Source organism: Clavibacter sp. VKM Ac-2873 (assembly GCF_015351075.1).
In the GTDB taxonomy this organism is placed as follows: Bacteria; Actinomycetota; Actinomycetes; order Actinomycetales; family Microbacteriaceae; genus Clavibacter.
This window is the reverse complement of record NZ_JADKRS010000005.1, coordinates 173,608-228,153: the sequence shown is the minus strand read 5'-3', so window position 1 is coordinate 228,153 and position 54,546 is coordinate 173,608. Positions and strand designations below refer to the sequence as shown.

Annotated in this window: 59 protein-coding genes (2 of these 59 cut by a window edge); 34 read left to right on the top strand and 25 right to left on the bottom strand. The window is 74.4% G+C overall.

Features of this window, described 5'->3' with window-relative positions:
- The 5 genes in view from pgk to ITJ44_RS14440 are tightly spaced (each overlapping or abutting the next) and all read left to right on the top strand, a layout consistent with a single transcriptional unit that may run on beyond the window.
- Positions 1–781, top strand: the 3' portion of a protein-coding gene (pgk, locus tag ITJ44_RS14460; protein ID WP_194636241.1) for a phosphoglycerate kinase. Its footprint begins 389 nt before the window's first position; 781 of the gene's 1,170 nt are visible here — the last part of the coding sequence; its start codon lies off the left edge, out of view; the stop codon is at positions 779–781.
- A complete protein-coding gene (locus ITJ44_RS14455; RefSeq protein ID WP_194636240.1) occupies positions 771–1,868 on the top strand; it encodes an iron-containing alcohol dehydrogenase family protein in 1,098 nt (365 codons plus the stop codon). The genes pgk and ITJ44_RS14455 overlap by 11 nt, the downstream gene beginning before the upstream one ends.
- Positions 1,865–3,109, top strand: a complete 1,245-nt coding sequence (locus ITJ44_RS14450; RefSeq protein WP_194636239.1) for a nucleotidyltransferase family protein — start codon at positions 1,865–1,867, stop codon at positions 3,107–3,109. Before ITJ44_RS14455 ends, ITJ44_RS14450 begins: the two co-directional genes overlap by 4 nt.
- Positions 3,106–3,741 carry a thymidylate kinase gene (locus ITJ44_RS14445; RefSeq protein ID WP_194636238.1) on the top strand — a complete coding sequence of 212 codons (636 nt, stop codon included), beginning with the start codon at positions 3,106–3,108 and terminating at the stop codon, positions 3,739–3,741. Before ITJ44_RS14450 ends, ITJ44_RS14445 begins: the two co-directional genes overlap by 4 nt.
- Positions 3,738–4,550: a hypothetical protein gene (locus ITJ44_RS14440; protein ID WP_194636237.1), complete on the top strand. Its 813-nt coding sequence runs from the start codon at positions 3,738–3,740 to the stop codon at positions 4,548–4,550. The genes ITJ44_RS14445 and ITJ44_RS14440 overlap by 4 nt, the downstream gene beginning before the upstream one ends.
- A 51-nt stretch (positions 4,551–4,601) precedes the next feature.
- Here ITJ44_RS14440 and ITJ44_RS14435 read toward each other — a convergent pair whose 3' ends face one another.
- On the bottom strand, positions 4,602–5,180 hold the full coding sequence (locus ITJ44_RS14435) for a TetR/AcrR family transcriptional regulator (RefSeq protein ID WP_194636236.1): 579 nt from the start codon (positions 5,178–5,180) through the stop codon (positions 4,602–4,604).
- Positions 5,181–5,321: 141 nt separating this feature from the next.
- Between ITJ44_RS14435 and ITJ44_RS14430 the strand changes: the two genes are divergently transcribed.
- A complete protein-coding gene (locus ITJ44_RS14430; RefSeq protein WP_194636235.1) occupies positions 5,322–6,773 on the top strand; it encodes an NAD(P)/FAD-dependent oxidoreductase in 1,452 nt (483 codons plus the stop codon).
- 34 nt (positions 6,774–6,807) lie between these two features.
- Complete coding sequence (locus ITJ44_RS14425) at positions 6,808–7,392, top strand: NAD(P)H-dependent oxidoreductase (RefSeq protein ID WP_194636234.1); 585 nt, start codon at positions 6,808–6,810, stop codon at positions 7,390–7,392.
- A 24-nt stretch (positions 7,393–7,416) separates the two neighbouring features.
- Here ITJ44_RS14425 and ITJ44_RS14420 read toward each other — a convergent pair whose 3' ends face one another.
- On the bottom strand, positions 7,417–8,451 hold the full coding sequence (locus ITJ44_RS14420) for an NAD(P)-dependent alcohol dehydrogenase (protein ID WP_194636233.1): 1,035 nt from the start codon (positions 8,449–8,451) through the stop codon (positions 7,417–7,419).
- A 44-nt stretch (positions 8,452–8,495) separates the two neighbouring features.
- Here ITJ44_RS14420 and ITJ44_RS14415 point away from each other — a divergent pair, with 44 nt between their 5' ends.
- From ITJ44_RS14415 to ITJ44_RS14390, 6 genes are all read left to right on the top strand, one after another.
- A complete protein-coding gene (locus ITJ44_RS14415) occupies positions 8,496–9,071 on the top strand; it encodes a TetR family transcriptional regulator (protein ID WP_194636232.1) in 576 nt (191 codons plus the stop codon).
- 227 nt (positions 9,072–9,298) lie between these two features.
- Complete coding sequence (locus tag ITJ44_RS14410) at positions 9,299–10,696, top strand: 3' terminal RNA ribose 2'-O-methyltransferase Hen1 (RefSeq protein ID WP_194636231.1); 1,398 nt, start codon at positions 9,299–9,301, stop codon at positions 10,694–10,696.
- The gene (locus ITJ44_RS14405; RefSeq protein WP_194636230.1) at positions 10,693–13,284 is read left to right on the top strand and encodes a polynucleotide kinase-phosphatase; all 2,592 of its coding nucleotides are present in this window, start codon (positions 10,693–10,695) and stop codon (positions 13,282–13,284) included. Before ITJ44_RS14410 ends, ITJ44_RS14405 begins: the two co-directional genes overlap by 4 nt.
- A 59-nt stretch (positions 13,285–13,343) precedes the next feature.
- Entirely contained in the window at positions 13,344–13,499 is a 156-nt protein-coding gene (locus tag ITJ44_RS14400; protein ID WP_194636229.1) for a hypothetical protein, read from the top strand.
- A gap of 105 nt (positions 13,500–13,604) precedes the next feature.
- Positions 13,605–14,264, top strand: a complete 660-nt coding sequence (locus ITJ44_RS14395; protein ID WP_194636228.1) for a TetR/AcrR family transcriptional regulator — start codon at positions 13,605–13,607, stop codon at positions 14,262–14,264.
- Between the two features lie 5 nt (positions 14,265–14,269).
- The gene (locus tag ITJ44_RS14390) at positions 14,270–15,427 is read left to right on the top strand and encodes an FAD-dependent monooxygenase (RefSeq protein ID WP_194636227.1); all 1,158 of its coding nucleotides are present in this window, start codon (positions 14,270–14,272) and stop codon (positions 15,425–15,427) included.
- Between the two features lie 22 nt (positions 15,428–15,449).
- Here the strand turns inward: ITJ44_RS14390 and prpB are convergent, their stop codons facing one another.
- Positions 15,450–16,364, bottom strand: coding sequence for a methylisocitrate lyase (prpB, locus tag ITJ44_RS14385; protein ID WP_194636226.1), 915 nt, complete (start codon positions 16,362–16,364; stop codon positions 15,450–15,452).
- Positions 16,364–17,914, bottom strand: coding sequence for an MmgE/PrpD family protein (locus tag ITJ44_RS14380; RefSeq protein ID WP_194636225.1), 1,551 nt, complete (start codon positions 17,912–17,914; stop codon positions 16,364–16,366). Before ITJ44_RS14380 ends, prpB begins: the two co-directional genes overlap by 1 nt.
- A 168-nt stretch (positions 17,915–18,082) precedes the next feature.
- On the opposite strand from ITJ44_RS14380, the gene ITJ44_RS14375 reads away from it, so the two are divergent.
- Both ITJ44_RS14375 and ITJ44_RS14370 read left to right on the top strand, forming a co-directional pair.
- Positions 18,083–18,733 (top strand): hypothetical protein, encoded by a 651-nt coding sequence (locus tag ITJ44_RS14375; RefSeq protein ID WP_194636224.1) that lies wholly within the window; start codon positions 18,083–18,085, stop codon positions 18,731–18,733.
- A 131-nt stretch (positions 18,734–18,864) separates the two neighbouring features.
- Positions 18,865–19,773 carry a GNAT family N-acetyltransferase gene (locus ITJ44_RS14370; protein WP_194636223.1) on the top strand — a complete coding sequence of 303 codons (909 nt, stop codon included), beginning with the start codon at positions 18,865–18,867 and terminating at the stop codon, positions 19,771–19,773.
- Between the two features lie 222 nt (positions 19,774–19,995).
- On the opposite strand, the gene ITJ44_RS14365 is transcribed toward ITJ44_RS14370, so the two are convergent.
- On the bottom strand, positions 19,996–20,205 hold the full coding sequence (locus ITJ44_RS14365; protein ID WP_194636222.1) for a three-helix bundle dimerization domain-containing protein: 210 nt from the start codon (positions 20,203–20,205) through the stop codon (positions 19,996–19,998).
- Positions 20,206–20,393: 188 nt separating this feature from the next.
- Here ITJ44_RS14365 and ITJ44_RS14360 point away from each other — a divergent pair, with 188 nt between their 5' ends.
- Complete coding sequence (locus ITJ44_RS14360) at positions 20,394–21,362, top strand: aldo/keto reductase (protein ID WP_194636221.1); 969 nt, start codon at positions 20,394–20,396, stop codon at positions 21,360–21,362.
- Between the two features lie 58 nt (positions 21,363–21,420).
- Here the strand turns inward: ITJ44_RS14360 and ITJ44_RS14355 are convergent, their stop codons facing one another.
- Entirely contained in the window at positions 21,421–22,008 is a 588-nt protein-coding gene (locus ITJ44_RS14355; protein ID WP_194636220.1) for a DUF1349 domain-containing protein, read from the bottom strand.
- Positions 22,009–22,032: 24 nt separating this feature from the next.
- Between ITJ44_RS14355 and ITJ44_RS14350 the strand changes: the two genes are divergently transcribed.
- Both ITJ44_RS14350 and ITJ44_RS14345 read left to right on the top strand, forming a co-directional pair.
- Positions 22,033–22,626 carry a sugar O-acetyltransferase gene (locus tag ITJ44_RS14350; protein WP_194636219.1) on the top strand — a complete coding sequence of 198 codons (594 nt, stop codon included), beginning with the start codon at positions 22,033–22,035 and terminating at the stop codon, positions 22,624–22,626.
- Complete coding sequence (locus ITJ44_RS14345; protein ID WP_194636218.1) at positions 22,623–23,216, top strand: TetR/AcrR family transcriptional regulator; 594 nt, start codon at positions 22,623–22,625, stop codon at positions 23,214–23,216. Before ITJ44_RS14350 ends, ITJ44_RS14345 begins: the two co-directional genes overlap by 4 nt.
- A 71-nt stretch (positions 23,217–23,287) precedes the next feature.
- Here the strand turns inward: ITJ44_RS14345 and ITJ44_RS14340 are convergent, their stop codons facing one another.
- From ITJ44_RS14340 to ITJ44_RS14310, 7 genes are all read right to left on the bottom strand, one after another.
- Positions 23,288–23,854 (bottom strand): manganese efflux pump MntP family protein, encoded by a 567-nt coding sequence (locus tag ITJ44_RS14340; RefSeq protein ID WP_194636217.1) that lies wholly within the window; start codon positions 23,852–23,854, stop codon positions 23,288–23,290.
- A gap of 230 nt (positions 23,855–24,084) precedes the next feature.
- Positions 24,085–25,131, bottom strand: a complete 1,047-nt coding sequence (locus tag ITJ44_RS14335) for a sulfate/molybdate ABC transporter ATP-binding protein (RefSeq protein WP_194636216.1) — start codon at positions 25,129–25,131, stop codon at positions 24,085–24,087.
- The gene (locus ITJ44_RS14330; protein WP_194636215.1) at positions 25,128–25,937 is read right to left on the bottom strand and encodes an ABC transporter permease; all 810 of its coding nucleotides are present in this window, start codon (positions 25,935–25,937) and stop codon (positions 25,128–25,130) included. Before ITJ44_RS14330 ends, ITJ44_RS14335 begins: the two co-directional genes overlap by 4 nt.
- A 25-nt stretch (positions 25,938–25,962) precedes the next feature.
- Positions 25,963–26,367, bottom strand: a complete 405-nt coding sequence (locus tag ITJ44_RS14325; RefSeq protein WP_194636214.1) for a molybdopterin-binding protein — start codon at positions 26,365–26,367, stop codon at positions 25,963–25,965.
- Between the two features lie 43 nt (positions 26,368–26,410).
- Positions 26,411–27,211, bottom strand: a complete 801-nt coding sequence (gene modA / locus ITJ44_RS14320; RefSeq protein WP_194636213.1) for a molybdate ABC transporter substrate-binding protein — start codon at positions 27,209–27,211, stop codon at positions 26,411–26,413.
- Positions 27,212–27,461: 250 nt separating this feature from the next.
- Complete coding sequence (locus ITJ44_RS14315) at positions 27,462–27,866, bottom strand: tautomerase family protein (protein WP_194636212.1); 405 nt, start codon at positions 27,864–27,866, stop codon at positions 27,462–27,464.
- A gap of 63 nt (positions 27,867–27,929) precedes the next feature.
- A complete protein-coding gene (locus ITJ44_RS14310; protein WP_194636211.1) occupies positions 27,930–28,466 on the bottom strand; it encodes a DUF2231 domain-containing protein in 537 nt (178 codons plus the stop codon).
- A gap of 296 nt (positions 28,467–28,762) precedes the next feature.
- On the opposite strand from ITJ44_RS14310, the gene ITJ44_RS14305 reads away from it, so the two are divergent.
- From ITJ44_RS14305 to ITJ44_RS14295, 3 genes are all read left to right on the top strand, one after another.
- A complete protein-coding gene (locus ITJ44_RS14305; protein ID WP_194636210.1) occupies positions 28,763–30,289 on the top strand; it encodes a tyrosine-protein phosphatase in 1,527 nt (508 codons plus the stop codon).
- Positions 30,286–30,948 (top strand): class F sortase, encoded by a 663-nt coding sequence (locus ITJ44_RS14300; RefSeq protein ID WP_194636209.1) that lies wholly within the window; start codon positions 30,286–30,288, stop codon positions 30,946–30,948. The genes ITJ44_RS14305 and ITJ44_RS14300 overlap by 4 nt, the downstream gene beginning before the upstream one ends.
- 62 nt (positions 30,949–31,010) lie before the next feature.
- Entirely contained in the window at positions 31,011–32,114 is a 1,104-nt protein-coding gene (locus ITJ44_RS14295; protein WP_194636208.1) for an aromatic acid exporter family protein, read from the top strand.
- A gap of 4 nt (positions 32,115–32,118) precedes the next feature.
- Here the strand turns inward: ITJ44_RS14295 and ITJ44_RS14290 are convergent, their stop codons facing one another.
- Positions 32,119–33,075 (bottom strand): DMT family transporter, encoded by a 957-nt coding sequence (locus ITJ44_RS14290; protein ID WP_194636207.1) that lies wholly within the window; start codon positions 33,073–33,075, stop codon positions 32,119–32,121.
- A gap of 73 nt (positions 33,076–33,148) precedes the next feature.
- Here ITJ44_RS14290 and ITJ44_RS14285 point away from each other — a divergent pair, with 73 nt between their 5' ends.
- On the top strand, positions 33,149–33,709 hold the full coding sequence (locus ITJ44_RS14285) for a CGNR zinc finger domain-containing protein (protein WP_194636206.1): 561 nt from the start codon (positions 33,149–33,151) through the stop codon (positions 33,707–33,709).
- A gap of 13 nt (positions 33,710–33,722) precedes the next feature.
- On the opposite strand, the gene rsmI is transcribed toward ITJ44_RS14285, so the two are convergent.
- The 3 genes from rsmI to ITJ44_RS14270 are packed head-to-tail and all read right to left on the bottom strand — an operon-like array spanning position 33,723 to position 35,029.
- Positions 33,723–34,538, bottom strand: a complete 816-nt coding sequence (gene rsmI / locus ITJ44_RS14280; RefSeq protein WP_194636205.1) for a 16S rRNA (cytidine(1402)-2'-O)-methyltransferase — start codon at positions 34,536–34,538, stop codon at positions 33,723–33,725.
- Complete coding sequence (locus tag ITJ44_RS14275; RefSeq protein ID WP_194636204.1) at positions 34,535–34,870, bottom strand: hypothetical protein; 336 nt, start codon at positions 34,868–34,870, stop codon at positions 34,535–34,537. Before ITJ44_RS14275 ends, rsmI begins: the two co-directional genes overlap by 4 nt.
- 3 nt (positions 34,871–34,873) lie before the next feature.
- Entirely contained in the window at positions 34,874–35,029 is a 156-nt protein-coding gene (locus ITJ44_RS14270) for a hypothetical protein (protein WP_228495132.1), read from the bottom strand.
- Between the two features lie 339 nt (positions 35,030–35,368).
- On the opposite strand from ITJ44_RS14270, the gene ITJ44_RS14265 reads away from it, so the two are divergent.
- The gene (locus ITJ44_RS14265) at positions 35,369–35,812 is read left to right on the top strand and encodes a DoxX family protein (RefSeq protein WP_194636203.1); all 444 of its coding nucleotides are present in this window, start codon (positions 35,369–35,371) and stop codon (positions 35,810–35,812) included.
- A gap of 39 nt (positions 35,813–35,851) precedes the next feature.
- Here the strand turns inward: ITJ44_RS14265 and ITJ44_RS14260 are convergent, their stop codons facing one another.
- Together ITJ44_RS14260 and ITJ44_RS14255 are read right to left on the bottom strand one after the other, a co-directional pair.
- Positions 35,852–36,772, bottom strand: a complete 921-nt coding sequence (locus tag ITJ44_RS14260; RefSeq protein ID WP_194636202.1) for a hydroxymethylglutaryl-CoA lyase — start codon at positions 36,770–36,772, stop codon at positions 35,852–35,854.
- Positions 36,769–38,040, bottom strand: a complete 1,272-nt coding sequence (locus ITJ44_RS14255) for a CaiB/BaiF CoA-transferase family protein (RefSeq protein WP_194636201.1) — start codon at positions 38,038–38,040, stop codon at positions 36,769–36,771. The genes ITJ44_RS14260 and ITJ44_RS14255 overlap by 4 nt, the downstream gene beginning before the upstream one ends.
- A gap of 274 nt (positions 38,041–38,314) precedes the next feature.
- Here ITJ44_RS14255 and treS point away from each other — a divergent pair, with 274 nt between their 5' ends.
- Complete coding sequence (treS, locus tag ITJ44_RS14250; protein WP_194636200.1) at positions 38,315–40,561, top strand: maltose alpha-D-glucosyltransferase; 2,247 nt, start codon at positions 38,315–38,317, stop codon at positions 40,559–40,561.
- Between the two features lie 46 nt (positions 40,562–40,607).
- Here treS and ITJ44_RS14245 read toward each other — a convergent pair whose 3' ends face one another.
- Together ITJ44_RS14245 and ITJ44_RS14240 are read right to left on the bottom strand one after the other, a co-directional pair.
- On the bottom strand, positions 40,608–41,144 hold the full coding sequence (locus ITJ44_RS14245; RefSeq protein WP_194636199.1) for a hypothetical protein: 537 nt from the start codon (positions 41,142–41,144) through the stop codon (positions 40,608–40,610).
- A 1-nt stretch (position 41,145) separates the two neighbouring features.
- Positions 41,146–41,697, bottom strand: coding sequence for a hypothetical protein (locus ITJ44_RS14240; protein ID WP_194636198.1), 552 nt, complete (start codon positions 41,695–41,697; stop codon positions 41,146–41,148).
- Positions 41,698–41,921: 224 nt separating this feature from the next.
- Between ITJ44_RS14240 and ITJ44_RS14235 the strand changes: the two genes are divergently transcribed.
- From ITJ44_RS14235 to ITJ44_RS14215, 5 genes are all read left to right on the top strand, one after another.
- Complete coding sequence (locus tag ITJ44_RS14235) at positions 41,922–43,667, top strand: phospholipid carrier-dependent glycosyltransferase (RefSeq protein ID WP_194636197.1); 1,746 nt, start codon at positions 41,922–41,924, stop codon at positions 43,665–43,667.
- Entirely contained in the window at positions 43,667–44,671 is a 1,005-nt protein-coding gene (locus tag ITJ44_RS14230) for a YeiH family protein (protein WP_194636293.1), read from the top strand. The genes ITJ44_RS14235 and ITJ44_RS14230 overlap by 1 nt, the downstream gene beginning before the upstream one ends.
- A gap of 187 nt (positions 44,672–44,858) precedes the next feature.
- Positions 44,859–45,122, top strand: coding sequence for a hypothetical protein (locus tag ITJ44_RS14225; protein ID WP_194636196.1), 264 nt, complete (start codon positions 44,859–44,861; stop codon positions 45,120–45,122).
- Between the two features lie 151 nt (positions 45,123–45,273).
- Positions 45,274–46,569 carry an O-acetylhomoserine aminocarboxypropyltransferase/cysteine synthase family protein gene (locus ITJ44_RS14220; RefSeq protein ID WP_194636195.1) on the top strand — a complete coding sequence of 432 codons (1,296 nt, stop codon included), beginning with the start codon at positions 45,274–45,276 and terminating at the stop codon, positions 46,567–46,569.
- Between the two features lie 239 nt (positions 46,570–46,808).
- Complete coding sequence (locus tag ITJ44_RS14215) at positions 46,809–47,339, top strand: CoA-binding protein (RefSeq protein ID WP_194636292.1); 531 nt, start codon at positions 46,809–46,811, stop codon at positions 47,337–47,339.
- 13 nt (positions 47,340–47,352) lie between these two features.
- Here the strand turns inward: ITJ44_RS14215 and ITJ44_RS14210 are convergent, their stop codons facing one another.
- Positions 47,353–47,862: a DUF427 domain-containing protein gene (locus ITJ44_RS14210; RefSeq protein WP_194636194.1), complete on the bottom strand. Its 510-nt coding sequence runs from the start codon at positions 47,860–47,862 to the stop codon at positions 47,353–47,355.
- A 150-nt stretch (positions 47,863–48,012) separates the two neighbouring features.
- Here ITJ44_RS14210 and ITJ44_RS14205 point away from each other — a divergent pair, with 150 nt between their 5' ends.
- From ITJ44_RS14205 to ITJ44_RS14185, 5 genes are all read left to right on the top strand, one after another.
- Positions 48,013–49,524, top strand: coding sequence for a M23 family metallopeptidase (locus ITJ44_RS14205; RefSeq protein WP_194636193.1), 1,512 nt, complete (start codon positions 48,013–48,015; stop codon positions 49,522–49,524).
- Between the two features lie 187 nt (positions 49,525–49,711).
- Positions 49,712–49,972: a GlsB/YeaQ/YmgE family stress response membrane protein gene (locus tag ITJ44_RS14200; protein WP_194636192.1), complete on the top strand. Its 261-nt coding sequence runs from the start codon at positions 49,712–49,714 to the stop codon at positions 49,970–49,972.
- A gap of 132 nt (positions 49,973–50,104) precedes the next feature.
- A complete protein-coding gene (locus ITJ44_RS14195; protein WP_194636191.1) occupies positions 50,105–50,755 on the top strand; it encodes a hypothetical protein in 651 nt (216 codons plus the stop codon).
- A gap of 9 nt (positions 50,756–50,764) precedes the next feature.
- Positions 50,765–52,132 carry an L-serine ammonia-lyase gene (locus ITJ44_RS14190; protein ID WP_194636190.1) on the top strand — a complete coding sequence of 456 codons (1,368 nt, stop codon included), beginning with the start codon at positions 50,765–50,767 and terminating at the stop codon, positions 52,130–52,132.
- A gap of 37 nt (positions 52,133–52,169) precedes the next feature.
- Positions 52,170–52,568, top strand: a complete 399-nt coding sequence (locus tag ITJ44_RS14185; protein ID WP_194636189.1) for an SdpI family protein — start codon at positions 52,170–52,172, stop codon at positions 52,566–52,568.
- A 4-nt stretch (positions 52,569–52,572) separates the two neighbouring features.
- Here ITJ44_RS14185 and ITJ44_RS14180 read toward each other — a convergent pair whose 3' ends face one another.
- The 3 genes in view from ITJ44_RS14180 to ITJ44_RS14170 are tightly spaced (each overlapping or abutting the next) and all read right to left on the bottom strand, a layout consistent with a single transcriptional unit that may run on beyond the window.
- Positions 52,573–53,679, bottom strand: a complete 1,107-nt coding sequence (locus tag ITJ44_RS14180; protein WP_194636188.1) for a hypothetical protein — start codon at positions 53,677–53,679, stop codon at positions 52,573–52,575.
- A complete protein-coding gene (locus ITJ44_RS14175) occupies positions 53,676–54,470 on the bottom strand; it encodes an IclR family transcriptional regulator (protein ID WP_194636187.1) in 795 nt (264 codons plus the stop codon). Before ITJ44_RS14175 ends, ITJ44_RS14180 begins: the two co-directional genes overlap by 4 nt.
- Positions 54,464–54,546, bottom strand: the 3' portion of a protein-coding gene (locus ITJ44_RS14170) for an NAD(P)-dependent oxidoreductase (RefSeq protein ID WP_194636186.1). It continues 712 nt past the right edge of the window; only the last 83 of its 795 coding nucleotides appear in the window; its start codon lies beyond the right edge, outside the window — the gene reads right to left on this strand; it ends in the stop codon at positions 54,464–54,466. The genes ITJ44_RS14175 and ITJ44_RS14170 overlap by 7 nt, the downstream gene beginning before the upstream one ends.

The following is a 54,546-nucleotide window of genomic DNA, read 5'->3' as shown; positions in this document are numbered from 1 at the left end:
GCTCGGGGACGCGCTCGTCCTCGGCGGGTTCTCGAAGCTGCACCGGGCGCACGCGTCGAACGACGCGATCCTCCGCCACCTGCCCGCGTACCTGGCCTCGTCCGTCGAGCGGGCGGTCGGCGAGCTCGACGGCTGGACCCGACCGGAGGGGCGCTCGCTCGCCGTGCTCGGCGGCAGGAAGACGGAGAAGGCCGAGATCGGCCTCCCCCGCCTCGTGCGCCACTACGAGCGCGTGGTCCCGGCCGGCACCGTGCTCAACGCCGTCCTCCGTGCGGCGGGGATGGACATCGGCGACTCCTCGATGGGGGAACGGCCCGCCCGCGCGCTGGCCGCCGCCCGCTCCGTGCTCGCGGGCCCGTCCGCCCACCGGCTCGTGCTGCCCGCGCGGCTGATCGTCGCCGGCCGGGACGGGGCGGTGCGGCGGATCGCCGTCGGCGCGCCCGTGCACCCGGGAGAGCGCATCGTGGACTTCGAGTTCCCGACCGCCGCGCTCGGACCGCTCGACGCGCCGACGCGCATGCTGGTCGCGGGCACCCCGAGCGCCGCGCACGAGGGGCATCGCGTGGCGGCCCGCGCGGTCGAGCGGTGCTGCGCGGATCCCCGCGCCACCGCCCTGCTGCTCGGCGGCGACACCGTGCACGACCTCCCCGCTGCCGTCGCCCGCCGGTCGTCCGGTGGCGGGTCGGCCCTCACGCTCATCGCCACCGGATCCGCCGCCGCGCTGGACGCGCTGCGGACCCGCCGCCCGCTCCCCCCGCCGAGGAGGACCCATGCTCTGTGACATCCGGCTCGACACGAGGATCGTGCTCGGCGACGGCGGCCTCGACGACCTCGGCGCGCTGGCCGCGGGGTTCGGCACGCGCGCCGTGCTGGTCACCGGCCGGCACGCGATGCGGCGCTCGGGGGTGACGGCACGCGCCGTCGCGAGCCTCCGGCGCGCCGGGGTCGACGTGACCGTCGCGGACATCGTGCCGCCGGAGCCGCGCGTGCGCGACGCGGAGAGCGTGCTGCGCGTCGTCGAGGACGCCCGCGCCGACGTGATCATCGGGATCGGCGGCGGCAGCGTGCTCGACGTCGCGAAGGCGTGCGGCGTCGCCGCGGGCGGTGGCGGCGTGGCGCGGCTGGTCGGCGCGGCCGTCGAGCGGCGGATCCCCGTGATCGCGGTGCCGACCACGGCCGGGAGCGGCGCCGAGGTCACCACCGGCGCGCTCCTCGGCGACGACCACGGCGGCGGCAAGGTCGCGATCCGCGGGGATGCGGTGCGGCCGCGCATCGCGCTCGTCGACCCGGAGCTGCTCGCGGGCGTCGACGACCGCACGGCGGCCGCCACGGGCTTCGACGCGGTGGCCCACGGGATCGAGGGCCTCGTCGCCCGCCGCCGCAGCCCCGTGTCGGACGTCTTCGCCACCACGGCCCTGCAGCGGATGGCCGCCGAGCTCGAGCTGAGCCCGGATCGGCGGGACCGCCACCGGCTGGCGGAGGCCGCCCTGTTCGGCGGGCTCAGCGTCGCCACGGCGAGCACCGGGTTCCCGCACCGACTCCAGCAGGCGATGGGCGCCGTGGGGATCGAGCTGCCGCACGGCGCCGGGCTCGCGCTGCTGTACCCGGCGTGGATCCAGCACCTCGGCGCCCTCGCCCCCGATGCGCTGCGCCGGACCGACGACGCCCTCGGCGGCGCGGGTGCGACCGCGGAGACCGTCGACCGGCTGCGCGACGGCCTCGATCTGCGGCTGCGGCTCCGCGACACCGGGGTGTCGGCCGACGACCTGCCGCGCCTGGTCGCCGCCGTCACGGGCAGCGTCGAGAACGACCCGGGCGCGCACGGCGGCCCCGACGCGATGCTCGCGATCCTGCGGCGGTCCTGGTGACGGACCGACCCGCGCCCCTCATCCACCCCGCCCGCTCGACGGACCACGGGGACCCGCGTCCCGACACCACCACGGAGAGGTCGACCACCATGCACCTGCACGACGAGCGTGCCGCACCGAGCGGCCTGGATCCGGAACGACGCCTGCTCCTCGGGCTGTCGCGGGTCCGCCTGGACGAGACGGACGTCGACGCGGCCCTGCGCCTCATCCGCGGCGGCTCCGTGCGGTGGGGGGTGTTCCTGGAACGCGCCGCGCAGCACAAGGTCCTGCCCCTCGTGGGGCGCCACCTCCTCGAGCACCACCTGGCGCGCGGCGACACCGCCGACGGCATGCAGGCCGTGCCCTCCGCCTGGATCTACCCCGCGGTCCTCGCGGGCAACCGCGAACGGAACCGCGCCCTGGCGGGCGAGGCGGAGGCCGTGACGCGCGCGCTCGAGCGGCGCGGCGTCGCGCACGCCCTGCAGAAGGGGCTCGCCGTCGCCGAGTCGCTCTACGGCGACATCGGCGCCCGCCGCGTCACCGACGTCGACCTCCTCGTCGCGCGCGGCGACGCGGACGCGACCGACGCCGCCCTGCGCGAGCTGGGCTACGTCAGGGGGACGATCGCCTGGGAGGGGGATCGCCTCGTGCCCTCCCCGGATCCCGCGGGGGCCGCCGGCACGCTCCCCTACCTCCGGCCGGGTCCCCGGCCCGACCTGCCGGTGCTCCGCATCGACCTCGCCCACTCCGTGTTCGCGGACGAGCCCGACGAGGAGGCCCGCACGCGCGAGGTGCTGGGCAGGTCCCGCCCGAGCGTGGTCGACGGCCGCCCGCTGTCCCGGCTGGATCCCGCCGATGAGCTGCTCGACCTGTGCGTGCACCTGCACGCGGAGGCGACCCGACCGCCGTTCGCGGCGCCCGGCGTCGCGATGCACATCGGCAAGTTCGTCGACGTCACCGCCAGCGCCGGCGCGCTCGACGGCGCCGGGTGGGACGACGTGCTCGAGCGCACGGCGGAGACGCGACGGCGCCGGATCGTCCACCACGCGCTCCACTTCGCGGACGCGTTCCATCCGGGGAGCGTGCCCCCGCACGTGCTCGACGCGACGCGGCCCGCCGACACGTCCTCCCTGGACGTGTACCGCACCGCCGACCGCGCGGACGCGACGTGGTCCATCCCGTTCCCCGAGCGCCTGTTCGCCGCGGCGCCCGTCGCCCAGGCGACCGCGGGGCGCCCCGCGAGCGTCGGGGTCGGCGCATGATCGTCGCCGTCGTCGGCGCCGACGGCGCCGGGAAGTCGACCGCGACGCGTCTCGCCACGGAGCTCCTGCGCGACCGCGGGGACGCGGCCACCACGGTGGGCCGGTGGGACATCGTGGGCGACGACCGCTACCCGGCCGCCCGGTTCATGCAGGCCTCCGTGGAGGAGACCCGGCAGTGCGTGGCGGAGATGCCCCGCGCCTCGCGGTTCCTGTTCCTCATGTGGTCCATGGGGTACGCGCTGGAGGCGCGCCCTCCCGAGCCGGGCGCGATCACCGTCCTCGACGGCTACTGGATGAAGCACGCCGCGAGCGAGATCGCCTACGGGGTGGACCGGGAGTGGATCGAGTCGGTCGTGGCCGGGCTGCCTCGCGCGGACACGGTGGTGTACCTGCGCGTGACGCCCGACGTGGCCTGGGAGCGCAAGAAGGACGGCGAGGTCGAGCCCTACGAGTGCGGCATGGATCCGTCGTGCTCCCGCGCCGCGTTCGTGGCGCACCAGACGCGGATCCTCACCACCATGGACGCGTGGGCGGAGCGCCACGGCTGGTCCGTCGTGGACGGCTCGGGCGACCCGGACGCGTCCCGTCGCGCGATCGTCGCGTGCCTCGACCGGACGGAGCGTCCCGCATGACCTCGTCGACGAGGACCCTCATCGTCAAGGTCGGCGGCAGCCTGGTCTCCACGAAGCAGACCGACGACGATCTCGACCTGGGCGCGGTCGCGCGGTATGCGCGCATCGTGGCGGATCTGCACCGCCGCCACCCGGGTCACGTCGTGTTCGTCGCGGGCGGCGGCTCCATCGGGCACGGCGCCGTCCGCGGGATCGACGTCGGCGACGCGTGGTCCGCGTGGCGCCTCACCGAGGCGACCTTCCGCGTGCGCTGGGCGTGGACGGAGGCGTTCCGGGCGCTGGGGGTGGATGCGATGTCGCTCCAGCCGTCCGCGTGGTGCGCCTTCGACGACGCGCGCCCCGGCGGCGTCCACGCCGACGGCCACGTGCTGCGCCGCTGCCTCGCGGGCGGCGTGCTCCCCGTGCTCTCGGGCGATGCCGTCCTGGCGCCGGGCGGCGGGGTGCGCATCCTCGGCAGCGATGCCGTGCCGATGGCGGTGATCGACGCGCTCGAGGGGCCCTGGCGCGTGCTCCTGCTCACCAACGTCGACGGGTACCTCGCCTACGCGGACGCGGACCCCGATCAGCGCCGGATCGTGGCGCACATGACCCCCGGGGAGGCGACCGGCTTCGCGCTCCGCACGAGCGTGGCCGCGACGGACACCAGCGGCGGGATGGCCGGCAAGCTGCGCTCGCTCGCGGGGTTCGCGCGTCGCGGGGCCGAGGGCTTCATCCTCAACGGCTCACGCTGCTCCGGGCTGGAGGCGTGGGCGGGCGCCGAGGTCGAGGACTGGCCGAGCGGGATCCCGTTCACCGCGGTCTCCCGCTGACGCCGGCGCCGACGCGGACGCAGACGGAGGGGTGCGCGTCCTCCGTCGGCGTCAGCGACCCGGTGCGGCGGCCGTCCCCGCTCCGAGCAGGGTGACGAAGCCCCGGACGGCGGCGCGCATCGCCTCGTCGTCCTGGGTGGCCTTCGCGAGGACGTAGCCCCCCTGCACGACGGCGACCGCGGCATGCGCCATGTCGTCGGATCGCTCGCCCACGCCGCGCTCCACGAGCACGTCCCGGACGAGTCCGATGAGGTCCGTGAAGTACCCGGCGACGGCTCCGGAGAGCTCGGGGTCGGCCGCGACGGCCGGGTCGGCGGTGAGCCGGCCGATGCGGCAGCCGCGCGTCGCCGCGCGATCCCGGGTGAGGTAGGCGACGAGGCGGTCGTGCGCGTCCCCTCCGCCGCCGAGCTGGGCTGCGGCGGAGCGGAGGCTCGCCTGGACCGAATCGGACACCGCGGCGCGCGCGAGGTCCTTCTTGGACGGGAAGTGGTGGTACAGGCTGCCCTGCGTGACGCCGCTGGCGTCCATCACGTCGCGCGGGGAGGTGGCGCTGATGCCGTCATCCCAGAAGAGCTCCTGGGCTGCCTGGATGAGTCGGGTGCGGGGTGCGGGATCCGTCGTCGAGGTCATGCCGTCACCATACCTACCTCAAGGTATGTCGTCAACGGAGGCCGGGTCGCGACGCGAGGGAGGCACAGGGCCCGGGCGTCGGTAGCCTCGCATCAGGCGCCGCCACCGCCCGCCCGAGGGCCGGCGCCGATCGGAGGAGCCATGCCCGAGAACGCCACAGCGCCCGAGGACGCCGCCGCGCCTGCGGACGACACCGCGCACTACGACGTCGCCGTCATCGGCGCCGGGCCCGCGGGCACCGCCGCGGCCCTCCGCGCCGCCGAGCTGGGCGCGTCCGTCGTCGTGCTGGAGGCCGGCCGCGTGGGCGGCACGTGCGTCAACACCGGCTGCGTGCCCACGCGCGTGCTCGCGAAGACCGCGCGGCTCGTGCGCGAGGTGCGCTCCGCGGGCGAGAACGGGATCGGCGTGGGCGAGCCCGCGCCGCACTGGCCGTCGATCGTCGCGCGCGTGCACGCGCAGGTCGACCGCGTGCGCTCGCTCAAGGACGAGGCGGCGCGCTTCGCCGCGGCAGGCGTGACGCTCATCCACGAGGGCCGCGCGCGCTTCGTCGACGACCGCACGCTCGAGCTCGACAGCGGCCGGCGGATCACCGCGGGCTCCGTCATCGTGTGCGTCGGCGGCCGCTCGCGCCGCCTGCCCGTCCCCGGCGCCGAGCTCGCGACCGTGCCCGAGGACGTGCTCGCGCTGCCCGGTATCCCCCGCCGCCTCGCCGTCATCGGCGCCGGCAACACGGGCGCGCAGCTCGTCACCGTCTTCCGCTCGTTCGGCTCCGAGGTCACGCTGCTCGACGTCGCGCCGCGCGTGCTCACGGCGTCGGACGAGTCGATCTCGGAGGCCGTCGCCGAGGCGTTCACCGCGCAGGGCGTCCGCGTGCGCACCGGCATCGACACGGTTACCGGGCTGACGAAGACGGGCGACGGATCCATCACCCTGCTCTGGCGCGCCGGCGACCGCCCGCAGTCCTCCAGCTTCGACGCCGTGATCATGGCCACCGGCTGGCCCGCCGACGTCGACGACCTGGGCCTCGAGCACGCCGGCGTCGAGGTGGCGCGCTCGGCGATCCCGGTCGACCGGTACCTCCGCACGCGCGTGCCGCACATCCTCGCGGTGGGCGACGCCAACGGCAAGGACATGCTCGTGCAGGCGGCCCAGTCCGAGGGCGAGGCCGCGGCGGAGAACGCGGTGCTGGGCGTCAACAGGCGGATCCCGCTGCAGCTCCTCCCGGCCGGCGGCTTCACCGACCCCGACTACGCGGGCGTCGGCCTCACCCAGTCGGAGGCGCGCGAGCGCGACGGCGCGTGCGTGGTCGCGCGGGTGCCGTTCGCGGAGGTCGACCGCGCCGTGATCGACGACCGCGAGGCCGGCTTCCTGCTGCTCATCGCCGACCGCCGCCGCGAGCTGATCCTCGGCGCGCACGCCGTGGGCGAGAACGCGGTCGAGGTGATCCAGTCGGTCACCACCGCGATGGCCGCGGGCGTCGACGTCGCGACCCTCGCGCACGTGCGGTTCGCGTACCCGACGTACAGCGCGATCATCGGCTTCGCGGCCCGGCGGTTGCTGCAGGAGGAGGAGCGCGCGGGCGAGCTCGCCTGACGCGGCGACCGGGCGGACGTGATCGGATGGAGGCATGACCGCGCTCATCGTCACGGCCCACCCCGATCCCGACTCGCTCGCCCACCACGTCGCCCGCCGGCTCATCGCCGAGCTCGGGGCTGACCGGACGGAGGTCGCGCACCTCGCCCAGGAGGGCTTCGACCCGGTGTTCGGCATGGCCGACCGGGCCGCGTACTCCGGCGACGCCCCCGCGCCCGCGGACGTCCTCGCCGAGCAGGCGCGCCTCGACGCCGTGGATCACGTCGTGCTCGTCTTCCCCGTGTGGTGGTGGTCGATGCCGGCGCTCCTCAAGGGCTGGATCGACCGGACCTTCATCGGCGGCTGGGCCTTCGACATCGACGACGACGGTCGCATCGAGAAGCGGCTCCAGCGACTCACCGTGCACCTCGTGCCCGTCTCCGGCACGAGCCGCGAGTCCTTCGCGCGGCACGGCTACCTGTCCGCGCTCGAGACGCAGGTGGGCCACGGGATCCTCGACTACTGCGGCGCGCGCCGCGGTGCGACGGCGTTCGTGCACGACTCCGAGTCGGGCGACCGCGACGCCGTGGGCGCCGAGGTGGAGCGGGCCGTCGCCGAGGTGGTCGCCGCGATCGGCTGACGTCGGACCGGCGTGGAGATCCGGTCAGACCCCGTCGTCGATCCCCGCCATGTCGAGCACGAAGCGGTAGCGCACGTCGTTGCGGCGGAGCCGGTCGATCGCCGTCGCGACCTCCGCGACGGGCAGCACCTCCACGTCGGCCGTGATCCCGTGCTCGCCGCAGAAGTCGAGCAGGTCCTGCGTGCCGGGGCGGCCGCCGCTGCCCGTGGACGCCAGCTTCCGGCGCCCGGGGAGGAGATCCATCGCCTGCACGGTCAGCTCACCGAGGTGGCCGAGGACGCAGAGCGTGCCGTCGAGGTCGAGCACGCGGAGGTAGGGGCCGAGGTCGTGCGCCACGGAGACCGTGTCGAGCACGAGGTCGAGGGACGACGCGGCCTCGGCCATCGCGTCGGCGTCCGTGGAGACGACCACGCGGGTCGCGCCGAGCCGCTCGGCGTCCGCCGCCTTGGCCGCGGTCGTGGTGAACACCGTCACCTCCGCGCCGAGGGCGTTCCCCAACCGCACCGCGAGGTGGCCGAGGCCGACCACGCCGAGGCGCGTACCCGGCCCGACGCCCGCGGTGCGCAGCGGCTCCCACACCGTGACGCCCGCGCACATGAGCGGCGCGACGGCAGCGGGATCCAGCGACGCCGGCCGGCGGTAGACGAAGGACTCGCGGACCACGTAGCGGCCGGACCAGCCGCCCTGGGTCGTGGATCCGTCGATCCGGTCGCGGCCGCCGTAGGTGAGCGTCGGGAACTCGACGCACATGTTCTCGTGGCCGCCGCGGCACATGGCGCAGACGCCGCACGAGTCGACGATGTTGCCGACCGCGACCGGGTCGCCGGGCGCGAAGGCCGTGACGGCGGATCCGACGGCCACCACCTCCCCCACGAACTCGTGGCCGGGGACGAGCGCGTCGTCGCGGCCGTGCTGGTCGAGGGCGTGCAGGTCGGAGAAGCAGACGCCGCAGTGCGTGACGCGGACGTCGACGTCGTCGGGCCGGAGATCGCGGCGGACGATCGAGGTCGGGTGGACGGGCTGGCCGGAGGCCGGGGACAGGAGGGCTGTGGTGCGCATGCCCTCACTCTACCTACTGGTTGGTAGATCCGTACGATGGGTGCATGACCTCGACAGCCGACCGCACCCGGCAGCGCATCCTCGACGCCGCGACGGAGGAGTTCGCCGCCCGCGGCATCGCGGGAGCGCGGGTGGACCGCATCGCCCAGGCGTCCGGCATGAGCAAGCCGATGCTCTACGCGCACTTCGGCGGCAAGGACCGGCTGTTCGACGCGGTGTTCGCCGCGCACGTCATCGCGAACGGCGACCGCGTCCCCTTCACGGCCGACGACCTGCCCGGCTACGCGGCCCGCCTCTACGACGACTACCTCCAGGATCCGGCGCTCGCCCGCCTCGTGATGTGGAAGCGCCTCGAGCGCGACGGCGCCGGGTACCTCTACCCGGGCCTCGAGGAGCACGACGCGGCGCACCTCCGCGACATCGCCGCGGCCCAGGCGTCCGGCCGGATCCGCGCGGACCTCGACCCCGACGACGTGTGGACCCTGCTCATCGCGACGGCGGCGAGCTGGGCGCAGATCTCGATCACGACGGTCGCGACGGCGGACGACCCGGCGGTCCTGCACGCGCGTCGGCGGGACGCGCTGGCGGCGTACGTGCGCGACGGGCTCTGCGGAGGCTGATCCCTACGGCTCGAGGCGCAGCGCCTCGTCACCCTCCGGCAGCTCGACGACCACGTCGATCGCGTCCCGGTCGCAGCTCCTGGGGCACGTCGGGCGCCCGGCTGGTGGGCGCGACGGACGGAACCCCCGATGAGGGGCCGTGTCGCACGCCCTCGCGTGCGTGCCCCGATCGCTACGGTGGCTCCAGGCCTCCGCACCGGGTCGCACCCCCCACGAGAGAGACCGCCGTGCTCATCACGCTCACCTCGACGGCGCCGTCCGCGTCCGACCTCAGCCACCTGCTCCGCAAGCACCCGGCGAAGGCGCAGTCCTTCGACCTCGCGGTGGGCGTCGCGCACGTCCTCTACCCGGAGGCGACCGACGAGCGCTGCACCGTCGCGCTGCTCCTCGAGGTGGATCCCGTCGGGCTCGTCCGCTCCACGCGGTTCCGGAGCGCGGGCGCCGCGAGCATCACCCATTACGTGAACGACCGGCCGTACGCCTCCTCGTCGATGCTCGCCGTCGCGCTCGGGCACGTGTTCCGCACGGCGATGGGCGGCCGCAGCGACACGTTCCCCGACCTCGCGGCGAGCGCCCTGCCGCTGACGATCACCGTCGCCGCCCTGCCCGCGCGCGGCGGCGCCGACCTCGTGCGCGACCTGTTCGCGCCGCTCGGCTGGCGGGTCGAGGCGACGCCCGTGCCGCTGGATCCCGCGTTCCCCGCGTGGGGCGACTCCCTCTACGTCGACCTCGTGCTCACCGGCGACGTCCGTCTCGCCGACGCGCTCCGCCACCTCTACGTGCTGCTGCCCGTGCTCGACGACGGCAAGCACTACTGGGTGTCCGACGACGAGGTCGGCAAGCTGATGCGCGCCGGCGACGGCTGGCTCGCCGAGCACCCGTCGCGCGACCTCATCACCCGCCGCTACCTCGCGCACCAGCGCGACCTCGTGGGCGAGGCGGACGAGCTGCTCGACGCGGGATCCGATGCGCCCGCGGACGCCGCTCCCGCCACGGAACCGCCCGCGCCGCGCTCCCCCTCGCTCGCCCGCCTGCGCGCGGAGACGGTCCACGCCGTGCTCACGGAGCTCGGTGCCCGCACGGTCGCGGACGTGGGCTGCGGATCCGGCGCGCTGCTGCGGCACCTGGTGGCCGATCCCGCGTTCACGACGATCATCGGCACCGACGTCTCCGCGTCCGACCTCGAGGCCGCGGCCCGTCGCCTCGACCTCCGCGAGGCGAGCGACCGGGTGCGCGAGCGGATCCGGCTGCTGCAGTCGTCCGCGACCTACGAGGATCCGCGCCTCGCCGGCCTCGACGCCGTCGTGCTGATGGAGGTGATCGAGCACGTGGACCCCGCACGGCACGCCGCCCTCGAGGCGTCCGTGTTCGGCTCCGCGTCACCCGCCGCCGTGGTCGTCACGACCCCGAACGCCGAGCACAACGCGCTCTACCCGGGCCTCGCGAACGGCGCGCTCCGCCACCCCGACCACCGCTTCGAGTGGACCCGCGCCGAGTTCGCCGCGTGGGCGGACGGTGTGGCCGCCCGCCACGGCTACCGCGTGGAGGTCCGGCCCGTCGGAGATGCGGATCCCGGGCACGGCGCCCCCACCCAGCTCGCGCTCTTCCGGAAGGCCACGCGATGACCGACGCCCCCGCCCCCGCGGCGCTCCCCCTCCCCCGCATGTCGCTCGTGCTGCTCGTCGGCGCGAGCGGATCGGGCAAGTCGACCTTCGCGCGCACGCACTTCGGGCCCTACGAGGTGCTCTCGAGCGACGCCTTCCGCGGCCTCGTCTCGAACGACGAGAACGACCAGAGCGCGACGTCCGCCGCGTTCGAGGCGCTCCGGCACGTCGCCGCGCACCGCCTCCGCCGGGGCCTGATGACCGTGATCGACGCCACCAACGTGCAGCCCGAGTCGCGACGCTCCCTCGTGCAGCTCGCCCGCGACCACGACGTGCTGCCGGTCGCGATCGTGCTCGACGTGCCGGTGGGCGTGTGCGTGGAGCGGAACGCCGCCCGCACGGATCGCACGTTCGGCGCCTCCGTCGTGAAGCGGCAGCACGACCAGCTGCAGCGCTCGCTGAAGGGCCTCGGCCGCGAGGGCTTCCGGAAGGTGCACGTGCTGCGGGGCGTGGAGGAGGTCGACGCCGCGCGCTTCACCGTCGCGCCCCTCCTCAACGACCTCCGCCACGAGCGCGGGCCGTTCGACGCGATCGGCGACGTGCACGGCTGCCGCGCGGAGCTCGAGACGCTGCTCGGCGAGCTGGGCTACGAGATCCAGCGCGACGAGCGGGGGCGGCCCGTCGACGCCGCGCACCCCGATGGCCGGCGCGCGGTGTTCCTCGGCGACCTCGTGGACCGCGGGCCCGACACCCCGGGCGTGCTCCGCCTCGTGATGGGGATGGTGCGCGCGGGCCACGCCTTCGCGGTGCCGGGCAACCACGAGGACAAGCTCGTGAAGGCGCTGCAGGGGAAGAAGGTGCGGGTCGCGTACGGCCTCGCCGAGTCGCTGGCGCAGCTGGCCGAGGAGGACGAGGCGTTCCGGGTCGACGTCGAGCGCTTCTGCCGCGAGCTCGTCTCCCACCTCGTGCTCGACGGCGGCGACCTCGTCGTCGCGCACGCGGGGCTCATCGAGGCGTACCAGGGGCGCGCGTCCGGCCGCGTGCGCGCGTTCGCGCTCTGGGGCGACGCCACCATCGGCGAGACGGACGAGCACGGCCTCCCCGTGCGCCGCGACTGGGCGCTCGACTACCGCGGATCCGCGACGGTCCTGTACGGGCACGTCGCCGGCATCGGCACCGAGTGGGTCAACGGCACCATGTGCCTCGACACCGGATGCGTCTTCGGCGGCGAGCTCAGCGCGCTCCGCTGGCCCGAGCGCGAGGTCGTCTCGGTGCCCGCCGAGCGCGTCTGGTCGGAGCCGACCGTGCCGCTGGGGCGCCGATACGCGTCGGCCGCCGCCGGATCCGTCGACGGAGCCGCCGCGGACGACGTGCGCGCCCCCGGGCTCCTCCGCATCGACGACGTGCTGGGGAAGCAGGTGGTGGAGACGCGCGCCTTCGGCCGGGTCGGGATCCGCGAGGACGCCGCCGCCGGCGCCCTCGAGGCCATGAGCCGCTTCGCCATCGATCCCCGGCACCTCCTCTACCTGCCGCCCACCATGAGCCCGCCCGCGTCGTCCGCCCGCGACGACGTGCTCGAGCACCCGGCGGAGGCCTTCGAGGCGTACCGGCGTGACGGCCTGGAGCGGGTGATCTGCGAGGAGAAGCACATGGGATCCCGCGCGGTCGTGCTCCTCACCCGCGACCCCGCCCGCTTCGACGCGCCCGCGGGCTGGCGCGGCGTCGTGCACACGCGCACCGGCCGCCCGTTCTTCGACGCCGCCGACACGGACGCGCTGCTCGCCCGGCTCGACGCCGCCGTGGAGACCGCCGGCCTCTGGGCGGAGCTCGACACGTCGTGGCTGCTGCTCGACGCCGAGCTGCTGCCCTGGTCGGCGAAGGCCGGGCCGCTGATCCGCGAGCAGTACGCGTCCGTCGGCGCCGCCGCGACCGCCGCGCTGCCCGCCGCCGTCCGCGTGCTCGAGCAGGCCGCCGGATCGGGCATCGACGTCGCCGACCTCCTCGACCGCACGCGCGCACGCGCCGCCGACGCGGAGGCGTACGTCGCCGCGTACCGCCGCCACGCCGCGCCCTACGACGGCCTCCACGACGTGCGCCTCGCGCCGTTCCAGCTCCTCGCCACCGAGGGCGCGACCCACCTGGCGCGCGAGCACTCCTGGCACCTCGGGCTCGCGGGGCGGTTGGCGGACGCGGATCCGGGCCTCGTGATCCCCACCCGCTCGCTTGAGGTCGACCTCGCGTCGCCGGAGTCCGAGGACGCCGCCACGCGCTGGTGGCAGGAGCTGACCGACGCGGGCGGCGAGGGCATGGTCGTGAAGCCCGTCGCGGGTCTCGTCCGCGGGCGCAAGTCGCTCGCCCAGCCGGGCATCAAGGTCCGCGGGCGCGAGTACCTGCGCATCGTCTACGGGCCCGACTACACCGAGCCCGCGAACCTCCGCCGCCTCCGCGACCGCGACGTCGGCCACAAGCGCTCCATGGCGATCCGCGAGTACGCGCTCGGAGTCGAGGCGCTCGAGCGCTTCGTCGCGGGCGAGCCGACGTGGCGCGTCCACCAGGCGGTCTTCGGCGTGCTCGCGATGGAGTCCGAGGCGGTGGATCCGCGGCTGTGACGCCGCGAGCGTGTGGACGCTCCGGGGCCGCGCGGGCCGCCCACGGCTAGCCTCGCGGGATGCCCGCCGCCCCCGCCGCCCGATCCGGCGGGGTGCGCGCGGTCACCCGCGTGGGGCGCTTCCTCACGTCTGTCGCCATGGGGATCCTGCTGGCGGTCCTGATGCTGGGCCTCGCGCTGGACGGGTCCCTCCGGCGTCTCGTCGCGCCCGACTGAGGATGACGGCTCCGGGCTCCCTTCAGCGGGCTCGCCCTGCGCAGGTCGTTTGCTGAGCCTAATCAAAAGTTTGTGCGGCTCAAAGACTGGCGCTAGCCTCTGAGCATGAGGGAACAGGGACTTCGCGACCGCAAGAAGCAGGAGACACGGGATCGGCTGGCGGACGCGGCCGCCCGGCTCTTCGCCGAGCACGGGTACGACGCCGTCGCGGTCGTCGACGTCGCCCGTGCCGCCGACGTCTCCGACCAGACCGTCTACAACTACTTCCCCGCGAAGCACGAGCTCGTCCTCGACCGGGCCGACCGGATCCGCGAGCGCTACGGCCGCGCGGTCCGGGAGCGCGCCACAGACAGGACCCCCGCAGCCGCGCTCCGCGAGCTGGTCGACGAGGACATCGCGCGCTACCGGGCTGTCGACCTCACGATCGCCCGCGGCGAGTTCCCCACGCAGACGCTCCGCAGCGCCGCGCTCCGCCGCTACGCCCTCGAGGCGCGCGAAGGGCAGGTGGAGGAGATCACCGCCGCGCTCCTCGCGACGGACGCGCTCCTGCACCCCGTCGTCGTGCGCGCGCACGCCGCGGCGCTGGTGTCGGTGATCCAGTCGATCAGCGACATGATCGGCGCCCGAATCCACGACGGCGTGGTCACGGACGCCGCCGCCACCGAGATGACGGAGGCCGCGACTGCGGCGTTCGACGAGCTCGACGCCGCCTTCTCCGACCTGCGCGACCGCGCCGGCCGGCCCCGCACATCTTGGAAGGACTGACCACCATGCAGAACCGACGCATCCTCATCTCCGGCGCCAGCATCGCCGGACCCGCCCTCGCCTTCTGGCTCCACCGGCACGGCTTCGAGGTGACCGTCGTCGAGAAGGCCCGCGAGGTCCGCCCCGGCGGCCAGGCCGTCGACTTCAAGGGGCCCGTGCACCTGGCCGTCCTCGAGCGGATGGGCATCCTCGACGAGGTGCGGGCTGCGAGCGTGGTCGAGGGCGACGGGATCCTCGTGAACGCGGCCGGGAAGCGCATCGGCGTGGTGCCCGGGGAGTTCGCGGGCGGGCAGATCAACATCCCGCGCGGCGACCTCGCCCGGATCCTGCACGCACGCACGGCGGACACCTGCGAGCACCTGTTCGACGACACGATCACGTCGCTCGTGGACGGTCCCGACGGCGTGGACGTGACCTTCGCACGCGCGGAGCCGCGGACCTTCGACCTCGTGATCGGCGCCGACGGGATCCACTCGACCGTCCGGCGCCTCGCCTTCGGACCCGAGGAGGACTACGTCCGGCACCTCGGCCACTACTACGTGCTGGCGGACATCGACGCGGGCGATGAGGACGCCATGTACAACGAGCCCGGCCGGATGATCGCGCTCGGCGGCGGCAAGGCGCCCGCCTTCCTCGTGTTCGCGTCCGAGTCCCTGCCCGCGGTCGGCGACGACACGGCCGCGCGGAAGGCGCAGGTCGCGCGGGCGTACGCGGGCGGCGGTTGGCGGATCCCGGAGCTGATCGACATGATCTCGGCCGCGGACAGCTTCCACATGGACTCCATCAGCCGCGTGACGACCGACCGCTTCAGCTCCGGCAGGGTGGCGCTCGTCGGCGACTCCGCCTACGGCAATGCGCTCGGCGGCTACGGCACCGGGCTCGCGCTGGTGGGCGCGTACGTGCTGGCGGGCGAGCTGCTGGGGGCCGACGGCGACCACGCCACGGCGTACGCCGCGTACGAGGAGCGGTTCCGCGGCTACTCGTCCGTCTCGCAGAAGGTGAACGCCGGCCGGCTCCTCGCCCCCGCGACCCGGCTGGGGATCCTCGCCCGCAACACGGCGTTCTCGACGCTCGCCCTCGCGGCGCCGCTCATGCGCCTCGTCACCCGGCCCGCCTCGGCTGGCCTCGACCTCCCGGACTACGAGGCGGCGGCTCTGCGCTGAGGGACGGGACCGCGACCAGTGATCACGCCCCGCCGCGGTTCCCCTCCAGCGTGAAGGTGAAGACGTCCTCGTCGAACGCGCTGTAGCCCGCGTAGTCGAGGAGCTCGTAGAGGCGCGCGCGGGTCTGCATCTCCGGCACCTTCCCGGCGAGCGTGCCCTCCTCCAGGATCGCGTCGAGGCCCCGCTCGGCGGCGCCCATCGCGAGGCGCAGCAGCGACACCGGGTAGATGACGATGTTGACGCCCACGTCGGCGAGTTGCTGCGTCGTGAACAGCTCGCTCTTCCCGAACTCGGTCATGTTGGCGAGCATCGGCACGTCCACCGCGGCGCGCATCGCCTCGAACTCGGCGAGGTCGGCCATCGCCTCGGGGAAGATCGCGTCGGCGCCGGCGTCCACGAGCGCGCGCGCGCGGTCGACGGCAGCGGCCATGCCGTCGACGCCGCGCACGTCGGTGCGGGCCATGACCAGCAGGTCGGGGTCGCGGCGGGCGTCGACGGCCGCGCGGATCCGCTTCAGCGCGGTCGACTCGTCCACCACCTGCTTGCCGTCGAGGTGCCCGCAGCGCTTGGGGTTCACCTGGTCCTCGATGTGGAGGCCCGCGACCCCGGCGTCCTCGAGCATCTGCACGGTGCGCGCGACGTTCATCGGCTCCCCGAAGCCGGTGTCGGCGTCCACGAGGCACGGCAGGTCCGTCACGCGCGCGATCTGCTGCGAGCGCCCGGCCACCTCCGTGAGGGTGGTGAGGCCGATGTCCGGCAGGCCGAGATCCGCGGAGAGCACGGCGCCGGAGATGTAGACGCCGTCCATGCCCTTGTCCTGGATGAGGCGGGCCGACAGCGGGTTGAACGCGCCGGGCATCCGGAGCAGCTCCCCGCTTGCGAGCCGCTCCCGGAAGGCGCGGCGCTTGGCGGCGGAGGTGAGGGTCGAGTGCAGCACTAGAGGAGTCCCTTCGGGGAGCCGGCGCCGTCGAGGAGGCCCGGCCGGGCGGTCACGGTGAGGCCGGCGAGCTCGTCGGCGGTGAGCTCGGGCAGGCGCTCGACGAGGGCGAGGAAGCGGTCGACCTCGCGGTCCTCGAGCACGCCGTCGGCGAGCGTGCGGAGCTTGGCGACGTAGTCGGCCCGCGCGAACGGCCGGGCGCCGAGCGGGTGCGCGTCGGCGACGGCGATCTCGTCGACTATGGTCGAGCCGTCCGTCAGGCGGATCTCCACCCGGCCGCCGAACGCCTTCTCGGCCGGGTCCATGGAGTGGTACCTGCGGGTCCACTCCGGGTCCTCGGTGGTCGTGACGCGGCGCCAGAGGTCCACCGTGTCGGGGCGGCCGGCGCGCTCGGGCGCGTACGAGTCGACGTGGTGCCAGGCGCCGTCCTGCAGCGCGACGGTGAAGATGTACGGGATCGAGTGGTCGAGCGTCTCGCGGCTGGCGCGCGGGTCGTACTTCTGCGGGTCGTTCGCGCCGGATCCGATGACGACGTGCGTGTGGTGCGACGAGTGGATGAGGACGCGGTCGATGGCGTCCGCGTCCGCGAGCACGGGGTGCGCGTGGTGCAGCCGGCGGGCGAGGTCGATCCACGCCTGCGCCTGGTACTCGGCCGAGTGCTCCTTCGTGTACGTGTCGAGGATCGCCCGCTTGGCCTCCCCGGGCGCGGGCAGCGGCACCTCGTAGGTGGCGTCGGGGCCGTCGAGCAGCCACGCGATCACGCCGTCCTCGCCCTCGTAGATGGGGGTGGGGCTGGTCTGGCCGCGCATCGCCCGGTCGATCGCCTCGACGGCCATCTTCCCGGCGAAGGCGGGCGCGTGCGCCTTCCACGTGCTGATCGCGCCCTTGCGCGACTGGCGCGTGGCGGTCGTGGTGTGCAGTGCCTGCCCGATCGCCTGGAACACGGTGCCCTCGTCGAGGCCGAGGAGCGTGCCGATGCCGGCGGCGGCCGACGGGCCGAGGTGCGCGACGTGGTCGATCTTGTGGGCGTGCAGGCTGATGGCCTTCACGAGGTCCACCTGGATCTCGTAGCCGGTCGCGATGCCGCGGATCACGTCGGCGCCCGTGAGCGCGCGGCCGTCGGGCCGGCCTCCGGCTGCGGCGTGCTGCGCGGCCGCGAGGATCGGCGGGATGTTGTCGCCCGGGTGCGAGTACTCGGCGGCGAGGAACGTGTCGTGGTAGTCGAGCTCGCGCACGGCCACGCCGTTCGCCCAGGCCGCCCACTCGGCGCTGACGCGGGTGGCGGGATCCGCGCCCACGACGGTCGCGCCCGCGCCGCCCGTGGACGGCCCGTGCGCGAGGGCCTGCGCGCGCGCCGCGACGACGGGCGCGCGGGTGAGCGAGGCGGTCGCGACGGCCGCGTTGTCGATGATGCGGTTGACGATCATCCCGGTGACCTCGGCGTCGACCTCGACCGGGTCGGCGGCGACGGCGGCGATGCGCCCCGCCAGCTGCTCCCCGGGAGGCAGGGCCTCGTCGCTGCGGTGGACGCGGACGCGGTGGATCTGCATGCTCTTCCTCACGGTCGGGCGCCTGTCGCGGAGGGCTCCTGGCCTCGTCCGCGTGGCACCGGTCCAGCGTATCCATCGGCGGCGTGCGACGCCCGAGGCCGGGACGCCGTCGCGGCTCCCGCGCTCGGGGGCATCGACCCGGGGCTGCCCCGATGGGAGGATCGGCGCGTGAACGCCACCACGCCCCGCCGTCGGCACCTCGCCTGGATCTGGCCGCTGCTCGCGATGCCGGTCGTCTTCCTCGCGATGATCGTCCTCGCGGGCGGCATCTTCGACGTGGCAGCGCCCTCGCTCCGGTGGCTCCTGCTCCTCCCCTTCGCCCTGGCGTTCCTCGGACCGGCCGGGCTGCTCGTGCTGTCGGTGGTCCGGGCCGTGCGGCTGCGCCGAGACGCCCGCGGGATCCCCCGCGCGCCTCACGCGGACCCGGTCACCCGCGTCGAGCGTCCGCCTCGCCGCCGCCGACCCTCGCTCGCGGCCGAGGACGCCGCGCGTCGCGGCCTCACCCGCGAGGAGTACGGCGTCTACAAGGGCAGCGTCGGCAGCGCGGTCGAGCCCGTGAACTCCGCCGGCGGGCTGCTCGTGATCTCGATCGCCCTCACCGTGTGGATGTCGTTCGTGCTCGTCCTGGTCGGCATCGTGATCGCACAGGAGGCGGGGATCATCGCCCGACCCGCCGACGCGACGACGCTGACCCCCGTGGAGTGGTTCTTCGGCGCCGTCACGTTCGCGGTCGTGCCGTGGTCGTGGCGGCTGTACGTCGTCGAGCGTCGCGCCCAGAAGCTGCGTCTCGAGCGCGGGCTCCCGAAGGACCTGCGCTGACGGCGGCACCGAGCGGCCTGCGCGGGCGACGGACGGCCGTGCCGTCGCCGCGCGGGGTGCGCATCGCGAGATGACCGGCGGGCGGCACCGGTCCTCGGCATCTCCACCGGGGGCCCGTCCTACGCTGGGGTGTGCCCACCGTCACCCCGGAGTCCCCCCGCCAGGACGACGTGCTGCCGCTGCTGCGACAGGCCGACGACTTCGCGCTCGCCCTCTACCCGGCCGAGAACTACCACGCGCTCGACGTCGGCGACCTCGAGCGGCCCGGCGTCACGTTCCTCGTCGCGCGGAACGACGGCCGCGCGCTCGGCACGGCGGCGGTCGTCGACGTGGGCGACGGATCCGCGGAGCTGAAGCGCGTGTTCGTCACGGATGCGGCGCGCGGCCTCGGCGTCGGACGCGCGCTCCTGGTCGCCGCCGAGGAGCGGGCCCGCGCGTTCGGGGCGACGACCATGCGCCTCGAGACCGGCCTGCCGCAGACCGCCGCCATCGCCATGTACGAGCGCGGCGGCTACCGGCACGTGCCGCGGTTCGGGCCGTACGCGGCGGATCCGACGAGCGTCTGCATGGAGCGGGACCTGCGCGTGGACCCCGGGCCGCTCCCCCGGTGGATCCTCCGCCCTGCCCTCCCTGGCGACGCCGCCTGGATGGCCGACCTGCGCGCCGACGTCCTCCGCGACGACCTCGAGCGGCTCGGCCGCTGGGACCGGACGCGCGCCCGCCGCCGCTTCCTCGACAGGTGGGCGCCCGAGCGCACCTGGGTGATCAGCGTCGGCGGCCGCGACGCGGGCCTCATCGCCCGCCGCGACGAGCCCGACGCGCACTGGATCGAGCACTTCTACCTGGATCCGGCGCTGCAGGGCGTGGGGATCGGCGGCGAGGTGCTGCGCGATCTCATGGACCGGCACGACGACGGCCGCCCGTTCCGCCTCGACGTGCTCCAGGGCAGCGCGGCGCGCCGGCTCTACGAGCGGGCGGGGTTCCGCGTCGAGCGCGAGGACGCGGTGGATGCGTGGCTGGTGGCGCTGCCCGCGCCCTGACCCGCCTGCGTCCCGCGATGCCCGCACCTCGGGGGGGCGACCGCGCCGCCGCTCCCGGCACCAGGGCCGGCGGGCCCGCCATCGGGGGAGGTCGAGCCCGCCACCGGCGGGGTCCGGGCCGGGTCCATCTGGTGGTGCCGAACGCCAGGGCCCCTCTTGGCCCGTCGACGCGTCTTCACCGTAGGCGCATCCGGATGTCGGGGCAGAGCCCAGAAGGGGGGGTCAGTCGGCGCGGCCCTGCGCCTTCACGCGCTTGCGGGCGGCGCGCACGGTGAGGACGGAGAGGTAGTCCTGCACGGTCGCGTCCTTGAGCGTCGCCAGCTCCTCCTCCACCACCGTCCGGAGCTCGGCCTCGGAGTGCTCGGGGAACTTCTTCTGCAGCTGCTCGGTGGAGTCGCGGACGATCTGGTCGTAGTCGACGTCAGTGGTCATGGATCCATCATCCCCCGGGATCGGGATCGCCCCCACCTCCGGGCCCCGCGCACGTCATCGACGGCGTGACGCGGAGGGCGTCCCTGCGGGCCCGTCCTCCAGGCGCCGATCGTCCATGGACGCCGGCGCCACCCTGGTCGCCGCGCCCGCGCCGTAACGTGGAGGGGACACCGCGAAGGAGCAGGCACATGGAGCACACCCGACTCGGCAGCACCGGCCTCCAGGTGAGCCGCCTCGCCCTCGGCTGCATGACGTACGGCGATCCCACCCGGGGCATGCACTCCTGGACCATGGACGAGGACGCGTCGGCGCCCTTCTTCCGCCAGGCGGTCGAGCTCGGCATCACGTTCTGGGACACCGCCAACGTGTACCAGCAGGGCACGAGCGAGGAGTACGTGGGCCGGGCGATCCGCCGCTTCTCCCGGCGCGAGGACATCGTGCTCGCGACGAAGGTGTCCGGGCGCATGCACGACGGGCCCGGCGGATCCGGCCTGTCGCGGGCCGCGATCCTCGAGCAGGTCGACGCCTCGCTGCGCCGGCTCGGCACGGACCACATCGACGTCCACTACCTGCACCGCTTCGACCCGGAGACTCCCGTCGAGGAGACGATGCAGGCGCTCGACGACGTCGTCCGCGCGGGGAAGGTCCGCTACCTCGGCGCCTCGTCCATGCACGCGTGGCAGTTCGCGAAGCTGCAGCGTGCCGCGGCGGTCAACGGGTGGACGGGCTTCGCCGCGATGCAGGACCAGTACAACCTCCTCAAGCGCGAGGAGGAGCGCGAGATGATCCCGCTCTGCGCCGACACCGGCGTCGGCCTCACGCCGTACTCCCCCAACGGCAAGGGCCGGCTCACCCGGCCGCGCGGCGCGACCACCGCGCGATCGCAGAACGACAGGGTCGCCGAGGCCTTCGACACCGACGCCGACGGCCCCGTCATCGACGCGGTCGAGCAGGTCGCCGCCGAGCGCGGGGTGCCGATGGCCCGCGTCGCGCTCGCCTGGGTGCTGCGGAACCCGACGGTCGCCGCGCCGGTCATCGGGGCGACGAAGCCCCATCACCTCACCGACGCCGTCGCCGCGCTGGACCTGGAGCTGACCGACGACGAGGTCGCCCGGCTCGAGAGCCCGTACGTGACGCAGCCCCCGTTCTGGTGGTGACCGCACGCCCATCGGCGGCAGCGCCGGCGACCCAGCAGGTGATCCCCGCCTGAACCGCCTAGCCCTCCGGGTGCAGGCCCGCGTCCGCCGCCCCGATCCGCCACGCGGTGAAGTGCACGGTGAGGCCCTCCCGCGTCGGCGCGCAGCACATCGGGCCCGCGGTGACGGCGGCATCGGGATCCAGGGGCGCCACCCGCACGAGTCGCCACGGCTCGTCGTCCACCCGGGCGCGGACCGTCAGCGCGTCGCCGGAGCGGCTGGCGCGGATCGTGACGAGCCGGCCGTGCCACCCGGGGACGGGCGCCAGCGACCAGTCCGACCGCCCGTGGGTGACGACCGCGCCGAGGCCGTCCTCCCCGTCGCTGCGCTCGACGCCGGCCTTGATCCACGTGGCCTCGTCGACGCGCACGAAGACGCCGGCCTGGTCGAACTGGGCGGAGAAGTCGAGCCGGAACGACACCTCCATTGCCGTGCCCGGGGCGAACGGCGCGAGGAGGGCGTGCTCCGTGTCGTGCACGAAGCCGTAGGAGGTGATGCGCCAGGCGTCGCTCCCCTCGACGGCGGTGACCCGCATCCCGTCGTCCGCCATCGCCACGTGGGCGGGCGCGTTCGTCCAGGAGCCGGTGGTCCAGTCGATGGTGTCCATGCGGGCGAGTGTACGCTTGTACACATGACTGTCGACCACTTCGCCGGCGACGATCGGACGAATCGCGAGCGGATGCTCGCCGGCGACCTCTACATCGCCGACGACCCCGAGAGCGCCCGCATCGCCCAGCGCGCCGTCCAGCTGGCGGACGCGTACCACCGCGCGTACGTCGAGGACCCGGCCACCGCGCGCGCCCTGCTCGAGGAGCTGCTCGGAGCGCTCGGACCGGATGCCGTCGTCCGCCCGCCGCTCCTCGTCGACTACGGCGAGAACATCCGCATCGGCGCCCGGACCTTCGTCAACGGCGGCCTCACCGCCCTCGACGTCGCGGCGATCACGATCGGCGAGGACTGCCAGATCGGGCCGAACGTGCAGCTCCTCACGCCCACGCACCCGATCGACCCGCAGCCCCGCCGCGACAAGCTCGAGGCGGCGCGCCCGATCACCCTCGGCGACAACGTGTGGCTCGGCGGCGGCGTGATCGTCTGCCCCGGCGTGAGCATCGGGGACGACAGCGTCATCGGCGCCGGATCCGTCGTGACGCGCGACATCCCGGCCGGAGTCGTGGCCGTCGGCAACCCCGCCCGCGTGATCCGCGAGATCGCCGCCCGACCATGACGACGACGGCGCGGACGCCCCGACGGGCGGACCCCCACCGCCGCGACCGGATCATCGACGCGTGCCTCGACGTGATCGCCGACGCCGGGGTCGACGGCACCACCCACCGCCGGGTGGCCGCCGCGGCCGACGTCCCGCTCGGCTCGATGACCTACCACTTCGACGGCATGGACGACCTGCTCCGCGAGGCGTTCACGCGCTTCGCGGACCGCGTCGCGGAGCGGATGCGACGCCGCATGGGCAGCGCCCGCACGCACGAGGAGGCCGAGTCCGCCGTCGTCGACGTCATCGTGCGCGACCTCCTGGGGACGCAGGGCGACCTCGTCCTCACCCACGAGCTCTACACGCTCGCCGCACGCAGGCCCGAGTACAGCACCATCACGCAGGGCTGGATGGCCCGCAGCCGCGCGGCCCTCGAGGAGCACGTCGACCCGACCACCGCGCGCATGCTCGACGCGCTCGTCGAGGGCCTCTCGATCCACCGCGCGCTCGATCCCGAGCCGCCCGGCGAGGCCTTCGTGCGCGAGGCCGTGCGGCGGATCCTGCGCTCGGCGTCCGCCCCGGCGGCGCGGGCTCGGCCGTCGCGCTAGCCCGACCGCCCGTCGCGCCTACCCGCGCGCCGACCGGTTCCCTCCCGTCGGATCCGGGAGGCGCCAGCCGGTCAGAGGATCCCGAGGTGGTCGAGCAGGATGCGGGTGCCGATGAGGATGAGGATGATGCCGCCGGCGATCTCCGCGGGCTTGCCGAAGCGGGCCCCGACGCGGTGCCCGATCACGATGCCGGCGAACGCGAGCACCAGGGTGGTGGCGCCGATGAGCAGGATCGCGTCGACGATCGACCCGGGCAGGAACGCGAGGGTGATGCCGACGGCGAGCGCGTCGATGCTCGTCGCCAGGGCGAGCACGAGCAGCTCGCGGACGTTCAGCCGGTCGTAGTCCTTCTCGGTGTCCTCGTGCGCGGACAGCGCCTCCCAGATCATCTTCCCGCCCACCAGCAGGAGCAGCCCGAAGGTGATCCAGTGGTCGACGCCCGTGATGGAGGCCGCGAAGCTCGTGCCGAGCAGCCAGCCGATCAGCGGCATCACCGCCTGGAAGACGCCGAACACCACGGCGATGACGAGCGCGTTGCGGAGATGGAAGGTGCGCATGTGGACGCCCTTGGTGAGGGCGACGGCGAACGCGTCGGCGGACACGCCGACGGCGATGAGGAGGAGCGGGAGGAAGGTCATGGTGCGGCCTTTCGTGCGGGTGGCCGAGGCGCACGAAGGGTGCTCTCGGCATGGCGGGATGCCGAAGGTCTCGCTCGCCCGCACGGAGGCGGGTGGTACGCCGGGTGAACGATCACCAGCATGTCGACGTACCGCCGCGCCTCGGACGATGAGGCTGGTCGGGAGCTACTCCCCTTCGCGACCAGTCTGGCAGACCGGCCCGGGGCCCCCGGACGGGACGTACCGGGCTGTCAGCCCGCCGGGTACAGCACGACCGCGTCCGGGTCGACGGTGAAGTCGACCTCGTCCCCGATGTCGATGCCGGACGCCGCGAGCTCCGCGGGGCCCAGATCCGCCGAGATGCCCGCGGCGCGCACCCGGATCACGTCGCCGTGGCGCTCGAGGTCGTGCACGCGGGCGCGCACGCGGTTGCTCGCGGGCTGCTGCGGGGTGGCGGCCGCGACCGTGACGGCGGTGGGCCGGAACGCCGCGGCGACCGCGGCTCCCGCGGGGAGAGCGCGGCCGCGAGGGAGGCGCAGCTCATGACCGGCGCCGTCGTCGAGGCCCGTCCCGGTGGAGGTCCCGCGGAGGAGGTTGAGGCCCGCGATCTCCGCGGCGAAGGCGGTGCGCGGGCGTTCGAGCACGTCCCGGGTCGGCCCGTGCTCCACGATGCGGCCGTGATGGAGGATCACGACGCGGTCCGCGAGCGTGTGGGCGTCGAGCACGTCGTGGGTGATGAGGATCGTGGTGCGGTCGCGGAGGACGCGACGGAGCATGCGCCGCAGCTGCGGGGCGACGGTCACGTCGAGGGCGGCCATCGGCTCGTCGAGCAGCAGCAGCTGCGGGCGGGGCGCGAGGGCCCGGGCGAGCGCGATCCGCTGCGCCTGCCCGCCGGAGAGCTCGCGGGGACGCCGATCGGCGTGCTCGGTGGCGTCGACCTCGGCGAGCCACGTGCGTGCCAGCGCGGTCGCCTCCGCGCGGCCCATGCCGGCGCTCCGGGGACCGAAGGCGACGTTCTCGAGCACGCTGAGGTGCGGGAACAGCAGCGCGTCCTGGGCCAGGAGCGCGACGCCGCGACGGTGCGGCGGGAGGCGCAGCCCGGCGTCCGTGTCGAAGAGCACCGTGCCGGCGAGCGACGCCCGGCCCGCGTCGGGCGCGAGGAGGCCGGCGATCAGGCTCACCAGCGTGGACTTGCCGGCGCCGTTGGGGCCGAGGACCGCGGTCGTGGTGCCCGTCTCGACGCGCAGGTCGACGTCGAAGCCCCGATCCCGCAGCCGCGCGGTGAACTCCAGGCTCATGATCCGGTCCCTCCGCGCGCGTGGGCAGGACGGGACGAGCGGCCGTGGGCCAGGCCGATGACGAGCACGGCCACGACGACCAGGACCAGCGACAGGGCGACCGCCGCGTCCGGGTCGGTCTCGCGCTGGAGGTAGATCTCCAGCGGCAACGTCCGGGTCACGCCCTCGAGGCTCCCCGCGAACGTGAGGGTGGCGCCGAACTCGCCGAGCGCCCGGGCGAAGGCGAGGATCGCCCCCGACAGGAGCCCGGGGAGGATCAGCGGCAGCGTCACCCGGCGCAGCACCGTCGTGGGCCGCGCGCCGAGGGTGGCGGCGACGCTCTCGTAGCGGCTGCCCGCGGATCGCAGCGCCCCCTCGAGGCTGAGCACGAGGAACGGCAGCGCGACGAAGGTCTGCGCGAGGACCACGGCGGTGGTGGAGAAGGAGATCTGGATCCCCAGCGCCTGCAGCGTGCTCCCGAGCAGGCCGAGCCGGCCGAACGTGTAGAGCAGCGCGATGCCCCCCACCACGGGCGGCAGCACGAGCGGCAGCAGCACCAGCGAGCGGACGAGGCCCTGGCCGGGGAACGACGTGCGCGCGAGGGTCAGGGCCATCGGCACGCCGATGACGACGCACAGCGCGGTCGCGGTCCCGGCCGTCCGCAGGCTCAGCGCCAGCGCGGCGAGCGAGGACTCGGAGGTGATGAGCGGGAGGAACCGGGCCCAGTCCACGCGGGTGAGGATCCCGACGAGGGGGAGGAGGACGAACGCGCCGCCGACGACCGCCACCGCGACGACCCAGCGCGGGAGGCCGGAGGAGGGCCTCATCCGCCTCCCCTCCGATGGCGCGCGGTCATGCCCTGCCGGTCGGGGTCTCGACGATGACCATGGTGGCCTTGACCACCGCGATCGCGGGCGATCCAGGCTCGAGGCCGAGCTCGCGGACCGCCTCGGTGGACATGAGCGAGACCACCCGGTGCGGGCCGCACTGCAGCTCGACCTGGGACATGACCGGGTCCGAGGTGATGTCGGTCACGATGCCCACGAACCGGTTCCTGGCCGACCGGCCGACCTCGCTCGCGTCGACGGGCAGCACCGCGTTCTCCCGGGCATGGCGCGCGAGCGAGAGGCTGTCGATGACGAGGCGACCGGATCCGTCCTTGGTGCTCTCCAGGGTGCCGTTGTCGATCCACCGACGGATGGTGTCATCGCTGACGCCGAGGTAGTCGGCGGCGTTCTTGATCCTGATCTGCGGCATGGCACCCATGCTAGAGCCGGATCAGCGGAAGCAGCGGCCCGTCCTACGGGGCGCCGAAGCCCGCGGCGGCGAGGACCTGCCGGCCGGCGGCGCTCGTGACGTACGCGGCGAAGGCCGCCGCGAGGTCCGGGTTCGCGGCGGCCTTCACGGGCGCGATCGGGTAGGTGTTCACGGCCTCGGCGGACTCGGGGAACGCGATGCCCGTGACGGCGTCGCCCGCGGCGGTGACGTCGGTCACGTAGACGAGGCCCGCATCGGCCTCCCCGGAGGTGACCTTGCCGAGCACGTCGGTGACGGAGGACTCCTCGCTCACCGGCCGGATGTCGACGCCGGTCGCCTTCTCGACCGTGGCGGTCGCGGCGCCGCAGGGCACCTGCGCCGCGCAGACGACGGTCGTCACGCCCGCCTTCCCGAGGTCCGCGAAGGAGGTGACGCCGGCCGGGTTGCCCGGGGGCACGGCGATCTCGAGCGTGTTGGTCGCGAAGTCCGCCGGGGTCCCCTCGATGAGGCCCGCGTCGGTGAGCTTGGCCATGTTCTTCTCGTCCGCGGAGGCGAAGACGTCCGCCGGCGCGCCGTTGGTGATCTGCGTCACCAGGTCGGAGGAGCCGGCGAAGCTCAGCCCGACCGTCGTCCCGGGGTTCTGCTCCTCGAACGCGGACGCGAGCTCGGTGAACGTGCCCTTCAGGGATGCCGCGGCGAACACGGTGATGGATCCCGACAGGGACGAGCCGGGCGTGGACGATGCCGCGGGCGCGTCATCCCCCGCGGGAGCCGAGCATCCGGCCAGGGCGGCGACGAGCGCTCCCGCCGCGACCATCGAGGCGAGGGAGCGGGACCACGTCATGCGCGTGCCTTCCGGTCGACCGGACGCGAGCAGCGTCGCGCCGTATGCGAGGATCCGCGTTCGCGTGATCAGAGCCAGTCTAGGCAGGCAGAAGCGGAACCGGAGACGGCATGCATCCGTCTTTGCATGTGCTGCTGCACGGGACGCGCGAGTCCCGGCGCGGGTCGCTCGGCGGCCTCGCGCCGATCCGAGCCCGGTCGCAGGCGTTGGATGCCGGTGGTCTGCGTGCGCGGAACGGCCGCATGCCCCCTCAGGATCCCGGCTTCTGCAGCTCCCCGGTCACGTACTGGGCGCGGCCGAATCCGAAGGACCAGTCGGCGGCGGTGTTCTCCACGAAGCCGACGACGAGGTCCTCGCCGGCGACGCCGACCTCGTCGAGCGAGGCCGCGAGGACGCGGAAGAACTCCTGCTTCTCCTCGGTGCTGCGGCCGGCCTGCGTGAAGATCTGGATGATCACGACCTGCTCGGACCGCGCGATGCCGAGCCCGACGTCGAGGGCGGTGAGGCGACCCGGCGCGTGCTCGGTGACGATCTGGAAGCGGTCGCGCTCCGGCAGGCCGTAGACGTCGACGAGCGTGCGCATGAGGACATCGCCGATCGCCGTGATCTCGGAGTCGGGCCGGCCTTCGACGAGGTCGATGCGGATGAGGGGCATGGGGTTCCGTCCGTTCGGTGGTGGGTGGAGGGGTTCAGGCGACGGCAACGGCGTCGCCGGCGGTCATCCGTCGTCCCCGCCCCTTCCCGTCCCGCCGTCTCCCGAGTCGGAGCCGGAGTCCGACCAGACGGCACGGGCTCCGGACTCGCCGATCCGGATCGTGGTGACGATGGCGCCCACGGAGGAGACGAGGACGGCGACCGCCAGGACGGCGGTGATGATCCGGCGACGACCCGGCGGGACGCCCTGGCCGTCGCGGCCGGCGCCGTGCCGCGCGAGGCGCCGGATCCACAGCCACTGCGCGACGGCCACCAGGAAGACGGCGACCGCCCAGGGCAGGAGCGTGTCGCCGAGTGCGGTGTGGGCCTCGAGGACCGCGCTCCCGCCCACCTGCTCCTCGAGGTGCTCGCCCGAGGACGTGGCCAGGGGCACGGCGATCAGCGAGGCGAGCGCGACCAGCGGGGTGATGATCCCGAGCCGCCGCGCGAACGCCGGCCAGACCGCCCCGACGAGGATCAGCAGCGCGGCCGTGGGGAACGCGACCACGACGAAGTGGACGATGAGGGGGTGCAGGGGCAACCCGTTGATCTGCCAGGACATCCGTCTCTCTTCTCTCGCCGCGGTCCGCGGAGGTCGCGACCCCGGGAGGCCATCCTGTCGCGTGGGGCGAGCACGGACCCCGACCCGGAACGGAATCTCGACGCGCGAGGCCCATCGTGCAGATACCGGACATCGGCGCGCGAGCACCGGCCGCGTCCGGCGCCCCCTCGGCGGGTGTTCACCGAAGCAGAACTTCCCGTTCATTCCCGGCCCCGCGCCGTGCTCCATGCTCCTGTCGCCGAGCGCCCGCGCCGGCCTGCGCGACCCCGCGCGCATCCCACCACAGAAGGACGAACGTGAAGATCCCCCCTGCCCGCCGTGCCGCCCCCGCGCGCATCGGCGCCCTCACCGTGGCAGCCGCCGCGGTGGCGCTCTCCGTCGGCATCGGCGCACCCGCCCACGCCGCTACCGACCCCGCGCTCCAGCCCGCGCCCACGGCGAGCGACCACCTCATCACCGACGTGCCCGGCCTCGTCAACGGCCGCGAGCTCGGCGCGTACACCGGCCTCGACGGGCGCACGGTCGCCGCGAGCCGCCTGATCCGCACGGAATCGCTCGACAAGATCACCGCGGCCGGCGCCGCGACGCTCGCGACCGCGCACCACGTCGACCTCGTGATCGACCTGCGCACGCCCGGCCAGATCCAGAAGAAGCCCGACGTGCCGATCCCCGGCGCGAAGACCGTCGCGATCTCGCTCTTCGGCGCCGACGGCGACTACCCGGACGACACCGTCATGTACCAGGACCTCATCGACAAGGGCCACGTCGACGCCGCCCACCCGGGCGTCATGATCAGCGCGTACCGCCAGGTGCTGCAGGCCATCGCGTCGCACACCGGGGACGGCACGATCCTCATCCACTGCTCGCACGGCATGGACCGCACGGGCACCGTCATCGACCTGCTCGACCGGATCCTCGGCGTCGGCAGCGCCGACATCCTCCACGACTACCTCCTCTCGAACACGCAGCTCGGCGTCGACTGGGCCAAGCCCGCGCTCCTCCAGGGCACGTTCGAGGCCGGCATCGCGTCGCGCTACGCGGGGCTCGACTCCTACATCCGCACCACGCTCGGGGTCGACGACCAGGAGATCCAGGCCCTGCGCTCCGAGCTCCTCGTCTCGGACGACGCGGCGGCGGCGTCCATCACCGTGGGCGGCGTGACCGTCCCGCTCGGCGACGCGGCCGGATCCGCCGGGGCCGTCGTGCCCGTCGGCCTCCCCGCCATCGCCGCCGCCGACGTGCGCGTGACCACCGCGGACCGCGCGGCCACGTCGTCCATCGCGGTCGACGGCCGCACCGTAACCGTCACCGTCACCGCGGCGGACGGGCGCACGACGCGCACGTATCGGATCACGGCCGGGCTCGCGGAGATCGCGCTGCCGGGCGGATCCGCGCCCACCGTGGGAGGCACCGTCGCGTTCCGCGCCGCCGGCCTCACGCCGGGCGCGACGTACCGCGTGGTCCTGCACTCCACGCCGACCGACGTCGGATCCGTCACCGCGGCATCCGACGGCACCGCGTCGGGCACCGTCACGATCCCCGCGGGCACCGACCCCGGCACGCACACGCTGACCCTCGTGGACGCGCAGGGGCAGGCGGTCTCGGATCCCGCGACCATCACCGTGAGCGCCGCCGCCGTCTCCGCCCTCACCACGACCGCGACCGGCGCGCGCCACGCGGGCCCCGCGGTCGCGACCGGCGGCACGTCCGTCGCCGCCGACCCGTGGCCGGGCCTCGCGCTCGCGGCCCTCGGCCTCGCGGGCCTCGCCGCGATCGCGGGCCGCACCGTCGTCCGTCGCCGCGCCGCCCTGCGCAGGCCGTGACGACGCCGGCGACGTCGGACGGCCGGACGACCCGGCGGCGGCTCCTCACCGCCGCCGGCGTCGTCGTCGCGTCCGCGGCCGTGGTCGCGGGCGCGCTCGCCGCGGTGGGCGGGTGGCCGGTCTCGGCCGGCCTCCCCCGCGACCTCGCGGGCGCGCCGGTGCAGGCCGACGTCCCGGCACCCGCCGCGGGTGCCGACGGCGCCGGCACCGCGGTCGACTCGGGCCTCGGCCGCTTCCGCGCGCCCTCGGTCGGGCTCGACGTGCCGCTCGGCGCGGTCGACGTGGTCGGCGGGGTCGTGGATCCCCCGGGCTTCTCCTCCGCGTACCGCGTGCGCGACCTCGGCGTCGCCCCCGAGGACGCCGCGCATGGCACCGTCTTCGTCGTGATGCACTCGGTGCGCGGCGGCGGCACGGGCCCCGGCGACCGGCTCATCGACGACGCCGCGGGCAGCGCGAGCGTCGCCCCGGGCACGGTGATCCAGGTGGCGGGCGTCGACTACGCCGTCGGATCCAGCCGCGCGGTGCCCAAGGGCCAGCTCCCGGACGACGCCGAGGTCTGGGCGGACACCCCGGGCCGGCTCGTCGTCATCACGTGCCTGCAGCGCCCGGACGGCAGCCCGTCGCGGGACGACATGGTGATCGAGGCGACGCGCGCCTGATCGCCGCGGGGAGCGCGCCGCCCGATGCGGCCGGGCGCTCCCCGCGTCGATAGCCTCGGGAGATGCGCATGGCGAGGGCACGGCTCGAGGTCGCGCGCGCCTGGCGCGCCGCCGTCTCCCCCGACCGCCTGCTGCTCGCCGGCAAGACCGCGCTCGCGGTCGGCATCGCGTGGGCCGTCGCGCCGTTCGTGCCGGGCGTCGCGAACGAGTACCCCTACTACGCGCCGCTCGGCGCGCTCGTGAGCATGTACCCGACGCTCATGGGATCCGCGCGCACCGGCCTCCAGACGCTCCTCGGCCTCGCGGCGGGCATCGTCCTCGCGACCGCCGTGATCCTCACCACCGGCCCCTCGTGGTGGTCGATCCCCGTGATCGTCGGCGTCGGCGTGATCCTCTCCGGCTCCGGCTGGTTCGGCGCCGGCCGCGAGTACGTGCCGATGGCGGCGCTGTTCGTCCTCATCGTCGGCGGGCAGGACGCCGACCAGTACTCGCTCGGCTACCTCGTGCAGATGGCCGTCGGCGTCGTGACCGGCCTCCTCATCAACGTGCTCATCGCGCCGCAGCTGTCGAGCGGGGCGGCGGGCGCGCGCATCAGCGCGTTCCAGCGCGAGGTGGCCGACCGGCTGCGGGACGTGGGCGACGCGGTCGAGGCCGATTCCCCGCCCGCGCACGCCGACTGGATCCGCGCGAGCGAGGACCTCGCGGGAACCGCGCGCGCCGTGCGGGCCGACCTCGCCGAGGCCGACGAGAGCCGCAAGGGCAACCCGCGCACGCTCGTGAACAAGCGCGACGTGCGCATCGACCACGCCCGGCTCGAGGCGATGGACCAGATCGTCTTCCACGTCCGCGACGTGTCCGCCGCGCTCGCGGACACCATCTGGCAGGAGCGGGGCGCGCTGGGCCTCGACCGGGAGATCACCGGGCCGATCCACGACGCGTGCCACGCGGTCGCGGGCGTGCTCGACCTCGACGACCCCGATTCCCCCGAGCGCCACCGCGCGATGGGCGACGCCGCGCGGCAGGTGCGCCTGCTTGTGGAGGCGGTCGACCGCCGGGCGCAGGAGCTCGGCCGGGCGATGGGCCCGGGCGTTCTCACCGCCATGCACCTGAAGCGCGTGCTGCATCACCTCGAGCCGGTCGACGCGGCGGAGTCACCGGCGCCGTAGCGGGTCAGGCGGCGGGCGAGGCCGTCGCCGCCTCCGCGCCCTCCGGGAGCGCGTCCGCCCGCGCGTCGAACCGCACCGCGACGATGCCCGCCACGATGAGCGCGCCGCCCACCAGCTGCAGCGCCGTCAGCTCCTCGCCGAGCAGCAGCCAGGCCCAGGCGCCGGCCGCCGCGACCTCGAGCAGGCCGGTGAAGGACGCGAGGCGGGATCCGAGCATCGCGCCCGCGGTGATCCCGGCTCCGTAAGCCAGCGCCGTCGCGACCACGCCGACCACGAGCATCGGCACCCACCACGGCACGACGCTCCCGAGCATCGAGACGTCGGCGACGGATCCCGTGAACGGCAGGATCCCCGTCGCGCCGACGAGCGCCAGCAGCACCGCCGCGACGAGCAGCCCGGCGGCCGCGAGCGCCACCGGCGGCAGCCCGTCCGCGCCGCGCGCCGCGATCGCGAAGTAGCCGGCGCAGCCGACCATCGCGCCGAGCGCGAAGAGGAGGCCGAGGGGATCGAGCGTCCCGCCGCCCGACGGCGACACCACGAGCGCGAGCCCGCCGGCCGCGGCGACGGATCCGAGGAGCACCGGCACCGCGGGCCGCCGGCGGCCCATCGCCCACGCCACCGCCACGAGCAGCAGCGGCGCCATGAACTCGATGAGGATCGCCGTGCCGACGGGGATCCGCTCGATGGCGGCGAAGTACATGACCTGCGCGCCCGCGACGCCCACGAGCGCCATGCCGAGCACCCGGCGCCACGCCCGCAGCACGGGCCGGAGGTCGCCGCCGAGCTGCACGAGCGCGACGGGCGCGAGGATCAGCCCGCCGACGAGCGCCCGGAGAGCCACGGCCGCGACCGGGCTCCAGCCGGACTCGAGCAGCGGCTTCACGAACGCGCCCGACAGCCCGAAGGAGCAGGCGGCGACGATCGCGAGGACGAGTCCGGTGGTCAGGTGGCGTCGATCCATGGTGCGCTCGTCTCGTCAGGGGCCATGCGGCCTACGGTCCTGACGTTAGACTCGTCGTGGATAAGGAGTCAACTTGCTTTTCACCCCTGACACGGAGGACGTGCTGACGTTCGACGCCGTGATCCTCAACACGGCCCCGCGCGCCACCCGCTCGGGCGACGACCTGCTCGCCACCCCGGAGCAGCTCGCCGACCTGATGACCCGCAGCGGCTTCTCCGGCCGCTTCGACCGCGACGAGCGCGAGCTCCGCGAGGTGCACCGCGCCCGCGCCCGCCTGCGGGAGATCTGGGGCCTCGACCGCGACGCCATGGTGGATCCCGTCAACGAGCTGCTCGCGCGCCACCACGCGGCGCCGCGCCTCGTGCGGCACGACGCCCTCGACTGGCACCTGCACGCGACGCCGGAGGACGCGCCGCTCGCCGACCGGATCCTCGTGGAGGCCGCCATGGCCCTCGTCGACGTCGTGCGCTCCGACGCCACCGACCGCCTCCGCGAATGCGCCGCCGACGACTGCGACGGCGTGCTCGTCGACCTCTCCCGCAACGGCTCGAAGCGGTTCTGCAGCGTGCGCTGCGGCAACCGGATGAACATGGTCGCGTTCCGCGAGCGCCGCGCGCAGGATCCGGTGGGCTAGCCCACCGCCCGCCTCACCGCGCCTGGAGCGCCGCCTGGTACAGGTCGCGCTTGCCGAGGCCGGTCGCCTCGGCGATGGTGCCGGCCGCGTCCTTGAGGCGCGCGCCGTCGGACACCAGCTCGAGCACCTGCGTGACGCCGGTCGCGAGATCCACCTCGAGCGCCGCGGCGCCCTCCGCGACCACGACGATCTCGCCGCGCACGCCCTCGGCGGCCCAGGCGACGAGCTCGGCGGCGGATCCCCGGCGCACCTCCTCGTACAGCTTCGTGAGCTCGCGGCACACGACGAGCCGGCGATCCGGACCCCACTCGGCGACGACGTCCTCGAGCGACGCCTGCAGCCGGTTCGGCGACTCGAAGAAGACCATCGTGCGGCGCTCGCGCACGAGCTCGCGGAGCACCCGGCGCCGGTCGCCGCCCTTCCGCGGGAGGAAGCCCTCGAACGTGAAGCGGTCGGTGGGGAGGCCGGAGACGGCGAGCGCGCTGAGGACGGCGCTCGGTCCGGGGATCACCGTGACACGGACGCCCGCCGCGGCCGCCGCCTCCACCAGGTGGAAGCCGGGGTCGGAGATCGCGGGCATGCCGGCGTCGGAGAGCACGAGCACGTCGGTCTCGCGCGCCAGCTCGACGAGGTCGGCGGAGCGCTCCTGCTCGTTGTGGTCGTGCAGCGCGATGAGGCGCGGCCGGTTCTCGACGCCGAGCGCGCCGAGCAGGCGGATGGTGGTGCGGGTGTCCTCGGCGGCGATGACCGTGGCGGAGGACAGCGCCTCCACGAGCCGCCGCGACGCGTCGCCCAGGTTGCCGATGGGGGTCGCGCCGAGGATGATCACCGGTCGATCATCCCATCCGGGCGGCTCTGGTCCTCGACCTCGCCGTCACCCTCGCCGTCGACCGGGAGGCCGGCCCGGTCGCCGACGTGCGCGGGGTCCTCGACCTCCTCGTCGCCCGGGTCGCTCCAGCCGCGGATCCAGTTGGCCACCCCGCCACCGATCGCGAGGAGCCCCAAGGGCACGCCGAAGAGGACGATGGTGTCGCCGCGCCCCGCGTTGCTGATCTCCCCGAACGCGCCCGTGAGGCCGAGCACCGAGACCGCGCACAGGGCGACGCCGAGGATCAGCCACCCCCACGTCTCGCGCCCTCGCGACCGGCTCCTCAGGAACACGGGTCAGCCCACGTCGGGCGCGTCCGCGCCCGGGCCGATGAGGTGCTGGTGCGCGATGACGGGATCCCACCGCTTCCGGATCTCCCCCTGCGTCTGCGAGATCGCGAACGCGACCTCCGGCGAGACGGGGACGATGCGGCGGGACTCGACGACGGGCACGGATCCATGCTGGCACGGCGGATGCGGGTCCCCCGATCCGCCCGTGGCGGGATTTGACTCCCCCGGACGCTCGCGCCTACGTTGATTGAACGCTCAATGATTGAGCGTCGGGCGTCGCGGCGCCGAACGGACCTGTCGACCGTCACGCACCACGGGTGCGCGGTCGGACGTCCAGGGAGACCGCGCCGGAGGGATCCGCCCCGGCTCGCCGGCCCCTCGAGGCCTCCCGGATCCCGGCGCTCCCGCGTCCTCCCGCCGACGCCGGCGCCCCGCGCGCCGGACCGCTCGACCGCGAATCCGCACGTCGACCGTCATCCCCGAACAGAAGGAGAACCCCGCATGCGCACGCTGCTCCACCCCGCCCGCACATCGCCCGTCCTCCAGGACGCCGCCCTGCTCATCGCCCGCGCCGCGATCGGCTTCATCCTCATGGCCCACGGGCTGCAGAAGTTCCTCGACTACACGCTCGACGGCACCGCCGCCTCCTTCACGCAGATGGGCATCCCGATCCCGGCCGCGGCGGCGGTCTTCGCCGCGACGGTCGAGACCGTCGGAGGTGCCGCGCTGATCATCGGCCTCCTGACCCCCGTGGTCGCGGCCCTCAACGTCCTCAACCTGCTCGGGGCCTTCGTCATCGTGCACGCCGACAAGGGCGTCTTCGTCGACGGCGGCGGCTACGAGCTCGTGCTGGCCCTGATCGCCGGCCTGATCGTCGTCGCGCTCCTCGGGGCCGGCCGCCTCAGCGTCGACGGGCTCCTCAGCCGCCGCACCCGCACCGCCTGAGCGGAGCCGGCGGCGCCCGGCCGTCGCCGGCCGGCGCGGTCAGCCGTCGGCGACGACCCACGGGAACGCCCGCGCCGTGGAGCGCGCTCCCTGCCGGGCCTTCGAGCGGTTCGGCTCGCCCAGGTCGTCGAGCAGCCGCTCGGATGCGCGCACCAGGTCGGCGAAGGCCGCGGTGGTGAGCCAGTCCGGGCGCAGGGCGAAGACGAGGTCCTCGGTGGCGGTGTTGCCGCTCGCGCCCGGGGCGAACGGGCATCCGCCGAGGCCGCCGAGCGCCCCGTCGACCACCGTGGCCCCGGCCTGGATCGCGGCGAGCGCGTTGACGACGCCGGCGCCCCACGTGTCGTGCCCGTGGAACACGATCTCGCGCTTCGGCGTCTCCGCGGCCACGCGGCCGACGAGGGACGCCACCTGCTGCGGGTGCGCCTGCCCGAGGGTGTCGCAGATCACGATGTCCTCGGCTCCCGTGGTCCGCGGGTCGTCCGCGATGTCGATCACCCGCTGCTCGGGGACGTCGCCGTCGAACGGGCAGGTGAACGAGGTCGCGATGCACAGCTGGATGCGCCCGCCGACCCCGCGGGCGAGATCCACCGCCTCCGGCATGGCCGCCAGGCTGGCGTCCGTGGTCCGGCCGATGTTCGCCTGGTTGTGGGCGTCGGAGGCGGACAGGCAGTACTGGAAGTTGCGGGCCCCCGCGGCCGCGGCGCGCGCGACGTGACGCGGCGTGGCGACCCACACCCACGAGCGCTCGAGCTCCTCGGGCGTCAACGCCGCGATGACGTCGAGCGTGTTCGCCATCGGCGGGACCAGGTCGCCGCGCGCCATGGAGCCGATCTCGAGCTCGGGGACCCCCGCCGCGAAGAGGGCCCGCGCGAGCTCGACCTTCCGCTCGGTGGGGAGCATCCCGCCGGTGAGCTGCAGGCCGTCGCGGAGGGTGACGTCGCGGAGCCGGACGCCGGTCATCGGTCGCCCGCCGTCTCGTCGTCGCCGCGGGTCGCGCGGGTCCTGTCCGTTGCGCCTGTCGCGCGCGCGTCGTCGAGCATCGCGAGCACCTCCTCGGTGTCCTGGCCCAGGGCGGGCGCGAGCGTGCGGATGGGGAGCGAGCGTCCGCCGAAGACGGGGACGATGCCCGGGAACCCGACGCCGGGGACGATCCCCGCTCCCGTGTCGACGTCGAACTCCTGGATCATCCCGCGGGCGGCGTACTGCTCGCTGGAGCTGATGTCCGCGGCCGTGTAGATGGGTCCGGACGGGACGCCCGCCTCGTCGAGGGCGGCGAGCGCCTCCGTCGCGGTCCGGGTCGCGGTCCAGGCGCCGATGGCCGCGTCGAGCTCGTCGCGGCGGATCCACCGCTGGTCGTTCGCGCCGAGGCCCTCGTCCGCGGCGAGGTCGGGTCGTCCGATGATCCCCATCAGGTGCGGGAAGATGGCGTCGGCGTTGCCGGCGATGATGATGCTGGCGCCGTCGGAGCACGTGTAGGCGTTGGACGGGGCGATGCCCTCCATGCGCCCGCCGACGCGCTCGCGCACGATGCCGTGGGCCTGGTAGTCGGGGATGAGGGACTCCATCATCGAGAACATGGACTCGTTCAGAGCGACGTCGACGACCCGCTCGGCGAGCGGCGCCGGCGCGAGGCCGGCGCCCCGTCGCGCCTCGCGCTGGTAGAGCCCCATCATGACGCCGTAGCCCGCGTAGAGGCCCGCGACGGAGTCGCCGATCGAGATGCCCACGCGCACGGGAGGACGATCGGGGTCGCCCACGAGATCGCGGAACCCCGCCATCGCCTCGGCGACCGCCGCGAAGCCGGGACGCTGCGACAGCGGCCCGGTCTGCCCGAAGGCCGAGATGCGCGCGATGACGATCTCGGGGTTGATCGCGTCGAGCACGTCCGGCCCGATCCCCCAGCGCTCGAGGGTCCCCGGCCGGAAGTTCTCGAGCACGACGTCGCACTCGGCGACCAGCCGTCGCACGGCGTCGCGCCCCTCGTCCGTGCGCAGGTCGAGGGTGATGGAGCGCTTGTTGCGGTTGATGGCGTGGAACAGCATCGACGTGGTCGAGCCCTCGTGCAGGCGCCACCTCCGCAGCTCGTCGCCGGTGCCGGGCCGCTCCACCTTGATCACCTCGGCCCCGAAGTCCGCGAGGAGGCGTCCGGCGGTGGGAGCGGCGATGAGGTTGCCGAGCTCCAGGACCCGGATGCCGGCGAGCGGGGCGATGCTCGATGCGTCGATCATGATCGGCCTTCCTAGGGGGGTGGGCGGGGATGCGGAGGAGGAGGGTCGCGCCCGGCTCGACGACCGACGCTATCGAGACCAGGGCGGCGCGGGTCGAGAGGGTCCCCCGGTGGCCAGCCCGCGCGGAGACGGCAGGGCAGGATCCCGCCGCCCCCTCGTCGTCGCCCCCGCCGCCGCGCACGACGCCCCCGCATCCTGCGTACGCTCGTCACAGCGGCCCCGCGGGCCGACGGCGCCCGCATCGGGCGCGCACCACCACACCCGAGGAGCACCAGTGGACGACGCCATCGAGACGAACGCGATCCCCGAGCCGGAGCCCACGGAGATCACGTACGACGAGGAGCGCTTCCCGGCCCGCCCCGCCCGCCTCCGCGCCCGTCCGCAGCTGCGCGCCAGCGGGATCCGCCGCTCGTCGAACGACCCGCGCGCCGCCGACGCGTCGAACCCCTCCTACGTCGAGTGGCTCCGCCGCCAGTCGATGCTCGGCGACGCCGACGTGCTGAGCCGCGGCCTCTCCGGATCGCCCAGCATGTGGTCGAACCCGTACGCCCGGCCGGACGCGCGCCGCGCCATCGACACCGCGTCGGTCTGGTTCACCGCCTACCCGATCTCGCTCATCACCAAGGAGGGCGAGTCGTACCTCGGCGCGCTCGGCGACCCGCAGCTGTGGGAGATCTTCCAGTCGATCGGCATCGAGGCCGTGCACACCGGTCCCGTGAAGCTCGCGGGCGGCATCACCGAGTGGTCGCAGACCGCGAGCGTCGACGGCCACTTCGACCGCATCAGCACCCAGATCGACGCGGCCTTCGGCACGGAGGACGAGTTCCGCCGCCTCACCGAGGTCGCCGACCAGCACGGCGGCAGCGTCATCGACGACATCGTGCCCGGCCACACCGGCAAGGGCGCCGACTTCCGCCTCGCCGAGATGGGCTACAAGGACTTCCCCGGGATCTACCACATGGTCGAGATCCCCGAGGAGGACTGGGGCCTGCTGCCCGACGTGCTCCCCGGCCGCGACGCCGTGAACCTCGACGTGGCCGCCGAGCAGGCGCTCGCCGACCAGGGCTACATCATCGGCCGCCTGCAGCGCGTGATCTTCTACGCGCCCGGCGTCAAGGAGACCAACTGGAGCGCCACCGCGCCCGTGCTGGGCGTCGACGGCCGCGTCCGCCGCTGGGTGTACCTGCACTACTTCAAGCAGGGCCAGCCCTCCATCAACTGGCTGGACCCCACGTTCGCCGGCATGCGCATGGTCATCGGCGACGCGCTGCACTCGCTGGGCGACCTCGGCGCGAGCGCGCTGCGGCTCGACGCGAACGGCTTCCTCGGCGTGGAGAAGAGCGTCGAGGGCCCGGCGTGGTCCGAGGGCCACCCGCTCTCGGAGGCCGCGAACCACCTCATCGCGAGCATGGTGCGCAAGGTCGGCGGGTTCTCCTTCCAGGAGCTGAACCTCACGATGGAGGACATCCGCGACACCGGCCGCGTCGGCGCCGACCTCTCCTACGACTTCATCAACCGGCCCGCCTACCAGCACGCGCTCGCGACGGGCGACACCGAGTTCCTGCGCCTGACGCTCCGCACCTCGCTCGAGGTCGGCGTCGAGCCCGTGACCCTCGTGCACGCGCTGCAGAACCACGACGAGCTCACGTACGAGCTCGTGCACTGGGCGACCGAGCACTGCGCGGACCTGTTCCCGTTCCGCGGCGACGAGATGACGGGCGCGGACCTCGCGGAGACCATCCGCGGCGACCTCCTCGAGGAGCTCACGGGCGACAGCGCCGACTACAACCACGTGTTCACGACGAACGGCATCGCGTGCACCACGGCATCCGTCATCGCGGCCGCGCAGGGCTTCACCACGCTCGACGCGATCGGGGAGGGCGACATCGCGGGGATCCGCGCCGCGCACCTCCTGCTGGCCAAGTTCAACGCGTGGCAGCCGGGCGTCTTCGCGCTCTCCGCGTGGGACCTGCTCGGCGTGCTGCCGCTGCAGGCCTCGCAGGTGGCCGACCTCATCGAGGGCGGCGACACGCGCTGGGTGCACCGCGGCGGGCACGACCTGCTCGACGCGGCGCCCGAGGCGACCGGGTCCGGATCCGGCATGCCGCGCGGACGGTCGCTGTACGGCTCGCTGCCCGCGCAGGTCGGCGACCCGGCGTCGTTCGCCTCCGGGCTCCGCAGCGTGCTCGAGGTGCGCGAGCGCTTCGACGTCGCGCTCGGCACGCAGCTCGACGTCCCGGACGTCGGCCACCCCGGCATGCTCGTGATGGTGCACCGGCTCGACAACGGCGACCCGGAGGCCGACGCGCGCCTGCAGCTCACGGTGCTGAACTTCACGGGCGAGCCGATCCTCGCGACGGTCCGCTCCGAGCACCTGCCGAGCCGCCGCGTCGTGCGCGACGCGACGACGGGCGAGGAGGTCGGCACGGTCGATGACCTGTCCAGCTTCCCGGTGCAGCTCGAGCCCTACGCGGGCCTGTTCCTGATGCTCGACGAGGAGCCGGAGGCCGAGGAGGCCTAGGCCGCCCGGCCTCCGGGCTCCGAGGCCGCGCCCTCCGGCGGGCGGATCAGCACCACGCCTCGAGGGCGACGTCGCGGATCCGCCGGTCGCGGATGTCCGCCCACTCCACGGCGATCCGCGGGGCGGCGATCGGGTGCCGCACGAGGTCGACGACCTGGTTCGTGAGGAGCCGCGGCGTCACGCAGCCGGACGCGAGGATCCCCGTCACGGCGACGTCCGCGCCGCGCGTGCGCTCGAGCCCCGCGTGCGTGCGCACCACCCACGCGTCGAGCGCGCGGAGGTCCGGCCGGATCGCCCCGATGCGGCCGCCGACCACGACCACCAGGTGCCGGAGCTGCGGCAGGTGCTCCGGCACGTGCACGGCGCGGAGGCACCGGGCGGCGGCGTGCACCCCGCGGATCCCGCCCGCCTGCGCGTCGACGCCCACGACGAGCGCGCGCACGGGACGCGGATCCTCCGCATCCCGGCCGTCGAAGGCGGCGCGGAGGTCGGCGAGCGCGGGGATGGGGTCGCCCGCGAACGCGAGGCGCGGCGTGCGCGGACGGCTGCCGCCGGCCGCGGGGTCGATGAGCGGCGCGCGCACCTCAGGGCCTCCGCCGACGGCGCGGAGGCACGCGGCGCTCCCCCGCGCCGTGCCCGCCGCCCACGCGCCCGGTCCCCACGGGACGCCCGCCGAGCCGCACGTCGTGCAGGGCGGGCGTTCCCCCGCACGGCACGACGACGAGGTCGCCGACCGCCAGGTCGTCCGGCAGCGCGACCGCGGCCGTCCCCGACGTCGACGCCGCCGCCACGATCCGCGCGACCGACGAGCGGCCGGGGGCCCGGCCGAGGACGCGCGCGTCCCCCCAGCGCGCGTCCACCCCGTCGAGGTGGCCGTCGACGCACACGACGCGCTCGCCGCCCGGTCCCGGGAGGACGGCCGTCACCGCCACGACGACGAGCGCGCCGCAGCCGGACGCGTCCGCGCGGATCCCCATGGCCTCGCCCGAGTGCACGCACGGCGTCCCGCACACGTCCACGAGCCGCCGCATCGAGACCCCGGCGACCACGACGTCGTCGATGACGGGAGGCGCGGCGGGCGCGGCCGCGGCTGGAGCGTCCACGCGCGGCGGAGCTCCCGCCTCGAGGACGCTCATCGCCGCACCCCCGCCGTGCGGTCGGACGCGGGACGGACGGGGACGGGAGGCACACGGCACGGGAAGGGCATGCGCCCAGTCCACCTCCGCGCGGATCTCGGCCGCGAGCCCGCTCACGACACCCCTACGGCTCCCGCCCGGAACCTCACGGGGTCCCGACGCGCAGCGGAGCCGCGGAGCGTCCGCGACCCGGGCACCCGCGCACGTGCATGCGATGATGAGCCGTGCCCGACTCGCCCTACCGCCCCGCCCAGGACGGTGACGAGGGCACGATCGCGGACGGCGCAGCCGCACCCGTCGCGGCGGACACGGGTCCCGTCGTCGCTCCCGTCGTCGCCGACGACGAGGCCGCCACCCGCGCGGCGCGGCGCTCGGACGGGCGCGCGGTCACGGCCCGCGGATCCCGCCTCGACGACCTCTGGGCGCGCCTGGTCTCCACCCCCGCCCGCCGCCGGGCCTGGCAGTGGGGCGGCCCGATCGCCATCACGCTGCTCGCGGCGGTCCTCCGCATCCAGAGCCTCGGCCACCCCGCCACGCTCGTGTTCGACGAGACCTTCTACGTGAAGGACGCGTGGACCCTCCTCCACCTCGGCTACGAGGGCTCGTGGCCCACGGATCCGAACCCCGCCTTCATCGCCGGCCAGACCGACGGCTACCTGCCGGCGCCCGGGTTCGTGGCGCATCCCCCGCTCGGCAAGTGGATCATCGCGCTCGGCCTCGCGGTCTTCGGCGCGGCGGATCCGGTGGGCTGGCGCATCGCGACGGCCGTCGTGGGAACGCTCGCGGTGGTCCTGCTCATGCTCATCGCCCGACGGCTCACCGGCTCCGCGGTCGTCGCGACGATGGCCGGGTTCCTCTTCGCGATCGACGGCCACGCCATCGTGATGAGCCGCATCGCGCTGCTCGACACCCACGTCATGTTCTTCGGCCTGCTCGGCTTCGGCGCGATCCTCCTCGACCGCACCTGGCACGAGCGGCGGTTCACGGCGCGGCTCGCGCGCCGCCGGGACGCGCTACCCGCGGACGCCCGGCCGCTGGAGTTCGGACCCGTCGTGCTGTGGCGGCCGTGGCTCGTCGCCGCGGGCCTCGCGTTCGGCGCGACCTCCTCCGTCAAGTGGTCCGGCATCTTCTTCCTCGCGGGCTTCGGGCTCTACGTCGTGCTCACCGACATGCTGCTGCGCCGCCGCCACGGGCTCGCGGCGTGGTTCACGGCGGGCGCCGCGGTGCAGGGCCCGGTCTCCTTCCTCCTGCTCGTGCCGCCCGCGATCGCCGCGTTCCTCGCCTCCTACGCGGGCTGGTTCGCGACCTCGAACGGGTACTTCCGCGGCTGGGCGGCAGAGGGGGCGAACGCCTGGCAGGGCGGACTCGCCTGGGTGCCGCTGTCGATCCAGAGCCTCTGGCACTACCTCTCGCAGCAGTACGCGTTCAACGTGGGGCTCGACGTGACGCACCCGTACCGCGCGGATCCGCGCCTCTGGCTGCTCCTCTACCGGCCGACGCAGTTCTACTACGAGGCCTACGGCTACGGGCAGTCGGGCTGCACGATCGACGCCTGCTCGGCGTCCATCACGTCGATCGCGAACCCGATCATCTGGTGGCTCTCCGTCGCCGCGATGCTGTACCTCGTCTACCGGCTCGCGGCCCGCCGCGAGTGGCGCGTGGGCCTCGTGCTCATGGGGATGGTCGTCGGCTACCTGCCGTGGCTGCTCTACGTGAACCGCACGGTCTTCCAGTTCTACTCGATCGCCTTCGAGCCGTACCTGATCCTGTGCCTCGCCCTGGTGCTCGGCATGATCCTCGGCGACCGCGGCGATCCCCGGCCCCGCCGCACGCGCGGCATCGTGATCGTGGCCGTCGTGCTCGTCGTGTGCGCGCTCGTCAGCGCGTTCTTCTACCCGCTGTGGACCGGGCAGCTCGTGCCCACGTGGTTCTGGCGGCTGCACGCGTGGATCCCGTCGGGCTGGATCTGATGCCCGCCACCGCCGCACGCGTGCACCCCGCGCTCCCCGGCCTCGGCGCCGCGGCGGCGGCCGCGCTCGTCGCGTGGGCCGTGCACGCGCTCGTCCCGGCGATCCCGCTGCTCACGGTCGCGGTCGCGCTCGGCATCGTCGCCGCGCAGATCCCGGCCGCCCGGCCCGCGCTGACCGGACCGCTGAAGCCCGGCCTCGCGCTCGCGTCGAAGCGGCTGATGCGGACCGGCGTGGTGCTCCTCGGCCTGCAGCTCGGCCTCTCCGACATCGTCGGGCTCGGCTGGCGGGCGGTGCTCCTCATCGTGGCCGTCGTGGTCCTGGCGTTCGCGGGCACGTATGCGATCGCCCGCGCCCTCCGGATGCCGGGCCAGCAGCCGCTCCTCCTCGCCACGGGCTTCTCGATCTGCGGCGCGAGCGCGATCGGCGCGATGTCGGGCGTCACGCGCGCGAAGCCCGCCGACCAGGGCGCCCCCGTCGCGCTCGTGACCCTCTGCGGCACGCTCGCGATCGCCGTGCTGCCGCCGCTCGCCGGCCCGCTCGGCCTCGACGACGTCGCCTTCGGGCACTGGGTCGGCGCGGGCGTGCACGACGTGGGGCAGGTGGTCGCGACCGCGCAGATCGCCGGATCCGCCGCCCTCACCATCGCGATCGCCGTGAAGCTCACGCGCGTGCTGCTGCTCGCGCCCGTGGTCGCCGTCGCGGGCGTCGTGATGCGCCGCCGCGAGGGCCGGGTGGAGGGCGCGGCGCGTCCGCCCATCGTGCCGCTGTTCGTCCTCGGCTTCCTCGCCGCCGTGCTGGTGCGCACCTTCGTGCCGCTGCCGGCGGGCGTGCTCGACGGCGCGCAGGTCGTGCAGACCGCTCTGCTCGCGATCGCGCTCGTGGCGCTCGGATCCGCCGTGCGCCTCCGCGAGCTCGTCGGCCAGGGCGGATCCGCGCTCGCCGCCGGCCTCCTCTCCTGGGCGCTCATCGCGGGCCTCGCCCTCGCGGCGGTGCGCCTGTCCTGACGCGTCGTCACCCATGCGGCCCGGCGTGACGCCGCGGTCGACCGCGAGCACGCGTTCACGAGGCGGGCGTCCCACGCGGACGATCGGGCCGGGAGGGCATCGCCGGTCGGCGGTGACCCTGCCGATGGACATGCGGTGCGCCCGCCCATAGAGTCCGACTACGCGCACATCTGATCAAGGGGTAGAGATGAAGATCAAGAACCGGGTCATCGCGATGGCTTCCGCTGTGGCATGCGCCAGCGGCATCGGCCTCGCTGGGGCGACACCGGCGCAGGCCGCTACACCGCAGTTCTTCTCCATCTCCGCCGCTGCCCAGGACCCGTGCGTCTCCGAGCTCAGGACGGGCTATGTGGACGCGGTGCGCGCCGGATATCGGATCACGCAATACAAGCCGTGCGCCTACGGCGTGAACGGCTTCAACGGCTGGACGGGCTCCTTCTACTACGGCTAGGGCACGATCCGCCGGGACCCCGCATCGCCGCGAACGCGGGGGACCCCGCATCAGGCAGTCCTCACCGGTACCCCGCATGCGCTGGCGCGCCCGCGTCGTCGTGTTACGCCTGTCCCGGTCGGCTCGCGGGAGCGCGGGCTAGCGTCGGGTCATGGTCGATCGCGAGTACGGGTTCAAGACGAGGGCGATCCACGCGGGCAACATCCCCGACGCCACCACGGGTGCGCGCGCCCTCCCCATCTACCAGTCGAGCGCGTTCGTCTTCGACGACACCGCCGACGCCGCCGCGCGCTTCGCGCTGCAGAAGTACGGCAACGTCTACTCGCGCCTGTCGAACCCCACGGTCGCCGCGTTCGAGGAGCGCGTCGCGAGCCTCGAGGGCGGCCTCGGCGCGGTCGCGACGTCGAGCGGGCTGAGCGCGCAGTACATCACCTTCGCGTCGCTCGCGGGCGCCGGCGACCACATCGTCGCCTCCGCGGCCCTCTACGGCGGATCCATCACCCAGCTCGACGTCACCCTCCGCCGCTTCGGCGTGGAGACCACCTTCGTGCAGTCGAGCGACCCGGCCGACTACGCCGCCGCGATCACCGACCGCACCAAGCTCGTCTTCGCGGAGACCGTCGCGAACCCGTCGGGCGAGATCGCCGACATCGAGGGGCTCGCCGCCGTCGCGCACGCGGCGGGCGTGCCGCTCGTCATCGACTCCACCATCGCCACCCCGTACCTCAACCGGCCGATCGAGTGGGGCGCCGACATCGTCATCCACTCGGCCACGAAGTTCCTCGGCGGGCACGGCACCACGCTCGGCGGCGTGGTCGTGGAGTCCGGCCTGTTCGACTGGGAGAGCGCCCGCTTCCCGCTGCTGGACCAGCCCGTGCCAAGCTACGGCGGCCTCAACTGGACCGGCAACTTCGGCGAGTACGCGTTCCTCACCCGGCTCCGCGCCGAGCAGCTCCGCGACATCGGGCCCGTGCTCGCCCCGCACTCCGCGTTCCTCCTCGCGCAGGGCGTCGAGACGCTGCCGTACCGGATGCAGGCGCACATCGACAACGCGCGGGCCGTCGCCGAATGGCTGGATCAGGATCCGCGCATCACCGCCGTCAACTGGGCCGGCCTCCCCGCGCACCCGCACCACGAGCGGGCGCGCAAGTACCTGCCGACGGGACCCGGATCCGTGTTCACGTTCGAGGTGGCGGGCGGCCGGGCGGTCGGCCAGCGCTTCATCGAGTCGGTCGAGCTCGCGAGCCACCTCGCCAACATCGGCGATGCGAAGACCCTCGTCATCCACCCGGCGTCCACGACCCACGCGCAGCTGAGCGAGTCGCAGCTGGTGGACGCGGGCGTGCTGCCCGGCATCGTCCGCATCAGCGTCGGCATCGAGGACGTCGCCGACATCATCCACGACCTGGACCAGGCGCTGACCGCCGCCACGGAGGGAGCGAAGTGAGCTTCGACACCGGCGGCGTGCCGCCCGAGCGCACCGGATCCGCGCCCCACCCCGCCGCCGACGCCGACGACCTCGCGCCGCTCGACCCCGCCGAGGTGGCCGCCGACCGCGCGGCCGGCGACGCGGCGGAGGCGGACGCAGCCGACGCGGATGCATCCACTCCCGTCGAGCCGGTCGCCGCAGCGCCAGCCGGAGGGGGCGACGCCGACGGCACCCAGACCACGCAGCTCCAGAACGGCCTGACCTGCGCGATCCCCCGCCCCAGCCCGCTCGCGGCGCTGCTGCGCTCCGAGCGCACGTGGACCGGCCCGAGCGCGAAGGAGCGCCAGGCCATCCTCCGCCGCGCGAAGTCCGTCGCCATCGTGGGCGCCTCGCCGAATCCCGCGCGCTCCAGCTACTTCGTCGGGACGTACCTCCAGCAGTCGAGCGACTTCCGCGTCTACTTCGTGAACCCGAACGCCACCGAGATCCTCGGGCAGAAGGCGTACCCCGACCTCGCGTCGCTCCCCGAGGTGCCCGACATCGTCGACGTGTTCCGGAAGGCCAGCGACATCCCGTCGGTCGTGGACGACGTGGTCGCGATCGGCGCGCCCGTCATCTGGGTGCAGCTCGGCATCTGGAACCAGGAGGCGGCGGTCGACGCGGAGGCCCGCGGCCTCACCGTGGTGATGGACCGCTGCATCAAGGTCGAGCACGCGCGCTTCCACGGCGGTCTGCACCTGCTCGGCTTCGACACCGGCGTGATCAGCGCGCGGAAGGCCGCGGTCTAGCGGCTCCCGCGGATCACCAGCCGAGCGTGCCCGGGGCGCCCTTGAACGGGCCGACCACGCGCGGCGTGATCCAGCCGCCGTAGAAGTCGCCCTCCTGCGCCTCGACCGCGATGCCGTCGACCGTGATGCGGTCCATGCGCGACGGGTACACCGCGACCATGTCGGCGAGCACCTCGAAGCCGCGCGTCGGCGACGGATACCACCAGGCGGTGCGGTCGGCCGTGACGCCGCCCGCGGTGAGCGAGAGGTACGAGGCCTCCCCCTTGTACTCGCACCACGACCGGCCGGCGGCGGAGGAGAGCACGCCCGCGGCGAAGTCGGCGGAGGGGAGGTAGTAGACCGGCGGATGGCTCGTCTCGAGCACGCGCACCGCGGATCGGCTGTCGACGATGACGCGGCCGCCGAGCTCGATCACGACGCGCTCGGCGGTCGGCTCGACGCGTGGCGGACGCGGGTAGTCCCACACCGACTCCTGCCCGTCGCCGGGGATCTCGCGGGGACGACGGGCCGGTGGGATGCGCATGCGCCGACGGTACCCCGGGTGCCTGGGTGGCCGATCGCCGCACGGCCGCATCGTCGGCCGCGCCCCCGAAAGAGGGGTACGGCGGACGCTCCCCGGCTGGGAGAGTGCAGTCGGCGGTCACGATCGGCCGCCCACTCTCGAAGGATGCACATGAAGAAGCTCTTCGCCATGACGGCGACGCTCGCGATGGCCGCGGGCTTGGTGGTGCTGGGATCGGCATCCGCTCAGGCGGATTCCGGGGACATGATCGTGCCGACGACCGGCTCCGTGACCGGCCAGGTCGCACCCCGCCACTGCGACGGCTCGGGGACCACGGACCACACGGGGATCGACATCGCCGCGGGCGCGGGATCCTCCATCGTCGCGGCCGCGGCGGGCACGGTGAGGAGCGTGGTCAACAGCGCCGGGACCAGCGGCTACGGCACCAGCGTGCTGATCGACCATGGTTCCGGCTACCAGTCGTTCTACGGCCACATGCTGGTCGACAGCGCCACGGTCACGGTCGGGCAGTCGGTCGCGAAGGGCCAGCGGATCGGCTCCGTCGGGAACACGGGCGCGTCGCGCGGGAACCACCTGCACTGGGAGGCGCGCATCGACGGCGTGAGCCAGTCGGGCATGAACAGCTACTTCACCTGCGGCAGGTCGGTGACGCAGGGCACCGCGATCCCCTGGTCGTTCCCCGGATTCCCGAGCACGGTCGTGCAGTCGCACATCGCCGTCCGCGCGAACACGGGCACGCTCTGGACCTGGCGCGGCGAGGCCGGCAGCGAGGGCTTCGCCGCGGACTCGGGCCAGGTCGTCCAGGCGGGCACGTCCCCGGCGATGGCCTCGAACGGCGCGCAATCCGGCGTCGCGTTCCACTCGTCGGACGGCTCCCTCGCGACGTGGCGCGGCACGGCGGGCTCAGCGGGCGCGTCCGCCGCGTCCGCGAAGGTCGGGATGAAGTCGGGCACGAGCCCGTCCATCGTCTCGCTCGGCGGCGGCACGTACGCGGTGGCCTTCCAGGCGAACACCGGTGAGCTGTGGACGTGGACCGGCACCCCCGGCACCACCGGGACCGCCGCCTCCACCGGGTACGGGATGATGGCCGGCACCAGCCCGTCCATCGTCACGGTGGGCAACGGCGTCTCCGTCGCGTTCCAGGCGAACACCGGCAAGCTCTACACCTGGTACGGCTCGCCCGCGACCACGGGCACCGCCGCCGACACGGGCTTCGGGATGATGACGGGCACGAGTCCGTCGATCACGAAGGTCAACGGGTCCACCGTCGCGGTCGCCGCCCAGGCCAACACCGGCAAGCTCTGGGTGTGGAGCGGCACTCCGCGCACCGCGGGCGTCGCCGTCCAGACCTCGCTCGGGATGAAGGCCGGCACGAGTCCGTCCATCACCCTCCTCGGTTCCCAGCTCGCCGTCGCAGCCCAGGCGAACACGGGCACGCTCTGGACGTGGCGGGGCAATCCGGGCACCGCCGGCTCCGCGCACTCCGCGAACGTCGGGATGAAGGCCGCGACCAGCCCGTCGGTCGAGACCGTGGGCGGCGAGATCGCCGTCGCGGTGCAGGCCAACACCGGCTCGCTGTGGACGTGGTCGGGCACCCCCGGCACGGACGGCTTCGCCCACACCGGGAACGTGGGCATGACCGCCAGCCCCGGCATCGGCTGACCTCTCGAGCACAAGATGGAGCGCCCGTCGGCATCGCCGACGGGCGCTTCGTCGTCTGCGGTACCCCATCCGGTTAAGGGGATAGCACTAACAGTTTTTGCACGAATGGTCTCCCGGGTGCTTGACTGGGACACGTCCACCCGCATTCGGGTGTCACACAGCAAGAGATCTTCGAGGAGTAACGCACATGGGCATCATCGGTTTTCTGGTTCTGGGTCTGATCGCCGGAGCGCTCGCCAAGCTGATCCTCCCGGGCAAGCAGGGCGGCGGAATCATCGTCACGCTGATCCTGGGCGTCGTCGGGGCCTTCCTCGGCGGCTTCATCGGCAGCGCGCTGTTCAACAAGGGCGTGGACGCGTTCGACCTCGGCTCGCTCGCGCTCGCCATCGTCGGCGCGATCATCGTCCTGCTGGTCTACGGCGCGATCGTCGGCCGCAAGAAGGCCTAGTCCTTCCGCATCCCGAGAGCCCCCGCCGCCGATCTGCACCGGATCGGCGGCGGGGGCTCTCGTCATCCCGGAGGTCATGTCGGACTCCTGATCCGGGCGGGTCGCGCCACGCGGTCTGCCTACGATGACCGCATGCCCGACGCCGTCGCCCCCTCCGCTCCCTCCCGCTCCCGCACCGCCGCCGTCCTCGTCGCGGTCGCGCTCCCGCCGCTCGCGCTGGCCGCCGCCGGCCTCGGCCACCCGAACCAGCTGACCGACGACACCGCCATGCACTGGCGCGACATGCACATCGCCCTGCTCCCGGTCTTCCCGCTGCTCGCGATCGCGCCGATCCTCCTCACGCGTCGCCACGACCGCCGCCTCGGGATCGTGGCCGTGGTCCTCGGCTTCGTCTACGCCGTCTGCTACCAGGCGCTCGACATCCTCGCGGGCATCGCGGCGGGCGCCCTGCAGCTCGAGGGCAGCCAGGGCGTGAACACCATGTACGGCCTCGCGGACGACATCGTCGTCGCGGGCGTCTGGTCCTACGTCGCGGCGACCGTGCTCGCGAGCGCGCTCGTGATCCGGCACGCGGGCCTCCGGGCGCTGCCGGGCGCGGTGATCGCCGTGATCGCGGCCGTCTCGTTCGTCGACAGCCACATCTTCTTCCCACGCGGCGTGATCACCATGCTCGGCCTCGCGGTCGGCTGGACCTGGCTGGCGGTCGCGTCGCGCGGCCCCGCCCGCCGTGGCCTCGCGCGCCCGGGGGCTCCCGCGGCCGACCGGGAGACGGCCGCGGCATAGTCTGACGGGATGACAGCGTACGTCTCGGCACTCGACCTCTTCTCCATCGGGATCGGGCCGTCGAGCTCGCACACCGTCGGACCCATGCGCGCCGCCCTGCTCTTCGCCCGGGAGTGCGAGGCGTCGCCCCGGTTCACCGAGATCACGCGCGTCACCGTGCGGCTGTTCGGCTCGCTCGGCGCCACCGGCCTCGGCCACGGCACGCCCGACGCGGTCGTCGCGGGGCTCGCCGGCCTCGCGCCCGAGACGTGCGACCCGGACGAGGTGCGCGGGCGCTGGTCGGGGCTCGGCGAGGGCGTCGACGTGCCGCTCGCGGGGATCCACCCGGTGCGGATGGTGGGCCGCGACCTCACCTTCGAGCCGTTCACGCGGCTCCCCCGTCACCCCAACGCGATGCACCTGGCCGCGCTCGACGCCGACGGCGGCACGGTGCTCGAGAGCACGTGGTTCTCGGTCGGCGGCGGCTTCGTGCTGCGTGAGGACCAGGCGCCGTCGGCCGTGCTGCCCACCGGACTGCCGCACTCCTTCTCCAACGCCGACGAGCTGATCGCGCTGGCCGAGTCGACCGGGCGCTCCATCGCCGACGTCGCGCGCGACACCGAGGAGTCGATCCACGGATCCCGCCGCGCGGTCGCCGGCCTCGACGCGATCTGGGACGCCATGGCGGCGTGCGTGACCGCGGGGCTCGGCGGCCAGGGCACGCTCCCGGGCGGGCTCAACGTGCGGCGCCGGGCGGCACGCGTGGCCTCGCAGCTCGCGACCATCGACGCCGAGGGCGCGCGCGACACCAGCCACGAGTGGCTGCACGCGTTCGCGCTCGCGGTCAACGAGGAGAACGCGTCCGGCGGGCGCGTCGTGACGGCGCCCACGAACGGCGCGGCCGGCATCATCCCCGCCGTCGGCTCCTACTACCTGCGGTTCGTGCCCGGCGCCGACCGCGCCGGGATCCGCGATTTCCTCCTCACCGCGACCGCGATCGGCTCGCTCGTGAAGGCCAACGCGTCCATCTCGGGCGCCGAGGCCGGCTGCCAGGGCGAGGTCGGCACGGCGTGCGCGATGGCCGCCGGCGCCCTCTGCGCGGTGCTCGGCGGATCCCCGCGGCAGGTCGAGAACGCCGCCGAGATCGCGATGGAGCACCACCTCGGCCTCACGTGCGATCCCGTGGGCGGGCTCGTGCAGATCCCGTGCATCGAGCGGAACGCGATCGCCGCCTCCACCGCCGTGAACGCCGCGCGCATGGCCCTGCACGGCGACGGCACGCACCTCGTCTCGCTCGACACCGTGATCGAGACCATGCGCCAGACGGGCCTCGACATGTCCACGAAGTACAAGGAGACGTCCACCGGCGGCCTCGCGGTCAACGTCATCGAGTGCTGAGGGCGCGGGGCGCGGCCGGCCGTGTCAGGCTGGGCGCATGGGTGTCCCCGCGCTGCTGCTCGCCGTCGCGGCGCTGCTGATCCTCGGCACCACGCAGCTCGCGGCCTGGGGCCTCCTGAAGCGCAACGGGTGGATCGGGATCCGCACGCGTCCCCTCATGGCGAGCGACGAGGCCTGGCGCGCCGGGCACGTGGCCGCCCTCCCCGCGCTCCGCAGCACGTGCCTGCCCGTCGCGATCGGCGGCGTCATCGGCGGGATCGCGGCCGGCGCCGGCATGAACAGCGTCGCCAGCTGGGGTTCGCTGCTGCTCGTCGGCGGCATCGTCTGGAGCACGTTCCGCGCGGGGCAGGCGGCCAAGCGGGTCACCCGACGCCGCGAGGTCGAGCGACAGGATGCCGAGCGATGGGGCAGGCAGCCCCGCCCGCGTCGCGACTAGGCCGTCACGACCGGGCCGCCGCCGCGTGCAGGGCGTCGCCCACGGCCGCCAGGCGCTCCCGGCCGATGAGCCCGAGGTGGTACACGTACGTGTCGTCGAGCCCGCGGACGGCGTCGGGCCAGCCGGCGCGGATGCTCGCGGGGGTCGCCGGCGGCAGCGCCCAGAGGTAGCCGCCGATCCGAGTGCCGGGGAGGCGCGCGCGGAGCCCGCGCATCGCCTCGGCGTCGTGCGCCACGGCGTCGAGCACCACCGCGCCGTCCACCTCGTCGAGGTCGTCGAGGAGCGCGGCGAACGGACCGGTGGCCCACGGATCCGCCTGCGCGTGCACCACGACGCGGGTGACGCCCGCGGTGCGCGCGGCCGCGACGCACGCGTCGAGGAGCTGCCGCCTGGCCCGGCCGCGCACGCGCAGGACGGCGTCGAGGCCCGCGAGCCCGCCGTCGGCGTCGACGCGAGCGCGCACCTCGGAGCCCAGCGCGTCCGGATCCTCGCCCTCCGCCGCCAGCAGCGCGACGCACGCCGTGCAGAAGCAGATCGACAGCAGCGCCTCCGCCTCGGCCGACCAGTCGGCTCCCGCGGTCTTCTCGTGGTGCCCGAGGTGGCCGAGGCCCATGGGGCCGCACGCCTCGAGCATCACGCCGTCGAGGTCCGCCGCGGCGGCCGTCTCGGCGACCAGCGCCGCCGCGTACGCGCGCACCTCGTCGCGGGCGGGGCAGAGCGCGTACGGATAGGCCTCGCCGAACGCGTTGACGACGCGGCTGTCCGGGTGGCGCGTGCCGACCGACGTCGAGTGCGTGAGCACGATCCACGCCTCGACGCCGAGGCCCGCGGCGCGCGCGACCGCCGCGGCGCGCGCGAAGGCGTCCGGCCCGACCCAGGGCGTGTCGTCATCGGGGCGGAGCTCGCCCCATGCCCCCTCGCGCACCGGGAGGTAGAGCGCGGACGAGCGCGCGTCGACGATGCGGTGCCGCGGATGCAGGGGCGTCGCGGCGCGCACCGAGTGGTACGCCGCCGCGATGGCCACGCCGTCGCCGCCCGCCGCCCGCACGCGGGACGCGGCGTCCGGGTCGTCGATGAGGTCCCAGGGGTACGCGCAGAAGGAGACGCTCACCGCACGCCCGCCGACCGCAGGGTCTGGGCGAGCCGGTGCGCGTGCGCGGCGATGATGCCCGCGACCCGCTCCGCCTCCTCCGGGGTCGCGCGGTCGATCGGCATGGAGCAGCTGATCGCGTCGGTCGCGGGGATCCGGTAGCCCACGCTCACCGCCACGCAGCTGACGCCGGCCAGGTTCTCCTCGCGCTCGTGCGCGTACCCGCGCTCGTGGGCCGCGTCGAGCTGCGCGTCGAGGGCCGCACGATCGGTGACGGTCTGCGGGGTGAGGGCGGCGAGCGGGCCGGAGCCGAGCGCCTCCCGCCGCTCCTCGGGGCTGAGCTCCGCGAGCAGGGCCTTGCCGAGCGAGGTGGCGTGCGCGGGCAGCTGCCGGCCGACGCGCGAGGTCGCGCGCCGGGACTCGGTCGTCTCGCGCGTGGCCAGGTACAGCACGCGGTCGCCCTCGCGGCGCGCGTAGTGCGCGGTGTACCCGGTCTCGTCGCGGATCCGCTCGAGGGCGGCGAGCGCGTGCGGCAGCGCCCGGTCGCGGTCGAGGTAGGCGGTGCCGACGACGAGCGCGCGGGATCCGATGGAGACGTGCGTGCCGTCCTGCAGCATCTCGATCCAGCCGCTCGCGGCCATGGTGTGCAGCAGCTGGTGCAGGCTCGAGCGCGGGTAGCCGGACGCGCGATGGAGGTCCACCACGGAGACGGGCTCCGACGATCCGGCCAGCCGCTCCAGCAGGGCGAGCGTGCGCTCCGCCGACTTGACCGGCCGGGCGCCGCGCTCGGTCGCCGGTCCGTCGGTCACCATGCGTCTCCCAGTGCGTGCTCCGGTGCGGCCCATTCGCCGCCGATGAGGCCGTTCGCGTCCGCGTCGTCCCCGTCGT

Excerpts from the sequence above, each read along its gene's own strand:
- ITJ44_RS14355 (WP_194636220.1), bottom strand. The coding sequence starts at position 22,008 with ATGGACACCATCGACTGGACCACCGGCTCCTGGACGAACGCGCCCGCC.
- ITJ44_RS14240 (WP_194636198.1), bottom strand. The coding sequence starts at position 41,697 with ATGAGCGTCCTCGAGGCGGGAGCTCCGCCGCGCGTGGACGCTCCAGCC.
- ITJ44_RS14325 (WP_194636214.1), bottom strand. The coding sequence starts at position 26,367 with ATGCCGCAGATCAGGATCAAGAACGCCGCCGACTACCTCGGCGTCAGC.
- ITJ44_RS14190 (WP_194636190.1), top strand. The coding sequence starts at position 50,765 with ATGACAGCGTACGTCTCGGCACTCGACCTCTTCTCCATCGGGATCGGG.
- ITJ44_RS14260 (WP_194636202.1), bottom strand. The coding sequence starts at position 36,772 with ATGACCGGCGTCCGGCTCCGCGACGTCACCCTCCGCGACGGCCTGCAG.
- ITJ44_RS14195 (WP_194636191.1), top strand. The coding sequence starts at position 50,105 with ATGCCCGACGCCGTCGCCCCCTCCGCTCCCTCCCGCTCCCGCACCGCC.
- ITJ44_RS14350 (WP_194636219.1), top strand. The coding sequence starts at position 22,033 with ATGACTGTCGACCACTTCGCCGGCGACGATCGGACGAATCGCGAGCGG.
- ITJ44_RS14340 (WP_194636217.1), bottom strand. The coding sequence starts at position 23,854 with ATGACCTTCCTCCCGCTCCTCCTCATCGCCGTCGGCGTGTCCGCCGAC.
- ITJ44_RS14210 (WP_194636194.1), bottom strand. The coding sequence starts at position 47,862 with ATGCGCATCCCACCGGCCCGTCGTCCCCGCGAGATCCCCGGCGACGGG.
- ITJ44_RS14435 (WP_194636236.1), bottom strand. The coding sequence starts at position 5,180 with ATGACCTCGACGACGGATCCCGCACCCCGCACCCGACTCATCCAGGCA.
- ITJ44_RS14185 (WP_194636189.1), top strand. The coding sequence starts at position 52,170 with ATGGGTGTCCCCGCGCTGCTGCTCGCCGTCGCGGCGCTGCTGATCCTC.
- ITJ44_RS14420 (WP_194636233.1), bottom strand. The coding sequence starts at position 8,451 with ATGCGCACCACAGCCCTCCTGTCCCCGGCCTCCGGCCAGCCCGTCCAC.
- ITJ44_RS14430 (WP_194636235.1), top strand. The coding sequence starts at position 5,322 with ATGCCCGAGAACGCCACAGCGCCCGAGGACGCCGCCGCGCCTGCGGAC.
- ITJ44_RS14310 (WP_194636211.1), bottom strand. The coding sequence starts at position 28,466 with ATGTCCTGGCAGATCAACGGGTTGCCCCTGCACCCCCTCATCGTCCAC.
- ITJ44_RS14445 (WP_194636238.1), top strand. The coding sequence starts at position 3,106 with ATGATCGTCGCCGTCGTCGGCGCCGACGGCGCCGGGAAGTCGACCGCG.
- ITJ44_RS14440 (WP_194636237.1), top strand. The coding sequence starts at position 3,738 with ATGACCTCGTCGACGAGGACCCTCATCGTCAAGGTCGGCGGCAGCCTG.
- ITJ44_RS14315 (WP_194636212.1), bottom strand. The coding sequence starts at position 27,866 with ATGCCCCTCATCCGCATCGACCTCGTCGAAGGCCGGCCCGACTCCGAG.
- ITJ44_RS14225 (WP_194636196.1), top strand. The coding sequence starts at position 44,859 with ATGAAGATCAAGAACCGGGTCATCGCGATGGCTTCCGCTGTGGCATGC.
- ITJ44_RS14200 (WP_194636192.1), top strand. The coding sequence starts at position 49,712 with ATGGGCATCATCGGTTTTCTGGTTCTGGGTCTGATCGCCGGAGCGCTC.
- ITJ44_RS14365 (WP_194636222.1), bottom strand. The coding sequence starts at position 20,205 with ATGACCACTGACGTCGACTACGACCAGATCGTCCGCGACTCCACCGAG.
- ITJ44_RS14400 (WP_194636229.1), top strand. The coding sequence starts at position 13,344 with ATGCCCGCCGCCCCCGCCGCCCGATCCGGCGGGGTGCGCGCGGTCACC.
- ITJ44_RS14255 (WP_194636201.1), bottom strand. The coding sequence starts at position 38,040 with ATGATCGACGCATCGAGCATCGCCCCGCTCGCCGGCATCCGGGTCCTG.
- ITJ44_RS14265 (WP_194636203.1), top strand. The coding sequence starts at position 35,369 with ATGCGCACGCTGCTCCACCCCGCCCGCACATCGCCCGTCCTCCAGGAC.
- ITJ44_RS14290 (WP_194636207.1), bottom strand. The coding sequence starts at position 33,075 with ATGGATCGACGCCACCTGACCACCGGACTCGTCCTCGCGATCGTCGCC.
- ITJ44_RS14405 (WP_194636230.1), top strand. The coding sequence starts at position 10,693 with ATGACCGACGCCCCCGCCCCCGCGGCGCTCCCCCTCCCCCGCATGTCG.
- ITJ44_RS14175 (WP_194636187.1), bottom strand. The coding sequence starts at position 54,470 with ATGGTGACCGACGGACCGGCGACCGAGCGCGGCGCCCGGCCGGTCAAG.
- ITJ44_RS14390 (WP_194636227.1), top strand. The coding sequence starts at position 14,270 with ATGCAGAACCGACGCATCCTCATCTCCGGCGCCAGCATCGCCGGACCC.
- ITJ44_RS14360 (WP_194636221.1), top strand. The coding sequence starts at position 20,394 with ATGGAGCACACCCGACTCGGCAGCACCGGCCTCCAGGTGAGCCGCCTC.
- ITJ44_RS14295 (WP_194636208.1), top strand. The coding sequence starts at position 31,011 with ATGCGCATGGCGAGGGCACGGCTCGAGGTCGCGCGCGCCTGGCGCGCC.
- ITJ44_RS14415 (WP_194636232.1), top strand. The coding sequence starts at position 8,496 with ATGACCTCGACAGCCGACCGCACCCGGCAGCGCATCCTCGACGCCGCG.
- ITJ44_RS14345 (WP_194636218.1), top strand. The coding sequence starts at position 22,623 with ATGACGACGACGGCGCGGACGCCCCGACGGGCGGACCCCCACCGCCGC.
- modA (WP_194636213.1), bottom strand. The coding sequence starts at position 27,211 with ATGACGTGGTCCCGCTCCCTCGCCTCGATGGTCGCGGCGGGAGCGCTC.
- ITJ44_RS14455 (WP_194636240.1), top strand. The coding sequence starts at position 771 with ATGCTCTGTGACATCCGGCTCGACACGAGGATCGTGCTCGGCGACGGC.
- ITJ44_RS14335 (WP_194636216.1), bottom strand. The coding sequence starts at position 25,131 with ATGAGCCTGGAGTTCACCGCGCGGCTGCGGGATCGGGGCTTCGACGTC.
- ITJ44_RS14425 (WP_194636234.1), top strand. The coding sequence starts at position 6,808 with ATGACCGCGCTCATCGTCACGGCCCACCCCGATCCCGACTCGCTCGCC.
- ITJ44_RS14205 (WP_194636193.1), top strand. The coding sequence starts at position 48,013 with ATGAAGAAGCTCTTCGCCATGACGGCGACGCTCGCGATGGCCGCGGGC.
- ITJ44_RS14395 (WP_194636228.1), top strand. The coding sequence starts at position 13,605 with ATGAGGGAACAGGGACTTCGCGACCGCAAGAAGCAGGAGACACGGGAT.
- ITJ44_RS14220 (WP_194636195.1), top strand. The coding sequence starts at position 45,274 with ATGGTCGATCGCGAGTACGGGTTCAAGACGAGGGCGATCCACGCGGGC.
- ITJ44_RS14230 (WP_194636293.1), top strand. The coding sequence starts at position 43,667 with ATGCCCGCCACCGCCGCACGCGTGCACCCCGCGCTCCCCGGCCTCGGC.
- ITJ44_RS14380 (WP_194636225.1), bottom strand. The coding sequence starts at position 17,914 with ATGCAGATCCACCGCGTCCGCGTCCACCGCAGCGACGAGGCCCTGCCT.
- ITJ44_RS14330 (WP_194636215.1), bottom strand. The coding sequence starts at position 25,937 with ATGAGGCCCTCCTCCGGCCTCCCGCGCTGGGTCGTCGCGGTGGCGGTC.